The sequence below is a fragment of the Kitasatospora sp. NPDC015121 genome (genome assembly GCF_055562955.1).
Genome location: NZ_JBVHEH010000026.1, coordinates 1 through 56,701 on the forward strand (window position 1 = coordinate 1; position 56,701 = coordinate 56,701).

The following is a 56,701-nucleotide window of genomic DNA, read 5'->3' on the forward strand; positions in this document are numbered from 1 at the left end:
GGTGTTGCCGGCGGCACGTTGATCAACAACAAGGTCACCGGTACTGCGAAGCCGCCGACCGGTCCGGAGATCACTCCTCCGCCGGTGACGACCGAACACCCGGTAGACGGCACTCCCGCAATCGAGGTACTGAAGTCCTCCGATCCGTCCACCACGAACCGTGTGGTTGCCGGTCAGGAGATCACGTACACGCTCACGTTCAAGAATGTGGGTACCGCGGATGGTGAGATCAGCTTCTACGACGATCTGACCGATGTTCTCGACGATGCAGTAATGACGAAGAATCCGGCAACCACTTCCACGCTGGTTGTTTCGGGTGTCGTCGACAACGTCTTCACGGTCACCGGAAAGCTGGCCAAGGGTGAGAGCGCGACGGTGACGTACACCGTCAAGGTCAATCCTGAGATCGGAACGTTGTCGGGTCCCGGATTCACTCCGGGAGTCCTGAACAACTACCTGGTGGTTGGTGGCGAGAACCCGCCGGTGGACTGTGTTCCGGGCGATGCTCTCTGCACCGAACACCCGGTGGACCCGCCGGAGACCACCACCACGGTGCCTCCGGTCACGACGGAGCCCTGTGTTCCTCCGACGACGACCACGCGGATGGTTCCGTCCACAACGGCTGCGACCACGACGGCTAGCGCGATCACTGCCGGAGACGCCGATGTGACCGGTACGGAGGAATCCACCACTACGGAGGAGACCACCACAGAGGAGACCACGACAGAAGAAGTTGTCGCGGAAGAGATAGTGGATCCGTGTGGCGTGACGACAACTACGCCGCCGACGACCACGACGCCGGTCACGACAGTTCCGCCGACCACGACGGTTCCGAACACGACGGTGCCGGTTACACCGACGATCATCATTCCCCCGATCGTCGTTGTGCCTCCGATCGTCGTACCGCCGACGGTTCCGGGTCAGCCGGTTCCGAGCACGGTTCCGGGACAGCCGAAGCCGCCGACAGCAAACCCGGGTCAGCCGGGTCAGCCGAAGCCGCAGACGTCTGCTCCTCAGGGCGGAACGATCAACTCCGGTGGTGGCGCTGGTGAGAGTGGCGTGAATACCACGTTGCTCGCAGCAGGTGGATTGGTTCTGCTGCTGGCGCTGGGAACGGGTGTTGTTCTCCTGACGCGTAAGCGTCGCGAGGATGGTGACAACTGATTCTCGTGAGAATCTGAGGTAACGACGTGGGGCAGATCGCAGAGTATGCGATCTGCCCCACAGTCGTTTTCGTGCGGTGTTACGAGCCGAGCCGAGATCCGTCCTTCTTCCAGGCCGCAACTACAGACGGGCGGGGCTGGGAGGAGCCACCGTCGGGCCAGTGGGATGCGGGGCTTTCGATGCTGGCGTCGTCGGTCTCGCCGGGGTGCTGGACGCAGACGATGACGCGCTTTTCGTCCACGATGGGGCCGCAGGTTTCGGCGCCGACGGGAACGGTGAGGAACTGCTTTGTCTCACCGCGGTTTTCGCCTTCGAGGACAACGCTGAACAGTCCGTCGTTGGACTTGAGTGCGTTGCCGTCGGTGGAGATCCACAGGTTTCCGTGCGGGTCGAAGGCAAGGTTGTCCGGGCACGAGATGGGACTGACCTTGCTCTTGTCGAAACCACCGAAGTAAGTATCGGCTGTGGCCGGATCTCCGCAGACGAGAAGAAGATTCCAGCCGAAGGTGGTGCCGGCGTGCTCGTCGGTGATTTCGAGGACCTGGCCGTTCTTGTTGTTGTTCCTCGGGTTCGCTTCGTCGGCCGCGGCGCCACCGTCGACTCCGCGCTTGGTGTTGTTGGTCAGTGCGACGTAAACCTTGCCGCTCTTCGGGTTTGCTTCGAAGTCTTCGGGACGATCCATCTTCGTTGCCCCGACCTTGTCACCGGCCTGACGGGTGAAGACAGCGACCTCTTCGGCGCTCATGCCGTCGACCAGCGATTCGCCCTTGCCGTCTTCGCCGGTGCGCAGGATGGCGACCCATTCGCCGGTTCCGTCGAACGTGCCGTCCGACGGGAGCTTGCCGCTGCCGTCGATCTCGCCGGCGGAGTTTCCGCTGAGCTTTGCAACGTACAGCGTTCCGGCGTCGAGCAGAGTCATGTTGTGGCGCATGGCTGCCTGACTCTTGCCGTCCTGCATCTTTCGACTCGAGACGAACTTGTACATGTAGTCGAAGCGCTCGTCGTCGCCGCTGTAGGCCACGACGGTTCCGTCCGACGTGGTGTAAATGGTGGCGGCTTCGTGCTTGAACCGTCCGAGCGCTGTGTGCTTGATCGGAGTCGACGACGGATCCCACGGATCGATCTCGACGACGTATCCGAATCGGTTGACCTCGTTGGGTTCTGCGACCAGATCGAACCGCTTGTCGAAGCGTTCCCACTTGCGCTCGGAAGCGGCGCCGGCCAGACCGTAGCGCTTCAGCCGTGCTGCGACCGTGGGATCGGTGACACCCTCGGCGTTCGCGAAGTACTGGTTGAAGTTCTCTTCGCCGGAAAGCACTGTGCCCCAGGGTGTGACACCGCCGGCGCAATTGTTGAGGGTGCCGAGCACTTTGGTTCCCGTGGGATCGGCACTCGTCTTGAGGAAGTCGCTACCTGCAGCGGGGCCGGTCACGACAAACTCCGTGGTTCCGGTGATGCGGCGGTTGTTCGATCCGATCTCCGGTACCAGCTTGCCGTTGTCGGATTCGCCCTTGACCTGGACGACCGACAGTCCGTGGCTGGCCAGGCCGATCTTGAACTGCTCCTCGGTCGGGTGCTCCGCATCGTAGCCGCGGAACATCGCCGGCTCGGTGGAGTATTCGTGATTGACCACGAGCAGGTAGGTGTTGGGCTCCCCGTCGACCGGGAGCAATCCGGCGAAGTCGTTGTTGAATCCGAACTGCAGTTCCTGTGCAGCAGCAGTTTGCTTGTCGAAGTCGAAGGCCGGGGCTCCGGCGAGAACGGCGTCACCCCAACGGATAACGACGGCCTGATCGTATCCGTCAGGGACGGTGACCTTGTCTTCCTTGTTGGGCGCGACGGCACCAAAGTTCGTCCCTGCTGGTGTCGACCCGCCGCTGCTGCCGCTCGCGGATCCGGTTCCCGGTTCCGCACTTGCAGATTCGTCCGAACAGGCGACGAGGGCGCTGCCCGCTCCCACCGCGAGCACTGCCATGCCACTGCCCCGGAGCATGCCTCGACGAGTCAGTGCAGTGCGTGCGATGTCGCGAAAGTACTCGCCGCCCGAGGTGTTGGGGACCTCGTGAGAGCACGCATTTCCGCACTTGTACTGGCAGGTGATCGACGCGCGTGCAGACACGCCGTCGTGTTTGACAAACAAGGCCAAAGGCTTGATAGCCACCGTGAACTCCCGAGATTCGATGTACGGACTTCGGGAACCGTAGAAGCTCTAAGCAAGGGTAAAGGAACGTAAAAATGAACGGCAAAACAACGAGGCGACCCTTACCTGCAATGTACGACGCGTCCCCGCGGGGACGTCGCATGACATTTGTCATCGCCGATCCATGACGGTGTCACCGCAGGTGATGATGCTGCGCACTGTTTTCGGCCCCGACTTCCCGCGAGGCTTGAAGCATGAGAGAACCACATGAGGGAAGCCTCCTGACGGACCTGATGGACATCGGACCCGCACCCACGATGGGCCGCGAACTTGTTGTGATCGTGGTGAACATCGCGATCATCGGAGGGGTGTTCGCGATCATCGGCTCCAATCCGGTGTCCTGGATTCTTGTTGCCGCTCTCGCTGTCTACGCGGGCATTCGATTCGCGATCGGACTGCGCAGCTGGAACCGAGAGGAGGCGCAGCGATGAAGGGCGATCCTGTGATTGACGTAGTCGGAATGTCGCGGCGCTACGGCTCCGGCAAGGATGCGTTCGATGCCGTCCGCAATCTTGATCTGAGTGTTCAGGAAGGCGAGTTGTTCGGCCTCCTCGGAACGAACGGTGCCGGAAAGACGTCCACTCTCGAAGTGATTCAGGGCCTTTCACGAGCCAGCGCCGGTACGGTGCGCGTATTGGGGATGGATCCGGTGCGTAACCGCAAGCAGATCCGCCCATCGCTGGGCATCATGCTCCAGAAGGGTGGACTTCCCCAAGACTTGACTGCTCGTGAGAGTTTGGCGATGTGGGCCGGAACGTGTTCGAATCCGCTTCCCGTCGACGAGGTGCTCGAGCGTGTGGACATGCGTGACCGTGGGGAGACCCGCGTGAAGTTCCTCTCGGGCGGTGAAGCGCGGCGACTGGATCTGGCGTGCGCGATCATCGGCCGGCCACTCGTCCTGTTTCTCGACGAACCGACTACTGGTTTGGACCCCGAAAGTCGTCGTAACACTTGGCAATTGATCGCTGATTTGAAAGCGTCGGGCGTCACCATCATGTTGACGACGCACTACCTGGACGAAGCCGAGTCCTTGTGTGACCAATTGGCGATCATGCACCGTGGATCGGTGGTGCGCAGCGGAACCGTGGCGGACGTCGTCGCGGATCATCCCGCTCAGATCAAACTGCACCGTCCAGGTCTTCCGCTCCCCGCCCTGGCCGGCGCCGAGGTTCGCGTCGAAAACGATCTTGTGGTCATCACGACTCGTACAGTCCAGGAGACCCTGACGGAACTGCTGCTGTGGGCGCAGCACAACAACATCCTGCTGACCGGCTTGGATGCCCGCGCGGCTTCCCTGGAGACCGTATTCCTCTCCATTGCAGACCAATTCGATCATCACGCAACTCTCGAAGGAGCGCCGGCATGAACCGCATAGCAACCCTGTCTCGTTCGGAGTTCACGCTCCTGGGACGAAATCGACTGTTGCTCTTCAACGCAATCGTCCTCCCGTTGATCTTTCCCGTGGGAATGCTGTATCTGTCGCGAGATGGCGGGCTGTCGGACAAGTCGGTGTCGGCAGGCCTCGAGGTGTTTGCACTCTTCCTTCTCGTGTTCGTGGTCTTCTACAACCTCCTGTCGGTGTACGCGACGCGTCGTGACGAGTTGGTTCTCAAGAGACTACGCACCGGGGAATGCAGCGACGCCGAGATCCTTGCGGGCCCGGCGGTGCCGTCGTGGGTTCTCACCGGCCTGTTGACGGTGGTCATCGGAATCGCCGTGATGGTTCTCGGCGGCAGTGCTCCGGTCAATCCGGTGCTGGTGCTGGTCGCGGTGATCGGCGGCGCTGCGCTCTTCACCGCGCTGGCGTTGATCACTTCGGCTGTCACTCGGAACGCGGAGGCAGCGCAGATCACCTGCATGCCGATTCTGATTCTGGCGACGGCAGGTATGTCTTCGATCAGGAACGTCGTGCCGGACAACGTTGCTCGCATTCTCGATTTCACTCCGCTGGCCGCGGTAGTCGACCTTCTCAATCTCGGATGGCTGGGGAGAACCACTGGCGAACTGGCCGATCTGGGCGATGCGCCCGGTGCTGCGGCCGGATTTGTCGACACCTTCGGTTCGGCTGGGCAACCGCTGTTGGTCATGCTGGCGTGGATCGTCGGTTCGGTTCTGATTGCGAACGTCCACTTCCGCTGGGAACCGCGTTCGTAGAACTCTGAGAAGGTAGTGGGCATGATCGCGCAGAACTTCGGACGCTGGAATCCGAGACGGACATGGCGAACCGCGTCGAACGTCGACAAGGTTCGCCTCTACACGCGTCAGTCGTTCATCATGGTCGCAGTGGTTTTCGGTGGCTTCGGTGCGGTCACCGAGATCATTGCCGATCGGTATCTGTCGGGTGTCTTCCTCGGAATCAGTGCAGGTGCGTGCGTCGTCGCCGTGTCTCGGATGCCTGATCTGGGCGGAGTCGTGGCCAAGCCCGTTCAGATTCCTCTTGCCGTGATGACGTTGTCGGCGTTCTGCTCGGCGGGAATTGCCTTGGGAAGCAACGGCGAGAACGGCCCGTACTTCTGGCTGGCGGCAATTCTCGTCGTGCCGCTTGCGGGGTTGACGTCGTTGCGCTGGCTGATCGTGGGCTCGGTGGCCGCCGGGGTTGTATTGGGACTGCTTGCGGGTCCGGAAAGCGGCGTGTCCGTCGGAATCGTTGCCGGCTTCATGGGGCTGACCGTCTACATGTCGGTGTGGCTGCTGCGGATGGTCACCGAATTGGACGAGGCGCGCGGAGCCGCCGCCGCTCTGTCCGTCGCCGAGGAGCGGTTGCGATTTTCTCGCGATCTCCATGACGTCGTCGGGCGGGCACTGTCTGCAATTGCGGTGAAAAGTGAACTTGCAGCCACGCTTTCACGACGCGGCGACGATCGTGCCGCCGCGCAGATGGACGAAGTGCGCGAACTTGCGCAAGATTCACTCGACGAAGCGCGCGAGTTGGTTCGGGGATACCGGTCCATCGCCTTGGCGTCCGAGCTGGCCGGTGCGCAGTCGCTGCTCGAGGCCGCCGGAATCTCCACTGCGATACGTGGATCGGCAGATCAACTACCGGTGGAACTGGCCGAAGCCGCTGCCTGGGTCGTCCGTGAAGGCGTGACCAACATTCTCCGGCACTCCAGTGCCGAGAATTGCAGCATCGAAGTGTTGGCGGATGGCGTCGTGATCGCCAACGACGGCGCACGTATCGCAGAGCCGAACAACGGAACCGGCCTGAACGGATTGCGCGAGCGCGTCGGCGCCGTCGGAGGAACTGTCGAAACCGTGCAGGACGAAGATCGCTTCACCCTCACCGCCCACTTTCCGTCCCGAACGAAGGAGTCTCGGTGACCGAGCCGATCAAGGTACTGCTGGCCGACGACGAGAACCTGATCCGCTCGGCGCTGGCAATGATGTTGTCGCTCGAGGACGACATCGTTGTCGTCGCAGAAGCCGAATCCGGCGAGGATGCCGTGATCGCTGCTGCAAAGCATCAACCTGACGTAGCCGTGCTCGACCTTCAAATGGCAGGTATCGACGGTATAGAGACGGCGCAACAGATTGCGCAGACGGTCTCGGGGTGCGCCTCGATCATCGTGACGAGCCACGGGCGTCCCGGATACCTGAAGAAGGCACTGTCAGCCGGCGTCCGCGGATTTCTGCCGAAGACGACGCCTGCGGCGACGCTCGCCGAGGTGGTTCGCAGCGTCCACGCGGGCGGGAGGTACGTCGACCCGTCGTTGGCTGCCGAGGCAATCGGCGCCGGCGACTCACCGCTTACTCCGCGCGAAGCGGACGTACTCGAGTACGCGGCCGACGGAGCATCCATCGAGCAGATCGCTTCCCGGGCACACCTCTCTGCGGGTACCACCCGAAACTATTTGTCGTCAGCTGTCACCAAACTCGGTGCTGCGAATCGGCACGAAGCTGCGGTGATCGCCCGCCGGCAGGGGTGGATTTAGGGCCCGAAGCCCCGCGATGTCGAGAATAGCCGGCCGATGTCGAGAATCTCCGACTTGCTTCGTCCCTGTAGTGAAGTGCGACCAGAATGGGTGGCACCGACACAGAGGAGATTCACGATGGCCAAGTACTTGCTGCTCAAGCACTACCGCGGCGCTCCGGCTGCAGTCAACGACGTGCCGATGGACCAGTGGACACCGGACGAGATCACGGCTCACGTGAAGTACATGCAGGACTTCGCGGATCGGCTCGAGAAGGCGGGCGAGTTCGTCGACGGTCAGGCTCTCGCTCCTGAGGGCACCTTTGTCCGGTACGACGGTGAGGGTCGCCCCCGGTCACCGATGGCCCGTTCGCGGAAACCAAGGACCTCGTTGCCGGCTGGATGGTGATCGACGTCGACAGCTACGACCGTGCCGTCGAATTGGCCGGGGAGCTTTCGGCCGCGCCCGGCGCAGGCGGGAAGCCGATTCACGAATGGCTCGAACTGCGCCCGTTCCTGACCGAGCCGCCGACCATCACGGACTGACAACTCTCATGGACGACGCCCTGCTTCGGAGTCTGACTCCGAGCGTGCTCGGCATCCTCGTCCGCCGCGGAGCAGATTTCGCGTCGGCCGAGGACGCCGTGCAGGACGCTCTGCTCGAGGCGGTCAGGGTCTGGCCGGACAACCCGCCGCGGGACCCGAAGGGCTGGCTGGTCACAGTGGCCTGGCGGCGGTTCCTCGACGGGATCCGGTCGGATGTGGCTCGCCGTAAGCGGGAGTACCTGGCTGACGAGCAGCCAGGCGAGCGGCCGGTCAGCGGGTCGGTGCCGGGCGTGGACGACACACTCCAGCTTTACTTTCTGTGCGCGCACCCGTCGTTGACGCCGTCGTCCGCCGTGGCACTCACGCTGCGCGCTGTCGGCGGGCTCACCACGCGCCAGATTGCGCAGGCCTACCTGGTGCCTGAGGCGACGATGGCTCAGCGCATCAGCCGAGCCAAGCGCACGGTCTCCGGCGTCCGGTTCGAGCAACCCGGCGATGTCGCCACCGTCCTGCGTGTCCTCTATCTGGTCTTCAACGAGGGGTACTCCGGTGACGTCGACCTCGCTGCCGAGGCCATCCGGCTCACCCGGCAGTTGGCGGCCACGATCGATCACCCCGAAGTCGCAGGGTTGCTCGCACTGATGCTGCTCCATCACGCTCGCCGAGTCGCGCGAACTGCCGCGGACGGCAGTCTGGTTCCGCTAGCCGAGCAGGATCGCAGCCGGTGGGACACCGATTCGATTGCCGAAGGAGTCGTGATCCTCCAGGCAGCTCTCGCCCGCGACCGGCTCGGTGAGTTCCAGGCCCAGGCCGCCATCGCTGCACTCCATGCCGACGCTCTCGCAGCAGACCAGACCGATTGGGTGCAGATCGTGGAGTGGTACGACGAACTCGCGGCCTTGACCGACAGCCCGATCGTCCGGCTCAACCGAGCGGTGGCCGTCGGCGAAGCGGACGGACCACGCGCCGGCTTGGCAGCTCTTGCAGCGCTGGACGATTCACTTCCACGCCATGCCGCAGTCGAGGCCTATCTCCGCGAACGCGACGGAGACCTGGAGACGGCGGCGAGGTTGTATGCCGATGCAGCGCACAAGGCGTCCAACCTCGCCGAACGTGATCATCTGATGCTTCAGGCGTCCAGGATCAACGCCCGTCGATCTCCTGCAAGCGCCCCCGAGTCAGAGGACCTGTGACAGGAACGCTTGCAGTCGATCTGTTTCTGGATCGTCGAAAAGCTGTTCCGGAGTACCGGTTTCGACTACGGCGCCACGATCCATGAACAGCACCTTGTCGGAAACGGAACGCGCGAAACCCATTTCGTGCGTTACGACGACCATGGTCATGCCGGACTTCGCGAGATCGGCCATCAATGCCAGAACACCCTTGACCAGTTCGGGGTCCAGAGCCGACGTCGCCTCGTCGAAGAACATGACCTCAGGCTTCATCGCCAAGGCGCGGGCAATGGCGACGCGCTGCTGCTGACCTCCCGAAAGGTTGCCAGGCCGCGAGTCCGCCTTCTCCCTGAGCCCCACCAGGTCGAGCTGCTCGAGCGCGAGAGCCCGAGCTTGCTCCTTGGACAAACCCTTGAGCTTGTTCGGCCCGAGCGCGATGTTCTCGGCGACGGTCTTGTGCGGGAACAGGTTGAAGTGCTGGAACACCATGCCGATTCGCTGGCGTAGCTCGTCGGGGTTGTCCTTCAGGACGGACTTCCCGTCGAGCAGCACGTCACCCTGCTCGGGCTCGTGCAGACGGTTCAGCACGCGCAGGAGCGTCGACTTGCCCGAACCGGAGGGTCCGATGACGGTGACGGTGTTTCCGGCGTCGACGTGCAGGTTGACGCCGCGAAGCACCTTGTTGGTACCGAAGGACAGATGCAGGTCCTTGCCGGTGAGCGATACGGACTTCAGTTCAGAGCTGGTTGTCATGTCCTCAGCCCCTTTCCACGACGATGGCCTGCTCGAGCGGATCCAACGTGCCTGAAGTGTCGGCGCGTCCGGTCCGGAGTCGGTTGTCGATGTAGTTGACGAGGTGCGTCAGCGGGATGGTCAGAGCAAGGTAGAACAGGCCTGCCGCAACGAGCGGGGACAGGCTGCCGGTCTGGGCGTTGAGATCACGTCCGACGGCAAAGAGTTCCCGCTGGGTGACGAGGAGACCGAGGAAGTAGATCAGCGACGAGTCCTTGATCAGCGAGATGAACTGGTTCATCAATGCCGGAAGAACGCGTCGTACACCCTGCGGGATGACGACCAGCGACATGGACTTGCGGTAGCTGAAGCCGAGGGCACGGGAAGCCTCGAGCTGCCCGGGCTCGACGCTCTGGATACCGGATCTGAAGATCTCACCGATGTACGCCGACGCGAGCAGTGACAGCGCCGCGACACCGAGCCAGTACGGATTGCTGCCGGTGATTCCCTTGACGATCGGGCCGACGCCGAGCCCGATGATCAAGATGATGACGACTGCGGGCAGTCCGCGGAAGATATCGGTGTAGACGCGGGCCGGCCAGCGCAGCCAACGGGTGCGTGAGATACCGGCGACAGCGAGCAGCATGCCGAGGATCGTGCCGATGATGCCCGACGCGAGCGCAAGGATAAGTGTGTTAGGAAGACCGGTCTTGAGGAGATCGGGGAATGCCTTCTTGTACAGATCCCAGTCGAAGAACGTGTCCTTGAGCTGTTCGAGCGTCGACTTCGGCTGGTACGACGCGGTATCTCCACCGTCGCCGTTTGCTGCGTTTTCTGCCGCGATGGCTGCGAAGTCGGGCAGTTCCGGAGTGGCCGCTGCCTTGGATCCGGGCTTCCAGCCTTCAGGGAGTTGGCGCGGTACCCAATCGGAGTACAGCTGAGACCAGGTTCCGTCGTCGATGACTGCGTCGAGGCCGGAGTTGAGGGCGTCGATCAGCGGCTGGTTTTCCTTGTTCACCGCCCAGCCGACGAAGTTGTTGACCGAGAAGGTGTTCTGGATGATCGAGGTCGGATCGCCGGGAGCGATGGCGCCTTCGGCCTGCTGAGACGGAGCTACCCAGGCGTCGATCTGTCCGGACTTGAGGTTCGCGTACGCCGTGGCGTAGTCGGGAAACTTCACGGGATCGAGCTTGAGCGTGTTCACGACGTAGTCGTCCTGCACGGTTCCCTGCACGACGCCGATGCGCTTGGAGGCATCCAGGTCACCGAAGCCGGTGATGGCGCTGCCGTTGGGTACGACGAGGGAGAAGTATCCGAAGTCGTAGCCGTTGGTGAAGCCGACGGTGTTGCGACGGTCGTCGGTGGTGGTGATGGACGACGAGCCGACGTCGAAGCGTCGGCCGGCAACCTGGGCGAGGAGACCGGCGAACTCGGTGCCGACGAACTCGACCTTCAGGCCCAGCTTGTCCGCGACTGCCTTCAGCAGTTCGTTGTCGTATCCGGTGTACTGATTCTCGGAGTTGACGCAGATGCTCGGGGGCGCGTCACCGAGCGTGCCGACCGTGATGACCCCGGGTTTGATCAAGTTCAGCTTCGAGGTGTCGATCTGATCGACCGGGGTGACGGTGGCCGTGGTGTAGCGGTCTTCGGCGCCCGCACCCGCTGCCGCGTCCAGATTGGTGGGTGCCGCGGTTGCGGCTCCCACTCCAGGAGGTGCACACAGGTCTGTGGGGGCTGCCGACGAATCCGAGCCACTCGAGCACGATGACAGAGTCAGCGCCAGGAGGGCAGTGAGGAGCAGTGCCACCACCAGGCGGATCTTCGCTGCGACGGAAGAAAACATGCGTGCAGCGTAAACCTAAGGGTAGCCATTTCTCCGTGTAGAACTGTTGACAGTTTCCGGACAAGCGGCCGTTGCGCTGCGGGCATGCCTTCAAATCAGCGTGATTTTAAATATCGCCAGGTCGGGGAATCTCGTGCCGAAGGGATCGGCGTCAGCGGACGGGTGCGAGTTCGACGCCCGGCGGAGGTACCAGGCGACGCAGCGTCCCGTCGAAGCCGGTGACGTAGAGCGCCGAGCCGTCGCCGTCCTGTCCTATACGCACTGAACTCGGCCCGGTCCACCCATTCGAAAGACCCGAAGCGACGACGCAGGACGCGCCGGTTTCAGGGTTTACGCGATAGATAGAGCCTTCGACGTGAGCTGCGGCATAGAGCATTCCATCCTGCGACATTGTCAGATCGTCGAGGCCGGGGATCAGGCTCGGGACCGTCGTTGCAACGGTCCACGTGTCAGGGGAATCCAAGGGCACTCGAATGATCTGACCGGTGAACAGGTCATCGGTGTACACGGCTCGATGATCCGGACTGAGCGCGAGTCCCTCCGAACGCGGCACTGTCGACCAATTGGGTACGACGGCTCCGGAGTCGTTCAGATAGCGCGACACGCCCTTCGACTGGCCGCCTTCTGTTCCGACCCACGTGGTCAGTAGATCGCCGTCGGGTAGGCGGAGCAGGCCGTTGCCCGCGAAATCGACGGGTGCGGACAGCTGATCCGTCGTGGTGTCCAGGTGCCACAGCTTGCCGTCCTGTCTGGTGAGGAAGGACAGCCTCGAACCGTCGAGTTGCAAACCGCCAGGGGCACCCATGCCGTCGAGGACTGTTCGTACCTGTCCTGCGGCGTCGACGTGATAGACCTTCGACTTGCCGGAGAGGTAGAACCCGCCGTTGTCATCGGGCTCGAGGTTCTCGAGCTGCTCCAACCCCCGCGCTACGGTCTCGACCTGCCAATCGCCGCACATCGGCGCGGCTGTCCAGGTTGCCGCCGCCGGCGTCGCCGCAGCAACGGTCCCGGCTGCGATTGCCGCGACGATCAACAGCGCCCGAGTTCGGTTGCGTGATACCCCCATTGCGCACAACTTACGGCAAACCGGAACAATATCAAACGGTCTGGTCGGTATACCCGGCACCCAGGGGGTCGCTCCAGGTGGTCCACACGTCTGGCCCGAGTTCGATCTCGGCTGTGGTGAGTAGACACGCGTCGAGTTCTCGGTGCAGTAGAGACGGGTCGATGGCTTGGCCGATGAAGACGAGTTCCTGTCGGCAGTCTCCGACAGGTTCTTCCCACTTGTCGAGGATTCCGTCGCGGCGGTAATCGTCGGCCGGCCACTCGTCACGGGGTAGAAACTTCCACCAACGGCCGACGTATCCGTGGCGAATGAGATGACCGGCCTGGGAAATACTCCCGATCTCGGTGAACCGGCCGGCATTCCAGTAGTAGCCCTTGGCCCGGAGTAACTTTCCGTTGGTCCACTCGCTGCTGAGGAAGTCATGCAGACGTTGGGGGTGGAAGGGTGCGCGCTCGCGGTACACCACCGAACTGATTCCGTACTCTTCGGTTTCGGGAGTGTGTTCACCTTGTAGTTCTTGTAACCAACCGGGGGCCTGTGCGGCTTTCTCGAGCGAGAACAAACCTGTGTCGAGAATCGTGTCGAGTGGGATGCGACCGAGCATCATCGGAACAATCGCAGCGGTTGCGTTCAAAGATCGCAGGACCGCGGTCAATTCGACCAGGTGCTGGTGCGAGATCAGATCGGCCTTGCTCACCAGGATGACGTCGGCAAACTCGATCTGGTCGACAAGTAGATCCGCGATGTCTCGTTCATCTTCCGGAGCATCGGCTTCGACGCGACCTCCAGCCGTGTAGTCGCGCAGAAAACTGTTGCCGTCGACCACGGTGACCATGGTGTCGAGTCGGGCGACGTCGGCCAGAGCGTGGCCGTCGGTATCGATGAAGGTGAACGTCTCCGCGACGGGCAGCGGTTCGGAGATGCCCGAAGATTCGATGAGAAGGTAGTCGAATCGGCCAGCAGCGGCCAGGGCGCTGATCTCGGAAAGAAGATCCTCTCGCAGAGTGCAGCAGATGCAGCCGTTGGTCATCTCGACCAGTTTCTCCTCGGAGCGACTGAGCGAGATCTCACGCTCGACTTCTGCACTGTCGATGTTGATTTCGCTCATGTCGTTGACGATCACCGCAACCCGACGGCCCTCCCGATTGCGCAGGATCTCGTTGAGTAGCGTCGTCTTCCCGGCGCCCAGGAAACCTGACAGCACCGTGACCGGAAGTCGTGTGTCGACCATGATTTCCAGTGTCCTTCCGAATGAGTGAATCGTGGTGATCAGGCGGCGGTCGCACGAACCGCTGTGATCGCGTGACCGCCGCCTGGAATGCTGGAAGATCAGGCCGCAGGCTCGAGGTAACCCTCGAAGAGGTCGACAACGACGCTTCCACCGTCGGTGTCGCTACCGAACAATTCCTCGGCGGCGAACTGCACGTGGTAGGTGGGCTCTTCGCCGGCGTCGTTGCGACCGTGACCGATTGCGTCGGGGAACGGCCACTTCTCGGTGGTCCGGTGAGCGATGGTCCCCACGCGTCCTCGGCAGTACGCAGGCATTCGAATATGCCCCGGAACGTACTCGTCGCGCACACGTACTCGCTGCCCGACCTCGAAGGTGGTCGTCTCGACGGGTGCCGGCCGCCCTTCGGATTCGCTGGGCCGTGACAGTGGGAACGGTCCCCCCGCAAGGCTTTCGAGTTCGTCCTGCGTCAGGATTCCCTTTTCGACCATCAGTGTCGCGACGCCGATGACGTACCTCTCGTAGTACGGGGTCATCATGTAGTGGCGCGGCTCCATCCTCTCGACGACGTATCGCACTTCGTCGACGCTGAAGGCCCCGAGTTCGGCGACTCCGGCGAACATCAGGCTGTAGGGCAGGTGTTCCCATTCGGAGTGAAAGGTGGGGCCGATGTCGGCGTTGACGGTATGCGGGACTTTGCCGAAGCCTTGAACTCCGGCAAGATCGTGTACTCCATCCATGGTGTGCTTCCTTCTTGTCGGGGTGATCAGACGGTGGGAACCTGCGGGATTGCAACCCCGATCAGGCAGTCCTTGGTGACGATTTCCTGCAGTTGTTCCTGGCTCCAGCCTTCGGTGCCGGCGGGACGCTGCGGGAGGACCATGTAGCGAGTTTCGGCGGTGGTGTCGTAGACGCGAATCTCGATATCCGACGCGATCTCGGTTCCCATCTCGGAGAGAACCTTCCGTGGTTCGCGGACCACGCGCGCACGGTATTCGAAGCTCTTGTACCAGGTAGGTGGCAGACCGAGGATGGGCCACGCGGTGCATGAACACAGCGAGCACACGATCACGTTCTTGAGTGTCGGTGTGTCTTCGACTGCCACGATGTATTCGCCCTGGGGGCCCAGGTATCCGTACTGGGCAACTGCGGCGGTACCGTCGGTGAGAAGCAACTGCCGGAACTCGGGGTCGGTCCATGCGCGCGCTACCAATTCCGCTCCGCGCCTTGGACTGAAGTCCTCCTCGAAGGTTTTCTTCCATCCCTCGACGTAACCGTCGGGTATTAATCCCTTACCGTCGAGTGCGCGGAACAGTGCCCACGCCCGGTCGGAGACCGGCGCCTGGGCCGGTGCGGCGTTTTCCGTTGTGTGGTCGATCGTTACTGACATCTGGTTCACCTTTTCTTATGTGGGCAGATCATGTGTGAATCGGTGGAATTTGTTGTCTGACAGTGCGTCAGGACTAGGCGGGGCTGAGTTGTGGTGCAGAGTCGGAGGCGCGTTCGGCCGGCGTCGGAAACGCGCCGCGAAGCTTTTCGAGTGCGCGTCCGACACGAAGGACTGTCGCATCGTCGAAGTGTCTGCCGGTGATCATCATTCCGACCGGAAGCCCATTCACCAGGCCGGCCGGAACGGACAGGGACGGATGTCCGGTCACGTCGAATGGTGCCGTGTTGGCGATCATCCCGAGAGCCTTCGTGATGAAGGTTGCACGATCCACGTCCTTCGCCGGCAATTCGGATGCGACGTAGGGCAGCGTTGGCATCACCAGGACGTCGAATTGTCTCAAGGCAGTGTCGTAGGCGGCGCGGGCAAGCGGTACGAGGTTCCGGGCTTTGCCGTAGCTCGCGCCGCCGAGGGTGGTGATGCCGTGGTGGCCGGTCAGGGCCACCAGTTTGACGGTTTCGGACAGAGCGTCGGCGTGCTGAATGCGTCGAGAAGCAAAGTGTGCCATCAGTTCCGGATCGTACAAACCTTCGGCGTTCATGCCGTATCCGTTGCCGTCCAACATCTGGTAGGCACCACCGTCCGTGGCGATCACGTTCCAGATGTGGAAAGCATGCAGATGCCACGGGATGTTTACTTCCTCTACCGTGCAACCGATTTCGGTCAGACTGTGTGCCGCTGCGCGGACTGCGTCGTCGACCTCGGGCTGTGAGACCGCGTGCCCGAATCCCTCTCGAACGATTCCGATTCGCAGGCCGTCCACATCGGAGTCGAGGGTGGACAGATAGTCACCTGCTTCGACGCTGTCGGCTTGGCGTGGGTCGTTACCGTCGCGGCCGGCGATGACCGAGAGCATCAGTGCTGCATCGTGGACCGTGCGTGTGATCGGGCCGAGATGGTCGATTGTTCGCTCGATGGGAAATGCACCGGTATACGGGACGAGCCCGAACGTCGGCTTGTGCCCGACGACGCCGCAGAATGCCGCCGGGATCCGGATCGATCCGCCTTGATCCCCGCCGATGGCAAAATCGACGTCACCGTTTGCGACGAGTGCTGCACTGCCGCCGGATGATCCACCTGCTTCGCGCTGCCGGTCCCATGGATTGCGGACCGGTCCGCTTGCCGGTGTGAAGCTCGAACCGGAGAAACACAGGTCCTCACACACAGCTTTGCCCGCGACGGTTGCACCGGCCGCCAGTAGTCGAGTGACCACAGTCGCGTCGCGTGACGGAGTGAATCCCTCTACCGTCCGAGATCCGTTCATCATCGGAACTCCGGCCACGGTCACGTTGTCCTTGATCGCCACGCGTCGGCCGGTCAGGACGCCGACCGACGTCGGCGGGATGCTGGTGGTCACATACCAAGCGCTCAAAGGGTTTTCGCTCGCAGTTGGCACCGCGTGCTCGCGTGACGTGGTCGGCGGGGTTGCCTCGTCGGCGTACAACTGGTCGACGACGTCGTAGGAGCCCAGTGCTCCGTCGATCAGTGCCGTCCACTCGAGCCGGGCTGTTTGGTCGAGAGTGATGCCGTAATGCCTTGCGGCGGCGTCTATTGCTTGGTCGTCAGGTCGGATTGTCGCCATGAGAAGTGTGCTCCTGATGTGATCGGCTTCACTTGTCTTTCAGACTAGGGCCGGATCCATAATTGCGTCAATAGGTATCGACATATTGACTCGTTAAGTTCGGGTTACGCGCGCTCAGAGAGAGCGGGGGTACAGTCGCCCACGGCGTGATTCAGCGATCAGAATCGGCCGATTCAGTGGAAAACCGGTGTTCGTAGAGCTTTTCGGCGTCGTGGCAAGCTGCCGAAGTACTGTTTCCGGATCGCCCGCCGACGTTCGTTCGACTGCGCGTGCGTAAGCGACGATCGCTTCGTACGTTGTCTCGGACAGGGAACTGAGCGGAGGCAGGAGTTCGTTCGAGCTTGCGCTGTATCGCTTTTCGAGGTCGTGGTCACCGGCCGCGGATTGGAAGTAGCCGAATGCCGCCCAGACTCCGTCGGCATCGGAATTGCCGATGAGCTGCTGAGTGGCCTCGTCGAGGACCAATGCAAACGTCCGCGTGGTGGCCCGCAGTCCGTGCTGGGCGCATTGTCGTTCGAAGAAGACCTCGTCATGGCCCACCAGAGTGGAAAGAATCAGTTCGGCCCCGGAGTCGACTATCGACTCGATGATGCGCGAGAAGTCGGTTGTCCCCAACGGTACGTAGACTTCGCCGGCCACCGAACCTGTGGATTCGGCGATCACACGTCGGGCCGCCCAATGCGCTCCGAACGACCACGAATACTGCTGACCGACCAGGAACCAAGTGCGAGAACCGGTCTCGGACATCATTGCGGGTATGCCCGCTCGTGTCTGGTCGAGTGGCCGCTCACCCAATCGAAGGACTCCCGGACGCGATCGACCTCCTTCGTTGAGAACTGTGTGCACCAACAGCACACCGGTGTTCTGCAACGCAGATGCAGCGGCATTGAAGGTCGAGGACGTCACGCACGCGAAAATGGCGCGGCACCCGCTTTTCACCAATCGCAGCGCGGTCGCCGCTCCGGCCGCCGAGTCGGAAGCGTCATCGCCGATCACCAAGTCGACGAGAACGCCGCCGACACCGCCGTCGGCATTGATCTCTTCCACGGCCAGGGCAGCGAGTGTTTCTGTCGCCTGGGCGAATACAGCTGCCGGGCCGGATTTGCTGACCAGCAATCCGATCCGATGTCGGTCGGAACGCGGAGGCTCGGGTGGCGCGAATCCGCGCTTGTTGGCAAGCCAGGAAATTCCGTCCTGATCGAGGCTGGACTCGAGAACGATCCGGGTTCCGGTGCCGTCGGGAAAGAACCGGATCGTCAGGCGGCCGCGCCACGGTTGGTGGTGCACGATCACTACCGATCGGCCCCGCTTCACGCCGGCGACGTAACCCAACAGCGTGATCGGCATTCCGGCTGGATCCGCACGTACGCCGTCGCCGACGGGAAGGGAGATGGCGACAGCGGCCCCGACCGTCAGTTGCTCACATTCGAGTTCGAGCAGTTGCCCCGTTTCGAGGCGCTCGAAGGCTGACCCTGGTGGGTCGGTCGTCACGATCTGTGCCGTTACGGAGAGACCTGGCACGTTCTACTTCCTGCCTGAAATAGATGCTGGGGCTCAAACAGGGCCTCACGCCCGGCGACGCACCGAAGCCGGTTCGGAATCCTCAGTCGCCGTGGTCGGCGACTCGGACGTGTTCGAACCTGCTTCCAGCGCTCGCCCGAGGACGTCGCGCAGGAACTGGAGTGCATCGTTGGCCGGCCCCGACGGATCGATCGAAAACAGGCGATGACGTCCCTGACGCCGTTCGACGATCACTCCGGACAACCGCAGCGCCTTGAGATGTGTGGATACCGTGGTGCGACCGACCGTCGAAATTTGATCGCTGATGAAACCCGCATTGCACTCGCCGTGGGTAGCCAGAGTGTCGAGAATCTGTCGACGTACCTGGTCGGCCAGCACAGCAAACGCCAACTCTTCGTTTCGTTGAGTAGTCACTGTCTGCTGTCCGCGCTTCCTCGATGGCCTCTACTGCGATATGTCGACACTCGTCAACATATCTCGAGTTGCCTCCGAGGGAAAGAACGTCGCCGAAGATTCCCGGCGGCTTCGGTCAGTGCTCGGCGATGGTCACTGCATCGCGCAGCATGCCGGTGCCGGGATGGCAATTGATGTACTCGTACAGCTGATCGGCGGCATCGAATACCGAGACCTCGTGGTAGAGACGCAATTTCGACAGACCCGCGGCCACCCGGAAAAACGTCGTGAAGATCCGCAGATGGGTGGGGTGGGATTCCGACCACCGTTCGAGTTGGTCGAGTGAGGCCCAGTGACCGATGTTGTAGCTCAGGTCGAGGAAGTTTCCGTCGATGTCGATGTTGCGCACGAATCGGTTGCTGTAGCACCCGACGGCCGGGCCGTTGTCGCGGAGGAAATCCATGCCTGATTGGAGGGTGGGCAGGATTTCGTCCAGGTAGAGGCTGCGCTCGTCTGCTTCCGCGTCGGCCCAGTCCTGTCCGGATCTGATCAGTGCGATGTTGTCGTGCCCCCGCACTACTACGCGTCCACCTACGGCTGGGTCACCGGCGATGACCCGCAGTTCGCCCGAGGCCTGCATCCAGTCGGTTTGGGAGATCGGAAACCGCTCGCGCATCGAACCCCAGTAGCCGTGTTCGTTGATCTCGCCACTGATGCCGTCCATGACCGCTCCGACCCCGGGAAGGTCGTCTTGGAACGCGTAGAGCGTTTCGAACTGTTCGGCTCTCGGTGCCACGATCTCGCGGAAGAACCCCAACCCGTCCGACAGGCGCTCTTCGGACTCCCACCAGGAAGCTATTGGAGTCGATGTGCTCCAACGATGTTGGGAGGAAACATCTTTCCAGTATCCGACCACGATCAGGTTCTCGTAGCCCTGGTTGTCGATGTGATGGGTGAGATCGTGGTGTGCCGGCCCGTCCGGCAAGTCGAAGCCGGCGACGATATCCCGCATCGCCTGCAGTGCAGCCGGGCGCTGATCTTCGTCGCGGAACTGCACGCCGAGATAGCCCATCACGACCTGTTGCAATGCGTCGTCTGCGCGCCCGACCCACATGGGAAATGGTGGCGTATAGGTATCCGGAACGCGCCTGGTCAACGTGCGCGGGCATTGAAGGTGTTCACCGATTGCAGATTCCATGAGTGCTCCCTGTGGTGTGGGTAGTCGAATCGGGTGCCTGGCACTTGGCAACGCCGTGCCGAAAATCTACGCCCGCGAGGCCGATCAAACTTGGCCGTCAACGCCCGATATTTGGCCTACCGCGCCAAGAATTGTGGATAGGCGTCGGCGTCAGAACGTTTTGGACACCATGTTGAATGGGCAAGTGGCTGAAGATGTTACAGATCAGCGGGGATTGCTTGGGGTCGCTGCTTGCGACCGGTACCGCCGCGGGCTGATTCCGAACTCCGCCTTGAATGCGCGACTGAAGGCGGCCAGGTCGGTGAATCCCCAGCGGTGAGAAATCTGGGTCAGCGACCGGTCTGCTGCGTGGCATTGCACGATCTCGCGACGGCAACCGTCGAGTCGACGGCTGCGAATCGAGCGTGACACCGTCGTGCCGTGTTCGGCGAAGGCTCGGTGCAACTGGCGAATGGAGACTTTGACCGATCCCGCGATGTCCACCGGAGACAGGGTCGGGTCAGCGATGCGGGCGTCTATGACCGACAGGGCGGATTCGTAGAGGCTGGTTCGCCGAGAGGTGATCGGACGTGCCGTTGCGTGAAGAACGGACTTGACCAGGCCGCCGATCTCGTTGACGACTTCCTCTTCGTCTCCGCTCGCGTCGGACGTCATGCGGACGGAGGCAAGATCGTGAAGAAAGCGACCCAGCAGGCCACTCAGGCCCGCGTGTCCGTCAAAAGCGATGGCGGTCAGGCTCGTGACCTCCGCGTCGCTGAGCGACAGGTACGACCGTGGCCAGGTGAACACCTCGAGTCCCCAGATGCCGTCGTGTGCGTGTCCCTCGATCTGCCAATCGAAGGGGCGCGTGGTGTCGTACAGGACGTAGTCGCCACGTCGCAGGACGCATTCGCGGTCGTCTTGGCGCACTACCGCGCTACCGCGGCGGATCATGCCGATTTGCAGGTAGTCCGCACCGTCGCTCTTGATCAGGCTGCTGCTACGGACTATTCGTTGTTCCATCGATTGAACTGCGGACACCCGAACGTGAGCGAGTTGGGCCGAGTGCACGGCCCCGCTGAATCCGTCCCCGTCTTCGATGTCGGATACGTCGAGCGCGACAAAATGCTCACGCAACAAATCTGCCCAGTCGCCCGTGAGATTCGTGCGTGTGGGCAGGGAGAAGCCGGATCGCGTGAGCATTGCAGGGCGCCTCCTCGCAGAAAATCCGAAGTTCTCGGGTGCTCGATGTTCAGAGAGTAATCCCGCACATCAGACATGTCGATAGGAGTCGACATGTCATCACGCCGGGAAGAAATTGTTTGTCATACAAACAACGTCGAGTTATTGTTTGTCATACAAACAAGTAGGAGTTCGTGATGGTCACCGAGGCAGTTCCCGCAGCGCGCGCCACGCGTGAGTCGGGCAAGCAGACGCGTATGGCGCTGTTCAATGCCGCAACCGACCTGTTTCTCGAACACGGCGACAGCGTGTCCATCGCGCAGATCTGCACCGCCGCCGGCGCTCATCCCAACCAGGTGACCTACTACTACGGATCCAAAGAGAAGCTCTTCGTCGAGGTGGCGTGTGCGGCCGTTCTGCGCGCGGGCAAGCGCGCCGAGGTCGATGCAGCCGACGCCGACACTGTCGGTGACTACACCGAGAAATTGGTCGGATCCCTCCTGGGCTCGGGCGCTCCCAGCGTCGAACTGTTCGTCGAAGCGATGATGATGACGGGTCGTCGTGGTGAACTCCGTGACCTGATCTCCGAAACGCTTCGCACTCTGCATTCCTCGGGTGAAACTGCCCTCCTTCGCACTTTGGTCCGCACCGGCTGGCAGCTACGCGCGGGCATCGACGTCGAATCCAAGGCCTTCTGGTCTGCGATCTTCGGCCTCGTCATCCAGAAGACTGCCACCGGCGAGAGCTTCGGCTACTCCCTCGAGGAGGCGGTCGCCGTCATCTTCGCCACTCTCCAGATACCCGACGCCGTACTCAACAGCTCGATGGAATGAACTCTCTTCGAGCGTGATTCTCCGACAAGGACTTCGATGGACATCGTTCGCGTATTCGACAGCAACGTCACCAAGACCCCGGACAAACCCTTCCTGATATTCGACGGTCACGATCACACGTACTCCCAGGTTCAGGACGGAAGTCGGCGCGCCGCAGGATATTTACAGTCGCTGGGCGTGCAGCCAGGTGACCGTGTGGCGCTGATGTGTTACAACACTCCAGGATTCGTGTACGCGATGCTCGGTGCCTGGCGCTTGGGTGCCGTCGTGGTTCCCGTCAATCACAAGATGCAGACTCCGGAAGTTGCCTACGTGCTGGGGCACGCGAAGGTGTCGGTGTGCGTCTTCGACGGTGAGTTGGCGCCGGTCGTCGATCGATTGGAGACCACAGCCAAGCTGATCAGCACGGACTCTGTCGCAGACGGTTTCGACTTCTTCGACGACGCCATCACTCGCCAGGAGGGTGTTGACGGTATCGACATCGACGAGAACGATCCTGCCGAGATCCTCTACACCTCGGGGACTACCGGCTCGCCCAAGGGTTGCGTCCACAGCCATCGCAACGTCGTCGGCGTAGCCGTCACCGCGGCCCTTGCCGTGTCGACGACTCGAGACGAGCGACTGCTCATGGCCGTCCCGATCTGGCACGCTTCCCCACTGAACAACTGGTTCATGTCCACGCTCTACATGGGCGGAACCGTCGTGCTGCTGCGCGAGTATCACCCCGTCAAGTTCCTGGAAACAGTTCAGGAACAGCGTATTACCCTCTGCTTCGGGCCACCGGTCATCTACACCACCGCACTCAACCTGGTGCCGAACTTCGCCGACTACAACCTCGGCAGCGTTCGTGCGTGGCTGTACGGCGGCGGACCGATCGGTGCGGATGTTGCTCGGCGACTGGTGGAGTCGTACGGCACCACCGAATTCCGGCAGGTCTACGGCATGACCGAGACCGGGCCCGTCGGGACTGTGCTGTACCCCGAAGAGCAATTGAGCAAAGCGGGCTCGATCGGCCGCGTCGCGCTGGCCGGCGTCGACCTGCGACTGGTTGCCGATGACGGCACCGACGCGGAGCCCGATCAGATCGGTGAGATCTGGCTGCGCGCCGACACCGTCATGCAGGGGTACCTCGACGACCCCGCTGCCACGAAGGCTGCATTTGCCGACGGAGGTTGGTATCGCACCGGCGATCTGGCGCGTAAGGATGCGGACGGCTACCTCTTCATCGTCGATCGCGCGAAGGACATGATCATCACGGGCGGCGAGAACGTCTACTCCAAGGAGGTCGAGGACGTGATCTCCGGCCACCCGGACGTCGTCGACGTCGCCGTTGTCGGAAAACCCAACGAAGAATGGGGCGAGACCGTCGTCGCACACGTCGTCTGGCGTGAACCGGATGTCATCAGCGCCGACGACATCAAGGATTACCTCTCGGACAAGTTGGCGCGCTACAAGATTCCGCGTGAAGTGGTGTTCGCGACCATCCTTCCGCGCACGCCGACCGGCAAGATCCAGAAGCACCTCATCCGCGCCGCGAGCTGAAAGGCCTGTCATGACTGATATTTCCGAGAAGACTGTCTCCGAGAACACCGTCACCCACCCGGCGCCGCATCGCACCCATGCAGTGCTCAACCAGTCGGTACCGCGCACGGACGTCAACGAGTTCCTGCTCGATACGGTCCTGGTCGAAGGCGTCGCGCGCCACGACGCCGATTGGGCCACCAGTGAACTCACCGACATCGGTGAACTGGTCGGCAGTGCCGGGTTCCAGCACGACGCGGAGCTGGCCAACACGGTGATCCCCGAACTGAAGACCTTCGATCGCTGGGGAAACCGCATCGACGAGGTCGAATACCATCCGTCATATCACCGGATCATCTCTGCCGCCGTTGCGCACGGTGCTCACACCTCTGCCTGGGCTGACCCGAAGCCGGGTGCCAACGTGGCTCGGGCCGCGGCATTCATGCTTTTCTCCCAGGTCGAACCGGGTCACGCATGCCCGATCTCCATGACGCACGCCGTGATCCCCTCGCTCGAGCTGCAGCCGGATGTAGCCGCCCTCTGGAACCCGCGCGCCCTTTCTCGGAGCTACACCCCCGAGTTGGACGCTCCCGGAAAGGCATCCGCGATCTTCGGAATGTCGATGACGGAGAAGCAGGGCGGCTCCGACGTGCGAGCCAACACGACCATCGCCAAGCCGGCCGGACGTGGCGGCCCGGGTGCGGACTACCTGCTCACCGGACACAAGTGGTTCTGCTCGGCGCCGATGTCCGACGCCTTCCTGGTTCTCGCCCAGGCCGAAGGTACTGCCGGCGAGGGACTTTCCTGCTTCCTTCTGCCCCGCATCCTGCCTGACGGCACACGCAACGTTTTCCGTATCCAACGTCTGAAGAACAAGCTGGGCAACAAGTCCAACGCATCGTCCGAGATCGAACTCGACGGCACCGTCGGCACCATGATCGGCGAACCGGGCCGTGGTGTGCGGACCATCATCGAAATGGTGTCCCAGACGCGACTCGACTGCATTCTCGGCAGCACTGCGGGTATGCGTCAGTCGGTGGCCGAAGCGGTGTGGCATGCGCGGCACCGCAGCGCTTTCGGTGCCGTCCTGGCAGATCAGCCGGCAATGACGTCGGTACTTGCCGATCTGGCTCTCGAATCCGAAGCCGCGACCATCACCGCACTGCGATTGGCTCGCGCCCAGGACGAGGACGCGGACGAGCAGGAGAAGGCTTTCCGCCGACTCGCGACAGCCGTTGCGAAGTACTGGATCTGCAAGCGCGGTCCGCACCACTCCTACGAAGCCCTCGAATGCCTGGGCGGCAACGGTTACACCGAGGACTTCCCGCTTGCCCGTCGCTACCGTGAGCAGCCCGTCATGGCCGTGTGGGAGGGGTCAGGCAACGTCATCGCGCTCGATGTCCTGCGCGCGATGACCCGTGAACCCGATTCCGTTGCGGCCTTCGACCACGAGATCAACCTCGCTCGCGGGAACAACCCGGACCTCGATCAGCACCTCGATCGGGTGCGACGCCAACTCGGTGAGCTCGCCACGATGGCACCCGCCGACGCCCAGCTCCGCGCTCGGACCGTCGTCGAGGCTATGGCATTGGCACTGCAGGCCTCGCTCATGGTGCGCCACTCCCCGGCCGCTTCGTCCGATGCCTTCATTGCCGCTCGCCTCGGCGCCGACCGCGGTCACGAGTACGGAACTCTTCCTGTAGGAACGGATTTCGCGGGGATTCTCGCGAGAGCCTAAGGCTGCTCCTTCAGCACCCTGGTGACGGTGTGTACTGCCGGCGTCGGATTGTTCGGTCGCCATGCCATCGCGATTTTCAGCGTGGGCGTGGCCCCGGCGATCGGCAGGTACACGACCCCGTCCATGGACAGATGCGCCGTCGACTCCACGACGACGGCGATCCCGACCCCCGCTCCGACCATGGCCAACAGGCTGTACGGATCGGGGGCTTCGTGCGCGACGGTGGGCGTGAAACCTGCTGTGGCGCACACGGACAACGTCGCATCGCGCACCACCGAGCCGTGCTCGGCGGGATACATCACGAATCGTTCGGTTGCCAGGTCTTCCGGTGACACGGAGTCGTGGGTACTGAGGTGATGCCTGGCCGGAACTGCGACCATCAAGGTTTCCTCGCGCACCGTGTGAGTCTCGAATCCGCGCGGAATGGGCAGGCCGACTATGCCCATGTCGAGTGTTCCGCGTCGGAGAGCGTCGAGCACCTCACCCGAGTACATCTGCGGCCGTAGTTCCAGTTCGATTCCCGGATGGGAGTCGGCCAAGGACCGTGTGAGAGCCGACAGCACCGTGTAGCCGCCGGTTCCGCCGAAACCCACCGTGACACGGCCTGTTTCCCCGGTCGAGGCAGCCGATGCGATATCTCTGACGAGGGCAATCTGCGCTTCGATGATCCGTGCAGGCGTGACCAAGGCTTCACCGGCGGCGGTCAACTGCACTGACCTGGTAGTCCGGACGAACAGGTCGGTGCCGAGTTCGCGCTCGAGCGCCCGAATGGTTTGGCTGAGCGGGGATTGCCCGATGTGGAGTCGCTCGGCGGCCCGGCCGAAATGAAGTTCGTCGGCGACTGCGAGAAACGCGCGCAGCTGACGCAGTTCCATGTCGCTCCTTCCGGTTTCATTATGTGGTTGTCCCACATAAATGAGTCGAACTAAGTCTTGGACTCTACATGGATTTCGGACGATAGTGATTCACGCCTCACATTGCATCCCTTGGTGATGCCCGACGCGAGAATCAGGGAGAACCGTGGATCAAAACCCAGGTCACGACACCAGTCCACCCGAATACAGCACCAAACAGGCGCGCAAGGCCGGAATCACGGCGTTTGTCGGAACGACCATCGAATGGTTCGACTTCTACATCTACGGAACCGCATCAGCCTTGGTCCTTGGCCCACTGTTCTTCCCAGATGCGTCGCCGGCCGTGGGAACACTCGCAGCCTTCGCGACCTTTGCCGTGGGATTCGTGGCTCGGCCGGTCGGCGGAGTGGTGTTCGGGCACTTCGGAGACAAATTCGGCCGCAAGAACGCCGTGATCATCACTCTCGCTCTGATGGGGTTGGGAACGGTCGGTGTCGGCCTCCTCCCTACGTACGCACAGATCGGGATCTGGGCGCCGATACTGCTTGTGGCACTTCGTGTTCTCCAGGGCATTGCCATGGGCGGCGAATGGGGTGGCGCCGTATTGATCGCCACCGAGTTCGCTCCCCCGAAGAAGAAGGTGCTCTACGGGGCGTTTGCGCAGCAGGGTTCGCCGGTCGGAAATCTGCTCGCGACACTCGCGTTCCTCGGCCTGACCTTGATGTCGGATTCGGTGTTCGAGTCGTGGGGTTGGCGTCTGCCGTTCCTCGGATCCGCAGCGTTGGTGATCGTCGCTCTCTACATCAGGCTGCACATCTCCGAGACACCCGAAATGAAGAAGGCTGTTGCGGCACAGGAACGTACACGGATGCCGCTGGTTGAAGTGTTGCGTTCGCATCCCGTCGAACTTGCTCTCGGCGTCGGCGCTGTGGTTGCCGGTGTTGCCATCACGTACGTCAAGACCACCTTTGCGCTCTCATGGGCGACAACGGATCTCGGCTTCGAGCGCAGCGACTTTCTTCTTGTCATCACCGTGGCACTGGTAGCCCAGGCGCTCGTACAGCCTTTCGGCGCTGTGCTGGCCACGCGGATCGATCCGTCGAAAGCGGTCCGTTGGATGCTGCTGCCGGAGATCGTGCTCCTGCCACTGATGTTCGTGCTGGTTCAGACGGGCTCCGTGCCCCTGGCGATTTTGGGTATGGTGCTCGCAACGGCCCCTCATGCAATGTATTACGCCGCCTTGGCCGGCATTCTGGCGCAGGTATTCCCCACCAACGTTCGGTACACGGGCATCTCTCTGTCGTACCAACTCTCGACCGCCGTTTTTGCCGGAACGGCCCCGATGGTCAGCCAGTATCTGCTGACACGCACCAACTCGATCTGGCCGGTCGTAGCTCTCGGGCTCGTGTATGTCGTTCTCTCCCTCGTCTGTATGACTGCTTTGTTGCGCAGGAGTGCGCTGCGCGCGCAAGGGTCGGAGTCGACGAGCTCTTCGAACGTGACCGATGTTTCCACCCTGAAAGGCGTTGACCACTGATGAACTTCGCACACACCGACCCCGCTCTGAAAGCGGTAGTGGACAGATGGACCACCGGGGCGGACCGGAAGACGATGAACGGCTTGCTCGACCGACTGGGTCGAGATGCCGCCGGCCGTTTGTCCGAGCTCGCCGACATCGCCGACAGGAATCCACCGGTGTTGCAGCAGTTCGACAAGGCTGGTGATCGCGTCGACCGGATTTCCTATCACCCGGCCTACCTGGAACTGTGCCGGGCGGCGTACAACGAGTACGGCCTGTCCGCCATGTCGCACCGAAAAGGGTTGCACGGATGGGGCTCCGTACCTCCGCCACTCGCGAAGTACCTCGCGTCGTACGTCTTCGTTCAGGCAGAGTTCGGGCTGGCCTGCCCGGTGTCGATGACAGATGCTGCTGCGCGGACGCTGCGTATGTTCGGTGATCCGGCCGTGTTCTCGCCCTGGATCGACGCGTTGACGTCGACCGATCCCGAGCATGCGAAGACGGGTGCGATGTTCATGACCGAGATTCAGGCAGGCACCGATATCGCCTGCACTGAAACGCGTGCCGAGCGCGACGGTGACGGATGGGTCCTGACGGGCAAGAAGTGGTTCGCCTCCAACCCCGATGCCGACGTGATCATCACCCTTGCAAGATTTCCGGGCGGACAGGATGGTTCGACGCGTGGAGTCGGAATGTTCATGGTGCCCAAGACTTTGGATTCCGGCGAGCGCAACAACCTCACGATCGATCGGCTCAAGGACAAGCTGGGTACACGTTCCATGCCGAGTGGCGAGGTGACGCTGGACCGCGCACACGCACTCCAGGTCGGCGAACTCGAACGAGGTTTCCGGCAGATGGCGGAAATGGTCAACACGTCGCGGTTGTCCAACGCGATGCGTTCGAGCGCTCTCATGCGCCGAGCGGTCCGCGAAGCCGTCGAACATTCGAAGAGCCGAGTCGTGTTCGGTAAGAGGCTCTTCGATCAGCCGCTGATGCGGGCGACTCTTCTTCCCCTCGCGCTCGATGTCGAGGCTTCGCTCGCGCTGGTGGCGTACAGCGCGCAGTGTCTTCAGGCTGCAGACGGTGGTGACGATCAAGCGCGAGCACGGATCAGGGTGCTGACGCCGATCGCCAAACACTTCGTGTGCAAACGTGCGCGTGTGGTCACCGGTGAGGCAATGGAGGTGCGCGGCGGAAACGGGTACATCGAGGAATGGGTCGATCCGCGACTCGTGCGGGACGCTCACCTCGGCTCCATCTGGGAGGGCTCGAGCAATGTCATTGCGCTGGACGTACTTCGGTGCCTACGCAAGTTCGATTCGCACCGCACGGTCGCGGGAGCGATGACGGACATCCTGTCCGCCGTCGGACCGGACTGCGAAGCCGGGGCCGGAGTTCTGTTGCGGCGCTGGGAGGAACTGGTCGATGAAGGAGATCGTCTGATCGCCGGAACCGACGATGCCGCGCAGGCTGCGAGTGCAAGGTACTCCGACGAGTTGGCTCGTACCGTCATGGCGACCCTGCTCTTCGACCTTGCGGATCACGGCATCCGAGAAGGTCGCGGGTACCGGTCACTGCTGGTGGCGAACTCCTACCTGGCCGGTCTAGCCGGGAAGGTGCCGTCGGCCGCGCTCGGCAAACTCGACGTGATAACCGACGGCGGCGACGTCGAGCTGGATGATGCACGTGACGTCGTAGCCGAGTTCCTTTCTGTAGCAGGAGGTCACCGGTGAATACTCCAACAGGCCCCGCACCCCTGGCCGGTGTCCGCGTCCTCGATCTGTCGAAGATCCTTGCCGGGCCGTACGCAACCATGTCACTTGCCGATCTCGGAGCCGACGTCACCAAGATCGAACACCCCGAGGGCGGTGACCCCACGCGTTCATGGGGACCTCCCTTCGTCGGGGTAGATGCCGCCTACTACCTCGCGATCAACCGCGGTAAGAAGTCGGTGACGATCGACCTCAAGTCCACCGAAGGGCAGGAGATCATCCACCGCATGCTCGAAGAGACCGATGTGGTGGTGGAGAACTTCAAGCCGGGCAGCGGATTACAGAAGATCTTCGACTACCAGGCACTGTCCGAGCGGTATCCCCACCTGATCACCCTGCACATCTCGGCGTTCGGTGAAGAAGGCCCACTGCGCGACGAGCCGGGTTACGACATGATCGCGCAAGCCGCTGGAGGGCTCATGTCGCTCACCGGTGAACCCGGCGGCGCCCCGATGAAGTCCGGGTTTGCGTTGGGAGATCTGGGCGCGGCGCTGTTCGGACTGGTCGGGGTGCTGGCCGCATTGGTCGAGCGAGGTCGCACCGGACGCGGACAGTACGTGACCACGTCGCTGTACGAGTGCCAACTCGCCATGCACGTGAACTGGGCGACCAGCTACTTCGCCACCGGTGAGCGTCCGACGGCGCTGGGCTCCGGTCACCCGAATCTTGCCCCCTACCAAGCATTTCCTGCCAGCAACGGGTACTTCGTCATCGCCGTCGGCAACGACGCGATGTGGGCGTCGCTGTGCGAGGCCATCGGTCGAGACGAACTGGCCACCGATCCTCGTTTCGTCCACAACCGTGAGCGGGTGGAGAACCGCGAGAGTCTGGAACGGGAACTCACCATCGCCTTCGCGTCGGACACCGTCGAACACTGGTGCACTCTTCTCGCCGAACGAGCGGTCCCGGTTTCACCGATCCGCCACCTCGACGAGATCTACTCCGATCCCCACACCGCCGCACTCGGCATGGTCGGAACCGTCGACCATCCGACGCTCGGTCCGCTCAAGCAAGTGGCCTTTCCGGTCAACTTCTCCGGCCGGAGGCCACGTCTGACGTCGGCGCCGCCCGTTCTCGGCGCCGACAACGACGAGGTGTTGGGGACCACTCAGGCGAGTCCGCTCAATGCCGGTGCCGTGTTGTCATCCCGCCAGCCGATGGCCTCGACGAGCGTTGTCAGGTCGTAGTCAGGTCCGCTGACGCCGACGGTGAAGAGCGAGACACCGTCGGCGACCAGGTCAGCAGCATTCTCGAGCCCAGGCCACGGAACCGAGTGCTCCACTTCGGTCGGGTTCCGGCCCACGTCGGCGCAATGGTCGGAGAGGATGTCCGACTTGCGCAGGTGTGTCTCGCGGTCACCGAAGCTGTGCCAGACGTCGGCGTACTCGGCGACGAGGCGCAGGGTCTTCTTCTCGCCGCCACCCCCGATGAGAACCGGGATATTGCGCGTCGGAGGCGGGTTGCCCTTGGCCAGGCGGCCCGTGATGCGGGGGAGGTATTCGCCCAGCAGTTTCAGCCGTGAACCGGGAGTGCCGAAGTCGTATCCGAACTGGTCGTAGTCCTTCTCGAACCAGCCGGCACCGATGCCGAGGATCAGACGTCCGCCGCTGATGTGGTCGACGGTTCGCGCCATGTCGGCCAGCAGATCCGGATTGCGGTAACCGCCGCCGGTGACCAGCGCGCCGATCTCGACGCGTTCGGTCTGCTCGGCCCAGGCGCCGAGCATGGTCCAGCATTCGAAGTGGGCGCCGTCGGGATCGCCGGTCAACGGGTAGAAGTGGTCCCAGTTGAAGACGATGTCCACCCCGGCGTCCTCGGACCGCAAGACGGCGTCGCGAATCAACCCGTAATCGGGTGCGTGCTGAGGTTGGAGTTGAACACCGATGCGTACCGGACGAGTCATGCCACGCTCCTGACGAGAGGAATGGTTGTCTTCTCCCATCATGGCCGGGTGTGCGCGGTACCGCTACCGCGGTCGGTGACGGGTATGCCCGCTTCTCATTTTCACCCCTTTTCGAGCGAACGGCACGTTCGGCGCCTTAGATCGACTGAACGTGCCGTTCGCTCAAAAAGGGGGCAGGCAGAAAGGGGGGCAGGCACAAAGGGGGGGCAGGCACAAAGGGGGGCAGGCAAAGGCGGCGGGCAAAACAGGGGCGATCTGCCCACAGCAGACAGGCGGGGCCCCGGCATCGCTGCGCCGGTAGGAATGGATTCATGACTACCGAAGCGCCCACAGATACCGGCTACCGTGACCTGTTGACAGACAGGCTCTTCCGACAGCGAACCATTCTGCTCACCGGCGAGGTCAACGACGCCATGGCCGAACGTGTGTGTTCGGAACTGGTACTACTCGCCACCACCGACCCCAAGCGCGACATCGTGCTCTACATCAATTCACCCGGCGGATCGGTGTTTGCCGGTCTGGCCATCTACGACACGATGAAGCTCATCCCCAACGACGTCGTGACGGTCGCGATGGGCTTCGCCGCCAGCATGGGCCAGGTGCTTCTCTGCTCCGGTACCCACGGCAAGCGAATCAGCCTGGCGCACAGCCGCATCATGATGCACCAACCTTCGGCAGGTATCGGTGGCACTGCGGTGGACATTGCGATCCAGGCCGAGAGCCTCGAGCTGATGAAGCGTCAATCGCAGGAAATCCTCGCCACCGAAACGGGCCGGACCGTCGAGGAGATCGAGACCGACAGTGATCGGGATCGTTGGTTCACCGCCGAACAGGCGCGCGAGTACGGGATCGTCGACCGCGTCGTGACGTCCTTCGCCGAGATCGCACCGCAAGCCACCTTCCCCAAGATCGGATTGTGACGTCATGTCCCAGTACACGATTCCCAGTGTCATCGAGCGAACACCAACGGGTGAGCGGTCTTTCGACATCTTCAGCAGGCTGCTCAACGAACGCATCGTTTTTCTCGGCACGGAGATCGATGACGGCGTCGCCAACGTCGTGATGGCTCAGATGCTGCATCTGCAAGCCGACAACCCGGATCGCGAAATCGGTTTGTACATCAACTCTCCCGGCGGTTCCACCACGGCGATGCTCGCGATCTACGACACCATGCAGTTCTTGAAACCGACGATTTCGACGTACTGCATGGGTCAAGCGGCTTCGGCTGCTGCAGTGCTTCTCGCCGCCGGCACTCCGGGCCATCGGCATGTTCTCGCCCATTCGCGGGTGCTGCTGCACCAACCGTCGACGCAAGGTAGCGGCACCATCTCGGACCTCGCGCTTCAAGCAGCCGAGATCCTGAGAATCCGGGAGCAGACCGAGGCGATTCTTAGCAAGCACACCGGTCAGAGCGTCGAGCGGCTCCGTAAGGACACCGATCGCGACAGGATCTTCACTGCCGACGACGCTATCTCCTACGGGCTGGCTGACACCCTCATCGAAGGGAACTGACTACGCTGCCATCAGGACGGGACCGGAGATCGGTGCGGGAGAATGTCCGAAGGTGAGGGAGTTGAGCGCAACGATCCTGTTGCCTGCTCGGAACAGCAGGTGTTCGAGCGGCATCCCGAGCGCTTCGCAGATGGCGCGCAGAATTTCCGACGACGGTTCCTTCTTGCCTCGTTCGATCTCGGAGAGGTACTGCTTCGACATCCCGACCTTTGCGGCTACGTCGTCGAGAGTTCGATCCTGATCGCGTCGGACCTCCCTCAACACTCGTCCGTAGGCTTCACGAATCAGTGGGGGTTTGCGGACGGCGACAGCCGGATCGGGGAGTTCCGACTCACCCTTGACCAGGACTAATCTCCGCGATGCCTCCATAGGCCGAGTATTCCAGCCGACCGGTTCGCGCACCACCCGGTTCACCGAGGGCTGATAACCCTCAACTTGTCTGGACACCGCCGGCAAGGAACATCGCTCGAAGAACGAAGGCCGCCTCGGGCCCGATGATCTCGCCGACCAGGCTCGTGTAGCGGTCGACGAACTCGGGTCCGTGGGAAGCCTCGTCGGAGGCTGGGTCGCCCAGGTGGTGCGCGAGTTCGTGCAGGACGACGAATTCTCGCAGTGCCCACCGGCCGTCACGGTCGTCTGGAACGGCGATGACGTCGTTCGAATAGTGGGCGGCGGCATTACCGGCGCGGGACCGTACGGACACCGAAACGGCTGCGCGAGGCCAGGTCTCCCGAACCCAGTTCAGTCCGAGTAGCTGATCGCAGTACGCCTGGACCGACTCCACGGAACCGAATTTGCGCTCGACCGGCAGGGTGATGGTGGAACCCATGACCTCGACGCTCCGAAGCCCGCGCTCGTCGGCGCGATCGAACATGGTGCGTACCAACGTCTCTGCCTCGTAGACGGCGCTCCGCTGCTTATCCCTCACGAGTCGAGCTGCCCGCGCACCCCGCCGATCTCCGGAAGGTTTCCCAGGCGTGCGGAGCGCGCCGCCCGATCACCCGCTCGTCGAGCATGCGAGGAATGCCCGGCGCTCGCGCGGCCACCGCCCCGCCACGTCCCACGCGCTTTGGAGTTGGACGAGTAGTAGTCCTTCAGCTCGATTTCCTTGTTACGCAGCACGAGTGCAGTTTCCGAAGACGACGTGGCAGATTCTGCGATCGCCGCCTTCTCCGTCTCCTGCTTCGTCTCGGCCAACCGAGCGCCGATGCGGGACGCGTACGCCATCTGGAAGTTCAGGCGCGCCGTCACTCCGGCCACCGGCTTGCGGACCTGCGTGCTGACGCGTCGTCGTCCACGAGTTTCGACGACTGTCCGCACGGACGTTTCGCCGCGGTACGCCCCGGAGCGTACGTAGGCGTCGGAGTCACGCACCATCTGGAAGAGCAGGCTCGAGTACAGGGCTTCGCACACGTCGATGTCACCGGCGAAGCCGTAGGCGTAGATGACGGCCGACGTCTGCGCGATGTCGCACTGCACGTCGTTGGCAGCGGCGATCGCGATGAACAACTGAGCGTACGTTCGCAGCCCGCGCTTGCCAGGTTCGCCGATGGTGATGAGCCGTTGAGTGGGCGTCGCACGTTTTTCAGAGGACGCGGTGTGCGCACGTGCGACCGCCAGGTCGATCGCGGAACCGGTGGCCAACCGCTGCGCGGCGGCCATGAAGGCTTCACCTTCGTGTGGATTGTCGGTGGACTCCGCTTGGCGAAGCAACGCACCGATGCGGGTCAGCATCTTCTCCGAACTCACCGTGAAAGACTACGCTCGCGCGCCGACACGGACGTTTATGCTGCTAGCGCACACGCTCACCCTCAACTTGGATCGTCCGGCACGTTCCTGCCGGTAGAAGGGATCAACCCCGTCATGGCTTCAGTGACTTTCGAGAGCACCACCTGCCTGTTCCCCGGATCGAGCACGCCGGCAGTGGACAACCTCGACCTCGAGATCGAGGACGGCGAGTTCCTCGTCCTCGTCGGACCCTCCGGCTGCGGAAAGTCGACCACCCTGCGCATGCTCGCCGGGCTCGAAGACGTCCACAGCGGACGCATCCTCATCGGCGACCGAGACGTCACCGGTCAGGAACCGAAAGAGCGCGACATCGCGATGGTCTTCCAGAACTACGCTCTGTACCCGCACATGTCGGTGGCCGAGAACATGGGTTTTGCGCTCAAGCTCGCCGGAACCAACAAGACGGAGATCCGCGCCCGCGTCGAAGAGGTCGCGAAGATGCTCGACCTCGAGCCGTACCTCGATCGCAAGCCCAAAGCGCTGTCCGGTGGTCAGCGTCAGCGAGTGGCGATGGGCCGCGCCATCGTCCGCCAGCCGCAGGTCTTCCTCATGGACGAGCCGCTGTCGAACCTCGACGCGAAACTCCGTGTGCAGACGCGTACGCAGATCGCTCAGCTGCAGCGACGCCTCGCGACGACGATGGTCTACGTGACCCACGACCAGGTCGAGGCGATGACGATGGGTGACCGCGTCGCAGTCCTCGAGAAGGGAATCTTGCAGCAGTGCGCCTCGCCGCGCGAGCTGTACAACAAGCCGAAGAACGTCTTCGTCGCCGGCTTCATGGGTTCACCCGCGATGAACCTCTTCACCCTCCCCGTCGTCGACGGCGGCGTCGCATTCGGCGACGGGATCGTTCCGGTTCCGCGCGAGACGATGAACGGCGTCGTCGAAACCGAGGTCGTTCTGGGTATTCGCCCCGAGCACCTCGAGATCGCCGCCGAAGGCCTGCCGATGGAGGTCGACGTCGTCGAAGAACTCGGTTCCGACGCCTACGTCTACGGACGCACCACGGTCGGTGGGCGGTTGCAGCAGATCGTTTCGCGTGGTGACTGGCGCAATCCGCCGCAGAAGGGCGAGCGCGTCAACCTGCGAGTCGACCCCGAGAAGGTGCACATTTTTGCCACCACCGACGGGCGCCGCCTGGGTTAGGTGGACCTGTCAAACGACACATGACCGATTCAGGTTCGGCGTAATACCCACAAGTACGGGTGTCTCGTGCCACAGTAGGGGCCGATGCCGGGAGCCGGCACCCATGGCGCATGCCGTGAGCCGGCTCTCGGTGACCGTCTATTTGTCATACACATACGGGGAGCGAATCCATGGTTCTGAACTCGAAGGCGATGCGCCGCGCTGCAATTGCAGCCACGGCAGCGTCCATGCTGGTACTGGCAGGCTGCTCGTCCGATTCGGACAAGGACAGCGGAACCAGCACGACGGCCGCATCCGGGGGATCGTCCTCGAGCGAAGGCCGCGGACCCATCACGATCGTCGAGGGGCAGGATGCCCTGAACGAGGCGCTCGAAAACATCATCACCGACTGGAACGCCGAGCATCCGGACGAGAAGGTCACGCTCAAGCCGCTGGCCAAGGAAGCCAACGCGCAGGTCGACGACATCACCCAGCGCATGCAGGCCAAGAGCGACGAGTACGACCTCATCGGTGTCGACGTCGTGAACACCGCGCAGTTCGCTGCAAACGGCTGGCTGCTGCCGCTCGAGGGTGACCTCGCGATCGACGAGTCCGGCCTCCTGCCGTCGACCGTCGCTTCGGGCACCTACAACGGCAAGCTCTACGCAGCGCCGAAGAACACCAACGCCGCGTTCCTGTACTACCGCAAGGACCTCGTCGAGAAGGCTCCCACCACGTGGGCCGAGCTCAAGGAAAACTGCCCGAAGGCTGTCGAAGCCGGCATCTCCTGCTACATCGGTCAGTTCAAGAACTACGAGGGCCTGACGGTCAACACCACCGAGATCACCAACGCTTTCGACGGCCCGTGGGTCGGCCCGGACGGACTCACCCCGGCCATCGACGACAAGACGAAGGCAGGCGTCCAGTCGATCGTCGACAACTTCGCCGACAACACCATCCCGCAGGAAGCACTGACCTACTCCGAGGGCGAGTCGCAGACCGCGTTCGGTGACGGCAAGGCACTCTTCATGCGCACGTGGTCCGGCTTCTCGGTCGACGGTGAGAAGACCTCGGTTGCGGGCAAGTACGGCTACACCGTTCTTCCGGGTGTCGACGGACCGGGTGCTTCGACGGTCGGCGGCTACAACGTCGGCATCAGCGCGTACTCGGACGCACCGGCCACGGCTCGTGACTTCCTCGAGTTCATGCAGACCAAGAAGTCGCAGACGTATTTCACCGAGGTCGGCGGCGCCCCCGTCCTCTCGGCTGTCTACGACGACCCGGCAGTGCTCGCTCAGTTCCCGTACTTCGCGACCCTGAAGGAAGCCCTCGCTACCGCTCAGCCGCGCCCCGTCACGCCGTACTACACGCAGGTGTCGAAGTCGATCTCCGACAACACCTACGCTGCTATTCGCGGCGAGAAGACCGTCGAGCAGGCCTTGGCGGACACCAAGGCCGGCATCGAAACCGCCGGTAACTGATCTACCAGGAGCAATAAGCAATGGCAGAACCGCAGGATCCTTCCGCGGCTGTGCCTACCAACCCCACGGTCGGGGCCGGTTCAACCGGTCCCGACCGTTCGGGCGTTGGTGGGAGACACCGTGCACCGGAACCGCTAGAAGAGCCGTCGGCATCCGAGGCAGCAGGGACATCCCTGACCAAGGTTCTGCCTGACCTTGCAGCTACTCCACCCCCACCGACCTCGCCCCCGCCTGCGTCGGCCGACAAGCCGAAGAAGCGTCGACGAGTTCCGGTGTGGGCGTTCGTCGCACCGTCGCTGATCGTTCTCGCCGTCATCATTCTGTATCCGCTCGGACGAGCGATCTGGATGTCGATGCACAGCGACGGCAAGAAACTCGATCCCGAGACCGGCATGTTCGTCACCGGACAGTTCACGTGGTTCGACAACTACAAGAACTGGATCACCGAGTCCTGCAACACCGCCAACGGTTCGATTCCCTGCCCGCCCGGCACACTCGGATCGCAGTTCTGGCAGTCGATCGGAAACACGTTCGGCTTCACCGTCGTCACCGTCCTGCTCGAGACGGTGATCGGTCTGTCGATGGCGCTGATCATGGCCAAGACGTTCCGCGGACGCGGTTTGCTCCGCGCTTCCGTGCTGATTCCCTGGGCCATCCCCACGGCGGTCACCGCGAAGCTGTGGTTCTTCATCTTCGCCAACGACGGCATTGCCAACAAGATCCTCGGCACCAACATCCTGTGGACGGCCGATCCCTGGCCGGCGCGATTCGCGATCGTCGTCGCCGACGTCTGGAAGACGGCGCCGTTCATGGCGTTGCTGATTCTCGCGGGTCTGCAGATGATTCCCGCCGACGTCTACGAGGCCGCCAAGGTCGACGGTGCGACGGCGTGGCAGCGGTTCCGCATGATCACGCTTCCACTGGTCAAGCCCGCACTCATGGTGGCGGTGCTCTTCCGCACGATGGACGCGCTGCGCATGTACGACCTGCCCGCGATCATGATGGGATCCAATCCGGCCACCTCCACCATCTCGGTTCTGGTGGTCGATCAGATGCGCGTCGGCGCCAATTCGGCGTCGGCACTGTCCACCATCACGTTCCTCATCATCTTCGCTGTGGCCTTCATCCTGGTCCGATTCCTCGGAGCCAATGCGGTCAGCACGCAGGAAAAGCAGCGGAAGGGGGAGCCGGTATGAACAAGGCACTACGCGGCAAGATCGGCACCTACATCGGCGTCGTACTGATCATCGTGTGGGGACTCGCTCCTTGCTACTGGATGATCGTGACGGCGCTGCGCGACCCGGCGGACACGTTCTCGACGTCGCTGTGGCCCACCAATCTCACGCTGTCCAACTTCACGGCGGCGCTCGATCCCGATGCCAAGGTGAACTTCACCCGGGCACTGATGAACAGCCTCATCATCGCGGGTGCGACCACGCTGATCGCCTTGGTCATCGGTGTGTTCACGGCGTACGCGCTCTCAAGGTTCGACTTCCGTGGCAAATACTTCGTCACCGGAATCATCCTCGGCGCGTCCATGTTTCCGGTCGTCGCCCTCGTGACTCCTCTGTTCCAGTTGTTCACCGACATCGGCTGGATCGGCAGCTACAAAGCGCTGATCATCCCGAACATCTCGTTCGTGCTGCCGCTGACGGTCTACACGCTGACGTCGTTCTTCTCCGAACTTCCGTGGGAGCTCGAAGAAGCGGCGCGTATCGACGGCGCCACCCGTGGCCAGGCCTTCCGTCTGATCATGCTGCCGCTCGCCGCGCCGGCGCTGTTCACCACCGCGATCCTGGCCTTCATCGCGACGGTCAACGAGTACCTGCTCTCGCTGCAACTCTCGAGTGACAAGACCGCGCCCGTCACGGTGGCGATGGCCAAGTTCTCCGGAACCGACCCATTCGTCACGCCGTACACCTCGATCATGGCCGGCGGAACCCTGGTGATGGTCCCGTTGGTCATCATGGTTCTCATCTTCCAGCGACGCATCATCGCCGGTCTGACCGCAGGCGGCGTCAAGTCGTGATGCGGGCCGCACGGTTTCGATGAGGCGGGCTTCGCGCGCCCAGCGCATGGAGCTGATTGCCGGCTTCATCTCGGTCTTCGCCCTCATGGCGTTGATCGGCGCTGTGGTTGCGATAGTCAAGGGTGACCCCGGCGTTATGCCGTCTTTGGTGCTGCTCGGTTGCGTCGTCGCTCTCGGGCTGGCGTTCCGCGGATATCGGAACGCGGTCCGAGCAGAACGTCGCGAGTAGCCAGCCCGGTAGGGTGACATTTCGGTATCGCAGTTGCCGGGAGTTATCTGATCGAGATATCACCCTGGTGGAATGGTGCCGGTAAGTCCGGATCCACGACCGGGAGTGTTGAGTGAGTCCATCGAACAGATCGAGTGCGACGGGTGGCGATCAGTCGTCGGCTCGATCGGGCAAGTCGGCTAATTCGCCTCGGTCGAGCAAGTCGGCCAAGCCGGCGAAGAAGCAGCGCTCCAAGTGGCGGTACGTCCGGCGGACCATCTACGTTCTCGTGCTCCTGATGATCATCGTGCCTGCGTCGGTTTTTGCTGTCGCGTACAGCCGGACCGACGTCCCGCGCCCCTCGGACATGCAGACCAATCAGGTGTCCACCATCTACATGGCCGACGGTACGACCGTGCTCGGGAAAGTGGTGCCGCCAGAGGGAAACCGGACCGAGGTCGCGTTGTCGGCCATCCCGATTCACGTCCGCGATTCGGTGCTCTCGGCGGAGGATCGTAACTTCTACACCAACCCCGGATTCTCGATCTCCGGATTTGCTCGCGCTGCCCGCGACAACGTGATGGGCAAGGAAAGCGCCGGCGGTGGCTCGACGATCACTCAGCAATACGTGAAGAACGTCTTGGTCGGCGACAAGCGCAGTATCGACCGGAAGCTGCGTGAGCTTGTCATCTCCGCGAAGATGGCGCGCGAGTGGTCCAAGGACGACATTCTTGCCGCGTATCTCAACACCATCTACTTCGGTCGCGGTGCGTACGGCATCGCCGCCGCGTCGAACGCGTACTTCGACAAGCCGGTCAGTGAGCTGAGCGTCGAGGAAGGCGCAGTTCTCGCGTCCGTCATCCAGAGCCCGTCGTTCCTGGACCCCGAGACCAATCTGTCCGCGCTGCAAGCGCGCTGGGATTACGTTCTCAACGGCATGGTGGATCTGGGCAGCCTGACCAAGACGGATCGCGACGCCATGCAGTTCCCGGCTGTCGCCCCCGCCAATCGGCCGACCGATCTGAACCAGGCGCCCGGACCCGAAGGCCACATCAAGGCCCAGGTACTCAAGGAACTGGCCGAGGCCGGGATCAGCGATCAGACGTTGAACACCGCTGGTCTGCAGATCACGACGACCATCGACCCGGTCGCGCAGGAAGCTGCGCTGAACGCCGTCAAGCGGAATCTCGAGGGCGAGCCGGAAGACCTGCGGACCGCAGTAGTGTCCATCGACCCCAAGACCGGTGGGGTCGACGCCTATTACGGCGGTGACGACGGAGCCGGCTTCGACTATGCCCAGGCACCGCTGCAGACCGGTTCAGCGTTCAAGGTCTTCGGTCTGGTCGCAGCATTGATGGAAGATATTCCGCTGTCCGCGCGGTTCGACAGTTCACCGCTCACGATCAACGGTGTGACGATCGGAAACGTCGGCGGCGAATCCTGTGGTCGATGCACCATCGCCGAGGCACTCAAGCGCTCGCTGAACACCAGCTTCTACCGGTTGATGCTCTCGATGGAGAACGGTCCCCAGAAGATCGCCGACGCCGCCCACCTGGCCGGAATCCCCGAACACATTCCAGGGCTCGACTACCCGACGCTCACCCAGGAGGGTGGCCCGCCGGAGAACGGAATCGTGCTCGGCCAGTATCAGTCTCGCGTTATCGACATGGCCTCCGCGTACGCGACGCTCGCTAACTCCGGCGTGTACCAGCAGCCGCACTTCATCCAGAAGGTCGTGACGGCCGAAGGTGAAGTCCTGCTCGATCGTCCGGTCTCGCCTGGTGAGCGTCGTCTTGATGCGGCCGTCGCGGACAACGTCACGCAGGCGATGCTGCCGATCGCGTCGTACTCGAACGGTCACGCGCTTGCCGGTGGACGCCCGTCCGCTGCCAAGACCGGCACCGCGCAGCTGGGTGACACCGGGCAGAACAAGGATGCATGGATGGTCGGTTACACGCCGTCGCTGTCCACCGCGGTCTGGATCGGTACTTCCGACGCGCAGGCCATCACCAACTCCTACGGCGGCTTGATCTACGGCTCCGGAGTGCCTGCCGACATCTGGAAGAGCACGATGGACGGCGCGCTGAAGGGATCCGACTGGGAGAGCTTCCCGTGGCCGGATCCCATCGGCGGGCAGGCCGGCGTTCCCGCGAACTCCGGCGTGACCTCGGGCGACGGGACGGGTACGCCCACAACGGGCGCGGCCGCTCCCCCAGCGCCCATCGAGGTGCCTGGCTTGCCGCCGATCGAAGTGCCGCCGCTCCCCCAGTTGCCGCGTCAGATCGAGATCCTGCCTGGCATCGTCATCCCACTACCGGGCTGACAGGCAGCGCCCGATTAGGCCTGATCGTCGAAGAGACCGAGCTGGGTCGGCGCTGCATCCTTGGCGGGCAGTACGACGACGCGCAGCCCGCGCCTGAGGTTGCGGATCGCGTGCGTCCACGCGCGCTTCTCGCCCGCACACAGGTCGGTGTCGTCGTCCTTGCGACGGATGGACTCGGTCAACGCCTCGTGCCAGGCCGTCTCCTGCTCCTGGCTGATCCGCAGGTAGTCGAGAATGGTGTCGCGGTCGTGCTCACAGATCACGGCAACCTCTTCGGCGCTGAGCTCACCCGTTCCGTCGGCGTCGAGTTCGAGGAGCGCCATGAGTGCCGGAGGAAATTCGTGGCACTCGTGTGACTCGTATTCGGCACCGGGATCTTCGTGCTCGGAGGCCATCCCGTCGTTGAAGGCGGTGTCTCCGGTAGCGCGAATGGGTTGCCCGCCCAGTTCTTCGGCGAGTTCGTCCGATGCTTCGGCCAATTCGGCGAACGAGCGCAGAGCCCGCAGCAGATGCTCGGCGACGAAGGGTGCACCGTCCACGCGGACCACGCCCAGCACACTCTGCTCGACGAGAATGAGTTTGATGGTCGGCCACTGCCGATTGAGCTGGGCAAGAACAACAGCAGCGTTCTCGAGGTTCTCCACCGAATGCACGACCCGCGAGAACACCTCCACGTACTCGTCGTCCTCGAGGACCCGAACGTAAGTGACCTGCTCACCGCGGACCAGTGGGATGTCGCCGTCGTCGTCACGCTTGGGCGGATGACCGAGAAGGCGTTCGACGGCTCCGTCGACCAGGATCCGCAGCATGTCTCCCGAACCCGAGGGAGCGTGCGACGGCGTCGTGGCGAACGCCGGCGTCGACTCGCGTCCACTGGTGCTGGCACGCAGGAACGACGGGTGCGCAATGCTCCACATCTCGCGAAAGACGCGGAGCACCTTTGTCACCAGTTCCTCGGGACGAGCGCGGTCGACGTCGATGTAGAAGGACATGGACCCGTTGCCCTCGGGCTCGTGCTCGCACAGATCGGGAGCGTTGAACCCCATGTCGAGCAGTGCCGAATGGTCTTCCGGTTCGAGCATCCGCAATGGATGCAGAAACCTGTTCGACGGAACTTCACAGCGCACGGAGGTCTGGTTCCATGCGAAGAACTGGATGCACGCGGGTGCGTCCGCCAGTTCGTCCATGCTGTCGTAATGCGACTCCACCACGAGGGTGTCGTCGTCCTCCATCACGGAGATGTAACGAGCGAGATGAGTCTCGAAAGTAGTCCAGGCACTCAGGATTTCCAGATCGAAAGTATTGTCCGACATCGCCGCTCCTCTGGTCCGGGGGCGCATGGGGCCCTACCGACGACTCGCCGAAACCCCTGCTTTTCAAACCCCGCCTACGACGGTAGTCCCGGGGTCCGACAGTGACAGTGTTCGCAGGATCCGAAGCGACCGTGTTTCCAGTCAGGGGATGATCTTCCGAGCCCGCAGATTGGCGAAGATGTCGAGGAACATCGCTTCGGTGTCGACGTGGCGGTGAAATCCGAACCGCCGAGCTTTCGATCCGTCAGCGAAAAAGTCGTAGTCCCATCCGAATACGAAGTCACCGAACCCCCAGGACGAGACATCGGCATACGGGGTTCGAGCAAGTTGGTGTTCCTCGACGAGTTCATCCCACACCGACTCCTTGTCCGCCATTGCGACATCGAGGGACATCGGGAGAGGAGGTGCGACGTCCATGTCGAAGAAGGCTGCGATCTTCGGCCACATTTCCTGCCAGCGAAACAGGTCGCCGTTGTTGATGTTGAACGCCTGATTCGCGCACTCGGGATTGGTCGCGGCCCAGACCGTTGCTTCGGCCAGGAGTCCGGCGTCGGTCATTTCGATCAAGCTGGTGTACGCGCCGGGTTTGCCGGGGAATCGGAGTGGGACACCCAGTTTCTTCGAGATGGTTGCGTAGACGGCGATGACCATCGCGAGGTTCATCGGGTTGCCCAATCCGAATCCGGAGACAACTGAGGGTCTGATCGCCGACCACGTCCACGATTTGCCGAGCTGCCTGCGTTCGAGGAACTGCTGTTGGTCGACGTTGAACTCGGGTGGCATGTGCGGTGGATCGCTCTCGCGGGCGGGAGTTTTGAACGGTCCGAGATGTGCCCCGTAAACCTTGTAGCCCTGCATCAGGCTGACGTGCTCGAGTTCGCCGGCAACGGGCTCGATGGCGTTGAGAGTGTTGACCAACATCGCCAAGTTGGGCGGAACCAGCTCGGCCCATGTCGGGCGGTCTTGATAGGCGGCGTAGAAGACGTGGGTGACGCCGTGCAGTCCGCTCAGTGCCTCCGCAGTCTGGGAAGGATCGAGCAGATCGACTGCGATGTGTTCGACCCGGTCGGTGTCCGTGCCGCCTCGGCGCGAGAGTCCGATGATCTTCCATTCGCCGGTTGATTCGAGGTGATCGATCAAGTTCCCACCGATCACACCACGGGCTCCGACCACGAGTGCGACTTTGTCGTGCTGCATCATTCCAACCTCCCATTGGTATATCGCGATGTTGCGATATAGGGAGTGAACCATACATATCGGCATTTCGCGATCTAGCGGTATGCTGACGAATATGAAAGACACGGCAACCGAGTGGGAAACGGCGTTCAAGGCGCTGGCCAACCCGATGCGTGTACAAATCCTGCAGTGGTTGAAAGACCCAGGAAGCTTTCCCCCTCAGCTCGAGCCTGCCGAGGAGGTCGGAGTGTGCCTCAAGCACATTCAAGCGAGGGCGAAGGTGTCGCAATCGACTGCGTCTCAGTACATGGCCGCACTCCAGGCCGCGGATCTGGTCACCACCACACGAATCGGCCAGTGGCGGCATTACAAACGAAACGAGCAACAGATCGAGAAGCTTGCTGCATTCATCAGGCAGGGTTTGTAGGTACCAGCGCCTGACCGATTCCTCCGGGGCTGCAGACGTTGTGGCAAAACCTCACATCGCCGGAGCCGTCGGTATGTGCAATGTGGTCGTTTCTCGCGTTGCTTGCTGTCTTTACGCTCGGCAGAGGAGTCGGGCGAGGAGAGGCATGCGATGAGTCGTGAGAGCTGGGTGGGCCGTGATGCCCGATCCATCGCCGAAGCCGTGCGGTCGGGTCAGGCGTCGGCGCGGACGGTCGTCGAAGGCCATCTCGCACGGGTCGACGAATGCAATGGCGAACTCAACGCGCTGGTCACCGTGTGCGCCGAAGAGGCTCTGGCGACCGCCGACAGCCTGGACGAACGTCGCCTTCTCGGCGAGACACTCGGTCCCCTTGCCGGGGTTCCGTTCACGGTCAAGGACCTGATCGCTACTGCCGGCGTGCGTACCACCGCCGGTTCTCGCACTCTGGCGGACAACGTCCCGGCCGTCGATGCACCGGCCGTTGCGGCGTTCAAGGCTGCCGGCGCAATTCTGATCGGCAAGACCAACACCCCGGAATTCGGCGCGTGCGGGCTGACTCGAAACGAACTGTTCGGCACCACGGCCAGCCCGGTGCGACCGGACGGCGTCGTCCGGTCCCCCGGCGGATCGAGTGGCGGTGAGTCCGCGTCGGTTGCTGCCGGAATGAGCGTGCTCGGACTCGGCACGGATTTTGGCGGCTCGGTGCGTTGGCCCGCCCACTGCACCGGCCTCACTTCGGTTCGTCCGACGCTCGGCCGTGTGGAATCCGAAGGGCAATACCCCGGCGTGCTTTCGGATGGACGGGTACTCGCCAATCCCGCGACGATGCACGGCACGATCCAGACCATCGGCCCACTGGCCCGCAACCTCGGTGATGCGACGCTTGCGCTGCGCGTCCTGTCGAAGCCGCATCTCGCGTGGACCGAGCCGGACTCGGTCGACGTCGAACACCTCGACATCCGCTGGGCACCCGGCGAGGGAACCATGCCCGTCGACGCCGAAATCCTGTCGGCGGTTCGCTCGGTGGCGAACAGTCTGGACGCGAGCGAGTACGACGGTTTGGCCCTGCCACGTGCGAACGGACTTTTCGGTGCGTTGCGATCGGTCGAGACCCACGCGGACATCCACTCTCTCGCTGCAGGCTCAGCGCACTCTTTCGGCGCGGACATCACCGCCATGCTTGCGGCAGGCCGTGATCGGAGTTCAGCCGAGGTGGAAGCGCTGTGGGCGGATCGCGCGGTGTTGATCGCCGGCTTCCTCGACGAGATGGGCGACGTTCTGATTCTGCCGGTTGCGTCGGTGCTCGCTCCGCCGCTCGGTGTGGAGAGCTTCGAGGTGGGCGGTCGCGAACTCACGTGGATGGACGCGCTCGCGAGTTGCCGGGCGATCAGTGTGCTCGGCCTTCCGTCGGTCGTGGTTCCGGTAGGACTCTCCCGCAACGGTTTACCGATCGGAGTGCAGGTGGTGGCGCGGCCGTTCCACGAGCATGTTGCGCTGTCCGTGGCGGCGCGAATCGCGTCGAACGCGCAGGCTTTAGTCTGACTTCCATCTTTCGGTTTCGGCTGCGAAACGTGTTGCGTACGAGTCGGCCAGGTCGTGAAGCGTGGTGACGCAATCGCCGTAGTACGTCGGTGCATGCATGGTCGCCAGAATCCGCGGCTCGAGATCGGCCAGGGCACGGATCGTGGGTTCGAGATCCGGGGTGAGGCAGGTGGCGTGGCCCAAGTCCTCGGCTTCCAAAGCGGGACCGACGATTTCGTGCTCGGTGGTCGCGGGGTGGTGCCCGAACGCGGTGAAGAGATCTCCGCAGAACAAAGTGGACGTCGTCTCCTCGAACATCAGGCCCGCGTCCCACCCGTGTGGGACGTGCGGGGTGTCGATGTGCCGAACCCGGCGGCTGCCGGTTTCGAGTACGTCGCCGTCCTGCAAGGGAAGTGGCGCCCGATCGGCCAGATCGTTGACCTGGACGAAGCACCCCATCGCGCCGTGGGCCACTTGTGCTTCGGGGGCTGCCGCAAGCCAGGAGTTCATTGATCCGCACTCGTCGGCCTCGACGTGACCGAACGTGATCCATTTCAGTCGGCCGATGTCGATCAACGTGGAGAGTGCGTCGGAAGCCGAGGTGAACAACGCGCGCTGCCCGGTGTGGAAGAGCAGGGGTTCCTCGCCGTCGACGAGAAACTGGTTCATCGTGAGGTTGGCTTCGTCCACGAAGGTCGACAGTCGGTAGATGTCCGGCGCGATTTCGGTGATCGTGGTGGTCATCGCTGTGCTCCGATCAGGGCTGCTGTACACGTCAAGCTGTCTTCTCCAGCCTTCTCGCCGCCCCGCGCCTGCACAAGGCTCTGGACATGCTCACGGCTCTGGAATAGTGGAGGCGTGTTCGTACTGCTGCTGACAGGCCCGCCGGGCGCGGGGAAGAGTTCCGTGCTGACCGCGCTTCACGATCGACTCGGCGAGGTCGGGGTGAGCAACGCGATGATCGAGGTGGACGAACTCGAGCGGTGCTACCCGCCGCTGGGGACCGAACGGGCAATCGCACACGTCGGGATGCTGTGCGCGTCGTACCGGGAAGCGGGGTATGAACTCCTCTTCCTCACGGCGACTGTCGAAGACGACGACTACGGGCGTGCCCTGCTGGCCGCGACCGGCGCCGAGGGGCACCTGTTGGCGCGCCTCGAGGCCGATCCGGATACGTTGCGCACCAGAATCATCGAACGTGAACCGGCCGGCTGGGCCGGGTTGGACGATCTTGTGGAAGCGTCACAACTGCTGGCCGGTTCGATACCGACGCTCAGTGGAGTCGACGTGGTTCTGAGCACCGAAGGTCGCGATGCCGAAAGTGTCGCCGATGATCTGGAAGCGGCTCTGCGAGAACGTAGTCCATCGCTTCTAGCCGTCGGTATTCAGGGCGGTGACCACTGACGCGAACATAGTCGACTTGATCGCGCCCAGCGTGCCCGGATTCTTCGGCCCGATCGGTGCAACCATTTCGATGGCCTTGGCGGTCAAAGCATCGACGGATGCGGTGAAGTCCACCAAACCGGCTGCAAATGCGTCACTTCCGCCGTATCGCCGCCCCGTGGTCATGGCGACGATTGCCGACGCCGGGCTGAGTTTGGCTTGGATGAGAGCTGCCATTCCTTCGGTGAACGGGATGTTGATGTCCACCTCCGGGAAGCAGTAGTAACCGCGATCATCGCGCATGACGCGGTAATCGTGCGCGATGCCGAGCATTGCGCCGGCCCCGAAGGCGTGGCCGTTGATCGCAGCGACGGTAGGCATCGGGAACGTCAACATCCGAGCGAACAGCGACTGCACCTGCTGCACATACCACTTCGCCTTGTTGCCGTTCGCGCCAAGCCAGTCGAGGTCGAGTCCGTTGGAGTAGAACTTGCCCGTCGCCGTGGTGACCAGAGCGTGTGCGCCTTCGCTCAGAGCCTGATCGAGCAGCTTGTCGACGGAGTCGAGCCAATCCGGCGAGAAACGATTCTCGTCCTCGCCGAGATCGAGAACGGCGATCTTGTCTTCGAAGCGCAGAGTTGTGGTCATGACGGGCCTTTCCTGTTGCGGGACTGTGGGAGTGGTGGATCCAAACTCAGAACGGCGCGAACCGCCGCATCCAACCGCGCGCGTGCTGCGGCGTCGGGGACTCGCCAACCGTCGGCGCGTGTGGCGGGATGAATGAGTAGCCCGGTAGGCAGGCCGACAACACAGGCCTCGATTGCCTCGACGGCTCTGCCGTCTGTGCGACCCCAGAGCGCGGTCGACAATCGGATGAACAAGTCGACCAGAGACCGGTCGAGTTGTGTGAGTTTCTCGGCGATGTCGGCGGGGACGTCGGTGCCGAGCAGTTCGTCGCGCTGGATCGTCAGCAGCAGCAACGCGGATTGTGGGTAGTCGAGCGCGAAGACGGCCGGAACTTCGGCAGCTGCGACGACGGCGGAAACCGCGGAGGTCGGCGAGGGGTCCGCGAGAGCGTCGTCCACTCTCGATTGCTGAAGCGCGAGAAATCGTTGCGCGGCACGCAGCCACGCGCTTCCGACCAATCCACTGCGAGAGCCGAATGCGTGATAGATCGCCCCGTTGGACACACCGGTGGCGTCGGAGACCGCCCGCACCGTGACCGCGCTCGGCCCGGCAGTGGCGGCAAGCTTTTCGGCAGCGTCGAGCAGTGTGTCGAGGTCGTGGACGCGGGGCCGAGGCATGAACGCACAGTAACAGAGCGTCTGCTCTGTTACTAGTGTGCGGTCAGATCACCGAATTCGCGCGAAGGTCCTCGATCTCCTCCGGGCGAAGGCCGAAGTCGGCGAGTACCCCGTCGGCGTCACCGCCGAGAGTCATGGGTGGCGCATTTCTGACGGGAAGAGTCTTGCCGTCCACCCAGAACGGTCCGCGGACAACGGGAATCGACGTCCCGTCGGCGCTGTGCGTCTGCTCGACCATCTGCAGAGCCTCGACCTGCGGGTCGGAGAACACCTGATCGATCGAATGGATCGGGCCGCAGGGAATTCCGGCACCGCGGATCTCGGCGATCCACTGCGCCGCCCCTTTTGCGGTCAGTAGCTCCTCGAGTTCTTTGGTCAGTTGGTCACGGTGTGCCAAACGCTCTTTACCCGTGGCATATTCGGCACGGAAGGCGAGGTCGGGGTCGCCGATAACCGAGCACAGCGCGATCCAGTGCTTGTCCGACCCGGTGGCGATGTTGATCGGGAAGTCCGCGGTGTCGAAAGCGCCGTACGGCGTGATGGTCGGGTGCGTATTGCCGTTCGGCGTCGAAACCCGCCCGGTGCTCAGGTAGTCCTGCGCCTGGAAAGTCATGATCGAGATCGCGGATTCCAGCAACGAGGTCTGCACGCGGTGCCCACGACCGTCGCGACCGCGAGAGGCAAGTGCCGCCGTGATTCCCAGCGCCGCGTAGATGCCCGAGACCGTGTCGATGATGGGGATTCCGACCCGCATCGGGGTCTGTTCACCGGCACCGGTGACCGACATCAACCCGGACATGCCCTGGGCCACCTGATCGAGTCCGGGCGCGAACTGGTCGGGGCCCACCGGGCCGAAACCACTGATGCTCATCACGACGAGCCCTGGATTCTCCTGCTCGAGCGAATCGGGATCGAGCCCCATGTCGGCCAGTACTCCCGGACGGAAATTCTCGACCAGCACATCCGCGTCGAGGGCCAGGCTGCGAAGCAGTTTCCGTCCGCGGTCACTGCGCATGTCGATGGCGATCGACCTCTTGCCGCGGTTCACGGACGCGAAGTAGAGGCTTCGATCGCCGTCGAACGGCGGCCACTGACGCGAACTGTCGCCGGAGCCACGGGTTTCGACCTTGACCACGTCGGCGCCGAAGTCCGACAGCAGCGACGTGCACAAAGGCCCCGCGAGAGCGCGGGTGAGGTCGAGAACTTTGATACCGCTGAGCAATTGGTCCATCGTAGAAACCTCGGTTCTGTGGTGTGCAACGTCGCCCACTCGATCCGTCGCACCATCTGCGTGAATTACCGCTGCAGTGATCGTCGGAGAGGGGAAGAATGAAGGTCAGGCCTGCTTTCGGCTGGGCTCGGTGACAACACTGGTCGAGAGCGCAAGGTGATGCGACGGCGACATTGCACAACTGCAGGGGCCGGATTTAGGCGCATTGTGTGACAGGCAGGATTGCGGTGGGCCGATACCGTGAACTCTCTACGTACGGCGATGCAAGCGGGAGGCGAGGCGATGCGCGACATTTCCACTCAGCTGGCGCAGTGGCACGCCCGTGGCGAGGATTTTGCACTGGCGACGGTTGTCCGTACCTGGCGATCCTCACCACGCATGCCCGGTGCTTCCATGGCCGTCTCACGCTCCGGCGAGGTGGTCGGCAGCGTCTCGGGCGGGTGCATCGAGAGTGCGCTGTACGAGATCGCCCAGGAGGTTCTCGCCGACGGCACCAGCCGCGTCGAGGTCTTCAGCGTCTCCGACGACGACGCCATCGGAGTAGGTCTGACCTGCGGCGGAACCATCGAAGTGTTTGTCCAGGCCGTCGGAGCCGATTTCACCGAGTTCGGTCAGGTTTGTGACCGGATCGAGGCCGATACGCCCGTCGTCGTGGTCACCGAAGTGCGTCCGGGCGCGCCGGCACGGCACCTCGTCGTCGAGCACGGCCGACGCAGCGGGGATCTGGATGCCACGGAGGACGAGGTCGCCATCCTGCTGCGCACGATGGAGACCGGTGAGTCCGTAGCTTTTGTCGCACCCGCGGGAACTCTCATCGATTCGCAGCACGACCTGCTGGTCGAGATCTTCGCGCCACTACCGCGGATGTACGTCTTCGGAGCCATCGACTTCGCCGCCTCGATGTGTACGTTGGGCGCCTTTGCTGGTTACCGCGTGACCGTCGTGGACGCACGGCCGGTCTTCGCGACTCGAGCGCGTTTCCCCGATGCCCATGATCTGGTCGTCATGTGGCCACACAAGTTCCTCGAAACCGCACCGATCGACAACAAAACCGTCCTGGCCGTGCTCACCCACGACGAGAAGTTCGACATCCCGTTGCTCGAGATCGCGCTGCGTTCGTCGGCTGCATACGTGGGTGCGATGGGAAGTCGTGCGACGCATGAGCGTCGGGTGGCGCTGTTGAAGGAGCGAGGCGTCACCGACGCCGAGCTGGGGCGCCTGCACTCACCGATCGGGTTGGATCTCGGCGCCAGGACGCCAGAAGAAACTGCAGTGTCGATCCTCGCCGAGATGACCAAGACCCTGCGCAATGCCTCCGGTTTGGAACTGCGGGATCTGCAGGGGCCGATCCACCCGCCACCTCAGGAGAATCCGACCGCCCTGCATCGAACGGCCTGAGTCGACTGCGCTGAATTCGGACATCTTGTGTTCGGTGGGGATAGGATCGTTTCTTTCGTGAACCATCTTCCGTGATCCGAATGAAATCGAGGTGCCTGCCAAGTGGCGAACCCGGCCGTACCGGCATCCGAGGTGAATGCTGTTCTCTCCGAACTTCTTCGAACCTCGCTCCTTCCTGGTGTTCGAAAGGTTGCCGGCGGCTCCGACGACCCGACGGTGGCCCGGGTGGGATTCATGGCGGTTCCGGACATCGGACCGTGGCTGCGACACGGACAGTTGCTGATCACCACGCCGGAAACCCTCGCCAGGGTCACCGAAACCTTCAAAGCATTTGTCGGACGGTTGTCGACGCGTGGAGTTGCGGCACTTGCCGTCCAATTCGGCGCAGACGGTGACACTCTCGCGCCGGAACTGGTCGACGCGGCCGAAAGCGCCGGCTTCCCGCTCCTGGTTTTTCACGGTGCATGCGATCACCCTGCGGCCAGAGGCCGGGAGCAGACGGAGTCGGCCCAGATCGACGCCATGTTCGGGGCCGAGCGGTTGCGACGGTTGCTGGTCGACGTCGTGATGGGCGGCGGCGGTCTCCCGCAATTGACCGAAGTCATTGCACGGGAGATGAAGGGCGCCGCCCTGATCACCACTTCGGACGGACGCGAGATCTGCCGGGCTGGGGACGCCGCGGAGCGCAAGAATCTGTCGGCCTGTCCGGCTGTCGATTCCACCGGTCGTCTGCGGACCGACACCGTCGAGGGCGGGTTGGGTCTGCACGAGTTCGACGGTCAATTCATCGCGGTGTCCGCGATTTCCGCCAATCACATCGACCACGGGCGTCTCGCGTTGTTCACCGGTGAGCGCGTGATGACGAGTTACGACCAGTACCTGGTCGAGCGGGCCGCGTCGGTGTGCGCGTTGGTGATCACCCGTGAACAAGCCGTGGCATCGGTGGAAGAGCGCCATCGTGCGAACTTCGTTCACGACCTGCTCCTCGGCCGTGCCGGGGATCACGATCACGTTGTCTCCCACGCCAAGACGTTCGGGTGGGACTTCGATCGCCCGCTGGTGATCGTCTCGATCGAACCGGACCCGGTCGACGAACCGGCCTCGGCGGCGCCCGCTCGGCTGCCCGTCGTCGACCGTCAGGCGATGGCGTTCTCCGGCGCGATCGCCCACCGTGATCCCGGTGCGGCGGTGACCGCGCTGACGGGTGAGACGGTGATCGTGATGGGCGTCGGCACCGACACGATGGCCTTGGTGCGGGATCTCGTCACAGTCGTTCGCGGTGAAGGTGGCGGCGGGAGAAGGCCGTTCAGTGTCGGGGTGTCCCGGCCGGCAGCGGCGATCGACGCCGTCCCCGCGCTCTACAGCCAGGCGCGCACCGCATTGACTGTCGGCCGCCGGATCTCAGGTCCGTGGACGGTGACTCAGTTCGACGATCTCGGCGTGTACAGACTGCTCAGTCTGGTCGAGGACGAAAACGAGTTGGAGACGTTCGCCCGTGAGACATTGCGGGAACTGACGGAGGAAACTGCCGAAGCGCAGGACATGCGCAAGACCTTGGAAGTCCTGCTCGCGACCAACATCAACATCGCCGAGACCGCGCGCAAGCTCCACTTCCATTACAACACACTGCGTTACAGGGTCGTTAAGCTGGAGAAAATGCTGGGACCCTTCACGGCGCAACCCGAACTCCGGTTGGATCTGTCTCTAGCACTGAAGATAACCGCGATGCGCGGCATCAATCACTAATATTGCCAATCCGGGTCGGCGGGTTCTGGCAGATTGTCATCACGTCGATACCTCCGCGCTGTAATAGCGTTTCACTCCAGTCACGGTGTTTTGTGAGCTGGAGCACACTCAGCGTTCGGACACCTTCCTCTGCACGAAAGGTCCCATCATGCCGATTTGGACGTTGCACGGAGATGGAAAGAACATCAAACCGGGTGAAGTGGTTGCTCCCGGCGAGCGGCTCAGCTGGGGAAGAACCATCGGGCTGGGCAGCCAGCACGTGGTGTCGATGTTCGGCGCGACGTTCGTGTTCCCGATCATCATGGGCCTCAATCCTCAACTTGCCGTGATGATGTCGGGCTTTTGTACGCTCTTCTTCCTGTTGGTGGTCAAGGGACGCATTCCCAGCTACCTCGGTACGTCGGCGGCTTTCGTCGGTGGTATCGCCGCTATTCGTGCCCAAGGCGGAACCTCTGCGGAGGTGACCGGTGCGATCCTGGTGTCCGGACTGGTCCTCGCAGCCATCGGTATCGCGATCCACTTCCTCGGTGGCCGGGTCGTATTCAAGGTTCTTCCCCCGGTGGTGACCGGGGCAGTGGTGATGCTGATCGGATTCAACCTGGCACCCGTCGTCGCGGGGCTGTACTGGCCGCAGGACCAGTGGGTGGCTCTGATCGTCATGGTGGCCCTGATCGTCATGAGTATCGCGTTACGCGGCTTCATGGCGCGCATCGCAATCTTCCTCGCGCTGATCTTCGGCTACGTCCTCTCCTGGATCCTCGACCGGGTCTCGGGCACGATCACCTCGTACGACGCAGGCACCGGTCAGATCACCGAGCACTTCCGCGTCAACTGGGATTCGGTGCAGTCGGCGTCGTGGTTCGGCCTGCCCCCGTTCTCGGACGAGGCCAACGGAATCGTCGGCATCCACGCCCCGTCGTTCAGCCTGACGTTCATCATCCTGGTTCTTCCCGGTGTCATCGCGTTGATCGCGGAGAACGCCGGCCACGTCAAGGCCGTGGCCGAGATGACCGGGGACGACCTCGACCCGTACATGGGACGCGCGCTTGCCGGTGACGGTTTCGCCACCGCTATCGCCAGCAGCGTCGGCGGTTCGCCCACCACGACGTACGCCGAGAACATCGGTGTCATGGCAGCGACCCGTGTGTACTCCACCGCCGCCTACGCGGTCGCGGGCATCGTCGCGATGATGCTCGGCTTCTCCCCCAAGTTCGGTGCCGTCATCTCGGCGACGCCCGGCGGCGTTCTCGGCGGAATCACCGTGGTGCTCTACGGCATGATCGGGCTTCTCGGCGCCAAGATCTGGAAGGAGAACGGCGTCGACTTCGGCAATCCGCTCAACCTGATGCCGATCGCGGCCGGCCTGATCATCGGTATCGGCGACACGGCCCTGAAGTTCAGTGACACGTTCTCGCTCAGCGGCATCGCGCTCGGCACCATTGTCGTGATCGGGATGTACCACCTGTGCCAGTACATAGGTTCGAAGAACCCGGAGCTGAATGCGAAGAACCCGGAACCGAACAAGCCGGATTCGAAGGCTCCCGGCGGAGAACGGGAAGAACCCGCCCCGCAGCTCACGTGACGCTTGGCTGAGTGTGCTCGATTGTCGAAGGCCGGACATCCTCCTTGGAGGATGTCCGGCCTTTCGCGGTGTGTGTTCTGTGTACTGATCGATCAGACGGCGGTGCTGGCTTCGACCAGGCCGATACGGTCGATGCGTTCGGTGCGGGTGATGAGCCGTTCGGTCGCATCGGTAGCAGTGAGCACGCTCAGCTCGTAGTGCAGTACCGCTCCGACACGAGTGCAGAATGCGGCGGATTCGTCCGCAGCATCGGGACATTCGGGGATGACCCGATCGACGATGCCGCCTGCGAGCAGATCGAAGGACCGTATCCCTTGACTGGCCGCCATCTCCGGAGCGTGCGTGATGTCGTGGAACATGATCGCGCTCGCACCCTCGGGAGGTAAGGGCGACAGCCAACCATGGCGGGCCGCCAGCACTCGATCGGCCGGAATCAGTGCCAGGGCTCCGCCGCCGGTGCCCTGCCCGAGCAGGAGGGAAATGGTGGGGACCTCGAGTGAAATCATGTCGGCTATGCACCGAGCGATCTCGCCGGCCAATCCACCTTCTTCGGCTTCCTTCGACAGTGCCGCGCCTGCCGTGTCGATGATCGTCACCAATGGCAGATCGAGTTCTGCGGCAAGCCGCATTCCTCGCCGAGCTTCCCGCAGAGCGCCGGGGCCGAGTGGGGAGTGCGCAGTCTGTCCGCGTCGGTCCTGTCCGAGAAGGACGCAGGGCATGTCGCCGAAGCGAACGAGCGCGAGCATGATGCCGGGATCGTTCTCGCCTTGGCCGGTTCCGTTGAGCGGGAGCATGTCCGAGGCAGAATTAAGCAACACTTCCCGGATCCCCGGTCGATCTTCGCGCCGGGATGCGACGACGGATTCCCAGGCTGACGTATCGGGTGGGCAGTCGTACGAGCACGGGTCACTCGGCAACGAGCACCCACGGCGTCTCGAGGTGATGATGCGCAACGCGCGGTCGACGATTTCGGCGAGCTGGTCTGGCGGCCTCACCGCATCGATGAGTCCGTGCTCGTGAAGGTTCTCCGCTGTCTGGACACCGACGGGGAAAGGTGAGTTGTACAAAGCCTCGAACACCCGGGGGCCGAGGAATCCGACCAGGGCTCCCGGCTCCGCGATCGTCACGTGACCGAGCGACCCCCAGGACGCGAATACGCCTCCGGTGGTGGGGTTTCGGAGGTAGACGATGTAGGGCAGATGCGCTTCTTTGTGCTTGATGAGCGCCGCGGTGATCTTGACCATCTGCAGAAATGCCGTTGTCCCCTCCTGCATACGCGTTCCTCCGGAGGTGGGAAGCGCAAGAAGGGGCAGCTGCTCGTGCGTCGCTCGACGGATGGCGACGACGAGGCGTTCGCCCGCTGCCACGCCGATCGATCCACCGAGAAAACCGAACTCGCAGACGATGATTGCCACGCGGCGGCCTCTGATGGAGGCGCTTCCGGTCAGGACGGACTCGTCGAGTCCGGTCTTCTCCTGGGCACGAAGAAGCGCTTCGGTGTAGTCGGAGTCGGTCGCCACCGGTATCGGAGGGGTATCCCACGACTCCCAGGTGCCGGCATCGATCACCAGGTCGAGCATGTCGCGAGCCGACAGGCGGTTCATCGGGTGAATCCTTGTAGCCACGACATGACTTCGTCAGTGTCTTCACCGAGAACCGGAGGTGCAGTGTGGCGGGTCTCCGTCACCTCGGTTCCGTCCGGATCGAAAAATCGTAGCGGCGGGCCGGGCAGGGTGATGTTTCCGAGCGTGCTGTGGTCGACGTCGACGAGCAACCCCTGTGATCGGGTCTGTTCCCATTCGTACACTTCGGAGATCGTCCGGACCCGTCCTGCCGGAATTCCGATGCGGT

The 56,701-nt window shown here is 62.9% G+C and carries 52 protein-coding genes and 1 pseudogene (1 of these 53 cut by a window edge); 28 read left to right on the forward strand and 25 right to left on the reverse strand.

Annotated features, from left to right (window positions below; genetic code table 11):
* The coding region (locus ACZ3J7_RS31250) for a DUF7927 domain-containing protein (protein ID WP_465626767.1) at positions 1-1,164 on the forward strand (1,164 nt) is incomplete at its 5' end.
* 79 nt (positions 1,165-1,243) lie between these two features.
* Here ACZ3J7_RS31250 and ACZ3J7_RS31255 read toward each other — a convergent pair.
* On the reverse strand, positions 1,244-3,325 hold the full coding sequence (locus ACZ3J7_RS31255) for a PhoX family protein (RefSeq protein WP_298775669.1): 2,082 nt from the start codon (positions 3,323-3,325) through the stop codon (positions 1,244-1,246).
* A 272-nt stretch (positions 3,326-3,597) separates the two neighbouring features.
* Here ACZ3J7_RS31255 and ACZ3J7_RS31260 point away from each other — a divergent pair, with 272 nt between their 5' ends.
* The 7 genes and pseudogenes from ACZ3J7_RS31260 to ACZ3J7_RS31290 all read left to right on the forward strand — a co-directional run bounded on the left by ACZ3J7_RS31260 (position 3,598) and on the right by ACZ3J7_RS31290 (position 9,010).
* Entirely contained in the window at positions 3,598-3,795 is a 198-nt protein-coding gene (locus ACZ3J7_RS31260) for a hypothetical protein (protein ID WP_095973588.1), read from the forward strand.
* Positions 3,792-4,730 (forward strand): ABC transporter ATP-binding protein, encoded by a 939-nt coding sequence (locus tag ACZ3J7_RS31265; RefSeq protein ID WP_166813415.1) that lies wholly within the window; start codon positions 3,792-3,794, stop codon positions 4,728-4,730. The genes ACZ3J7_RS31260 and ACZ3J7_RS31265 overlap by 4 nt, the downstream gene beginning before the upstream one ends.
* Complete coding sequence (locus tag ACZ3J7_RS31270) at positions 4,727-5,518, forward strand: ABC transporter permease (protein WP_095973582.1); 792 nt, start codon at positions 4,727-4,729, stop codon at positions 5,516-5,518. The genes ACZ3J7_RS31265 and ACZ3J7_RS31270 overlap by 4 nt, the downstream gene beginning before the upstream one ends.
* Positions 5,519-5,539: 21 nt before the next feature.
* Complete coding sequence (locus ACZ3J7_RS31275) at positions 5,540-6,682, forward strand: sensor histidine kinase (protein ID WP_166813411.1); 1,143 nt, start codon at positions 5,540-5,542, stop codon at positions 6,680-6,682.
* The gene (locus ACZ3J7_RS31280) at positions 6,679-7,293 is read left to right on the forward strand and encodes a response regulator transcription factor (protein WP_095973581.1); all 615 of its coding nucleotides are present in this window, start codon (positions 6,679-6,681) and stop codon (positions 7,291-7,293) included. The genes ACZ3J7_RS31275 and ACZ3J7_RS31280 overlap by 4 nt, the downstream gene beginning before the upstream one ends.
* Before the next feature lie 117 nt (positions 7,294-7,410).
* Positions 7,411-7,817 (forward strand): annotated as a pseudogene (locus ACZ3J7_RS31285) (YciI family protein).
* Positions 7,818-7,825: 8 nt separating this feature from the next.
* Positions 7,826-9,010, forward strand: coding sequence for an RNA polymerase sigma factor (locus ACZ3J7_RS31290; RefSeq protein ID WP_298775672.1), 1,185 nt, complete (start codon positions 7,826-7,828; stop codon positions 9,008-9,010).
* On the opposite strand, the gene ACZ3J7_RS31295 is transcribed toward ACZ3J7_RS31290, so the two are convergent.
* From ACZ3J7_RS31295 to ACZ3J7_RS31345, 11 genes are all read right to left on the reverse strand, one after another.
* Positions 8,996-9,742, reverse strand: coding sequence for an amino acid ABC transporter ATP-binding protein (locus ACZ3J7_RS31295; protein WP_003946070.1), 747 nt, complete (start codon positions 9,740-9,742; stop codon positions 8,996-8,998). The genes ACZ3J7_RS31290 and ACZ3J7_RS31295 overlap by 15 nt on opposite strands.
* A gap of 4 nt (positions 9,743-9,746) precedes the next feature.
* Positions 9,747-11,564: an ABC transporter substrate-binding protein/permease gene (locus ACZ3J7_RS31300; RefSeq protein WP_298775664.1), complete on the reverse strand. Its 1,818-nt coding sequence runs from the start codon at positions 11,562-11,564 to the stop codon at positions 9,747-9,749.
* Between the two features lie 151 nt (positions 11,565-11,715).
* Positions 11,716-12,630 carry an SMP-30/gluconolactonase/LRE family protein gene (locus tag ACZ3J7_RS31305; RefSeq protein WP_298775662.1) on the reverse strand — a complete coding sequence of 305 codons (915 nt, stop codon included), beginning with the start codon at positions 12,628-12,630 and terminating at the stop codon, positions 11,716-11,718.
* Between the two features lie 31 nt (positions 12,631-12,661).
* A complete protein-coding gene (locus ACZ3J7_RS31310) occupies positions 12,662-13,861 on the reverse strand; it encodes a GTP-binding protein (RefSeq protein WP_298775660.1) in 1,200 nt (399 codons plus the stop codon).
* A 98-nt stretch (positions 13,862-13,959) separates the two neighbouring features.
* Positions 13,960-14,598 carry a nitrile hydratase subunit beta gene (gene nthB, locus ACZ3J7_RS31315; RefSeq protein WP_298775658.1) on the reverse strand — a complete coding sequence of 213 codons (639 nt, stop codon included), beginning with the start codon at positions 14,596-14,598 and terminating at the stop codon, positions 13,960-13,962.
* Positions 14,599-14,624: 26 nt separating this feature from the next.
* Positions 14,625-15,248, reverse strand: coding sequence for a nitrile hydratase subunit alpha (nthA, locus tag ACZ3J7_RS31320; protein ID WP_298775656.1), 624 nt, complete (start codon positions 15,246-15,248; stop codon positions 14,625-14,627).
* A gap of 73 nt (positions 15,249-15,321) precedes the next feature.
* Positions 15,322-16,887: an amidase gene (locus ACZ3J7_RS31325; RefSeq protein ID WP_298775653.1), complete on the reverse strand. Its 1,566-nt coding sequence runs from the start codon at positions 16,885-16,887 to the stop codon at positions 15,322-15,324.
* A gap of 114 nt (positions 16,888-17,001) precedes the next feature.
* On the reverse strand, positions 17,002-18,408 hold the full coding sequence (locus tag ACZ3J7_RS31330) for a substrate-binding protein (protein WP_298775651.1): 1,407 nt from the start codon (positions 18,406-18,408) through the stop codon (positions 17,002-17,004).
* A 45-nt stretch (positions 18,409-18,453) separates the two neighbouring features.
* Positions 18,454-18,822, reverse strand: coding sequence for an ArsR/SmtB family transcription factor (locus ACZ3J7_RS31335; RefSeq protein ID WP_095973572.1), 369 nt, complete (start codon positions 18,820-18,822; stop codon positions 18,454-18,456).
* A 115-nt stretch (positions 18,823-18,937) separates the two neighbouring features.
* Positions 18,938-19,999 carry an aliphatic aldoxime dehydratase gene (gene oxdA / locus ACZ3J7_RS31340; protein ID WP_166813389.1) on the reverse strand — a complete coding sequence of 354 codons (1,062 nt, stop codon included), beginning with the start codon at positions 19,997-19,999 and terminating at the stop codon, positions 18,938-18,940.
* A 204-nt stretch (positions 20,000-20,203) separates the two neighbouring features.
* A complete protein-coding gene (locus tag ACZ3J7_RS31345; protein WP_298775648.1) occupies positions 20,204-21,181 on the reverse strand; it encodes a helix-turn-helix domain-containing protein in 978 nt (325 codons plus the stop codon).
* A gap of 176 nt (positions 21,182-21,357) precedes the next feature.
* On the opposite strand from ACZ3J7_RS31345, the gene ACZ3J7_RS31350 reads away from it, so the two are divergent.
* The 3 genes from ACZ3J7_RS31350 to ACZ3J7_RS31360 are packed head-to-tail and all read left to right on the forward strand — an operon-like array spanning position 21,358 to position 25,252.
* Positions 21,358-21,993 (forward strand): TetR/AcrR family transcriptional regulator C-terminal domain-containing protein, encoded by a 636-nt coding sequence (locus ACZ3J7_RS31350; RefSeq protein WP_298775646.1) that lies wholly within the window; start codon positions 21,358-21,360, stop codon positions 21,991-21,993.
* Positions 21,994-22,029: 36 nt separating this feature from the next.
* Complete coding sequence (locus ACZ3J7_RS31355) at positions 22,030-23,535, forward strand: class I adenylate-forming enzyme family protein (protein WP_298775643.1); 1,506 nt, start codon at positions 22,030-22,032, stop codon at positions 23,533-23,535.
* 10 nt (positions 23,536-23,545) lie between these two features.
* On the forward strand, positions 23,546-25,252 hold the full coding sequence (locus ACZ3J7_RS31360) for an acyl-CoA dehydrogenase family protein (RefSeq protein WP_298775641.1): 1,707 nt from the start codon (positions 23,546-23,548) through the stop codon (positions 25,250-25,252).
* Here the strand turns inward: ACZ3J7_RS31360 and ACZ3J7_RS31365 are convergent.
* Entirely contained in the window at positions 25,249-26,127 is an 879-nt protein-coding gene (locus ACZ3J7_RS31365) for a LysR family transcriptional regulator (protein ID WP_200313079.1), read from the reverse strand. The two genes, ACZ3J7_RS31360 and ACZ3J7_RS31365, sit on opposite strands and share 4 nt — an antisense overlap.
* A 145-nt stretch (positions 26,128-26,272) precedes the next feature.
* Here ACZ3J7_RS31365 and ACZ3J7_RS31370 point away from each other — a divergent pair, with 145 nt between their 5' ends.
* From ACZ3J7_RS31370 to ACZ3J7_RS31380, 3 genes are read left to right on the forward strand one after another with little or no spacing between them, the layout of a single operon-like run.
* Positions 26,273-27,643 (forward strand): MFS transporter, encoded by a 1,371-nt coding sequence (locus ACZ3J7_RS31370; RefSeq protein ID WP_095973566.1) that lies wholly within the window; start codon positions 26,273-26,275, stop codon positions 27,641-27,643.
* Positions 27,643-29,358: an acyl-CoA dehydrogenase family protein gene (locus ACZ3J7_RS31375; RefSeq protein WP_298775637.1), complete on the forward strand. Its 1,716-nt coding sequence runs from the start codon at positions 27,643-27,645 to the stop codon at positions 29,356-29,358. The genes ACZ3J7_RS31370 and ACZ3J7_RS31375 overlap by 1 nt, the downstream gene beginning before the upstream one ends.
* Positions 29,355-30,584, forward strand: a complete 1,230-nt coding sequence (locus ACZ3J7_RS31380; protein ID WP_298775635.1) for a CaiB/BaiF CoA transferase family protein — start codon at positions 29,355-29,357, stop codon at positions 30,582-30,584. Before ACZ3J7_RS31375 ends, ACZ3J7_RS31380 begins: the two co-directional genes overlap by 4 nt.
* Here ACZ3J7_RS31380 and ACZ3J7_RS31385 read toward each other — a convergent pair.
* Positions 30,506-31,300, reverse strand: a complete 795-nt coding sequence (locus ACZ3J7_RS31385) for an LLM class F420-dependent oxidoreductase (protein WP_095973563.1) — start codon at positions 31,298-31,300, stop codon at positions 30,506-30,508. The two genes, ACZ3J7_RS31380 and ACZ3J7_RS31385, sit on opposite strands and share 79 nt — an antisense overlap.
* A 311-nt stretch (positions 31,301-31,611) precedes the next feature.
* Here ACZ3J7_RS31385 and ACZ3J7_RS31390 point away from each other — a divergent pair, with 311 nt between their 5' ends.
* Both ACZ3J7_RS31390 and ACZ3J7_RS31395 read left to right on the forward strand, forming a co-directional pair.
* Positions 31,612-32,220, forward strand: a complete 609-nt coding sequence (locus ACZ3J7_RS31390; protein WP_054187251.1) for a ClpP family protease — start codon at positions 31,612-31,614, stop codon at positions 32,218-32,220.
* A 4-nt stretch (positions 32,221-32,224) separates the two neighbouring features.
* The gene (locus ACZ3J7_RS31395) at positions 32,225-32,812 is read left to right on the forward strand and encodes an ATP-dependent Clp protease proteolytic subunit (protein WP_003945993.1); all 588 of its coding nucleotides are present in this window, start codon (positions 32,225-32,227) and stop codon (positions 32,810-32,812) included.
* Here the strand turns inward: ACZ3J7_RS31395 and ACZ3J7_RS31400 are convergent, their stop codons facing one another.
* Genes ACZ3J7_RS31400 through ACZ3J7_RS31410 form a run of 3 tightly spaced genes read right to left on the reverse strand, consistent with a single transcriptional unit; the run spans position 32,813 to position 34,561 of the window.
* A complete protein-coding gene (locus tag ACZ3J7_RS31400) occupies positions 32,813-33,226 on the reverse strand; it encodes a helix-turn-helix domain-containing protein (RefSeq protein WP_465626781.1) in 414 nt (137 codons plus the stop codon).
* Between the two features lie 16 nt (positions 33,227-33,242).
* Positions 33,243-33,740 (reverse strand): TIGR04338 family metallohydrolase, encoded by a 498-nt coding sequence (locus ACZ3J7_RS31405; protein WP_124568466.1) that lies wholly within the window; start codon positions 33,738-33,740, stop codon positions 33,243-33,245.
* On the reverse strand, positions 33,737-34,561 hold the full coding sequence (locus tag ACZ3J7_RS31410; protein WP_095971623.1) for a DUF2786 domain-containing protein: 825 nt from the start codon (positions 34,559-34,561) through the stop codon (positions 33,737-33,739). Before ACZ3J7_RS31410 ends, ACZ3J7_RS31405 begins: the two co-directional genes overlap by 4 nt.
* Before the next feature lie 114 nt (positions 34,562-34,675).
* Between ACZ3J7_RS31410 and ACZ3J7_RS31415 the strand changes: the two genes are divergently transcribed.
* From ACZ3J7_RS31415 to ACZ3J7_RS31440, 6 genes are all read left to right on the forward strand, one after another.
* The gene (locus ACZ3J7_RS31415; RefSeq protein ID WP_298775629.1) at positions 34,676-35,749 is read left to right on the forward strand and encodes an ABC transporter ATP-binding protein; all 1,074 of its coding nucleotides are present in this window, start codon (positions 34,676-34,678) and stop codon (positions 35,747-35,749) included.
* 170 nt (positions 35,750-35,919) lie between these two features.
* Positions 35,920-37,209, forward strand: a complete 1,290-nt coding sequence (locus ACZ3J7_RS31420) for an ABC transporter substrate-binding protein (RefSeq protein WP_003946022.1) — start codon at positions 35,920-35,922, stop codon at positions 37,207-37,209.
* Between the two features lie 20 nt (positions 37,210-37,229).
* Positions 37,230-38,405 (forward strand): carbohydrate ABC transporter permease, encoded by a 1,176-nt coding sequence (locus tag ACZ3J7_RS31425; RefSeq protein WP_185564744.1) that lies wholly within the window; start codon positions 37,230-37,232, stop codon positions 38,403-38,405.
* Positions 38,402-39,238 carry a carbohydrate ABC transporter permease gene (locus ACZ3J7_RS31430; protein WP_003946046.1) on the forward strand — a complete coding sequence of 279 codons (837 nt, stop codon included), beginning with the start codon at positions 38,402-38,404 and terminating at the stop codon, positions 39,236-39,238. Before ACZ3J7_RS31425 ends, ACZ3J7_RS31430 begins: the two co-directional genes overlap by 4 nt.
* 46 nt (positions 39,239-39,284) lie before the next feature.
* Positions 39,285-39,467: a hypothetical protein gene (locus ACZ3J7_RS31435; RefSeq protein ID WP_003946032.1), complete on the forward strand. Its 183-nt coding sequence runs from the start codon at positions 39,285-39,287 to the stop codon at positions 39,465-39,467.
* A gap of 277 nt (positions 39,468-39,744) precedes the next feature.
* Entirely contained in the window at positions 39,745-41,769 is a 2,025-nt protein-coding gene (locus ACZ3J7_RS31440; protein ID WP_465626785.1) for a transglycosylase domain-containing protein, read from the forward strand.
* A 14-nt stretch (positions 41,770-41,783) separates the two neighbouring features.
* On the opposite strand, the gene ACZ3J7_RS31445 is transcribed toward ACZ3J7_RS31440, so the two are convergent.
* Both ACZ3J7_RS31445 and ACZ3J7_RS31450 read right to left on the reverse strand, forming a co-directional pair.
* Positions 41,784-43,082: a T3SS (YopN, CesT) and YbjN peptide-binding chaperone 1 gene (locus ACZ3J7_RS31445; RefSeq protein WP_200313073.1), complete on the reverse strand. Its 1,299-nt coding sequence runs from the start codon at positions 43,080-43,082 to the stop codon at positions 41,784-41,786.
* Between the two features lie 141 nt (positions 43,083-43,223).
* A complete protein-coding gene (locus ACZ3J7_RS31450) occupies positions 43,224-44,282 on the reverse strand; it encodes an SDR family oxidoreductase (protein ID WP_296555169.1) in 1,059 nt (352 codons plus the stop codon).
* Between the two features lie 91 nt (positions 44,283-44,373).
* Here ACZ3J7_RS31450 and ACZ3J7_RS31455 point away from each other — a divergent pair, with 91 nt between their 5' ends.
* Together ACZ3J7_RS31455 and ACZ3J7_RS31460 are read left to right on the forward strand one after the other, a co-directional pair.
* Entirely contained in the window at positions 44,374-44,685 is a 312-nt protein-coding gene (locus tag ACZ3J7_RS31455; protein WP_214889273.1) for an ArsR/SmtB family transcription factor, read from the forward strand.
* A gap of 150 nt (positions 44,686-44,835) precedes the next feature.
* Complete coding sequence (locus tag ACZ3J7_RS31460) at positions 44,836-46,227, forward strand: amidase (RefSeq protein ID WP_298775617.1); 1,392 nt, start codon at positions 44,836-44,838, stop codon at positions 46,225-46,227.
* Here the strand turns inward: ACZ3J7_RS31460 and ACZ3J7_RS31465 are convergent.
* Entirely contained in the window at positions 46,219-46,950 is a 732-nt protein-coding gene (locus tag ACZ3J7_RS31465) for an oxygen-binding di-iron domain-containing protein (RefSeq protein WP_095971628.1), read from the reverse strand. The two genes, ACZ3J7_RS31460 and ACZ3J7_RS31465, sit on opposite strands and share 9 nt — an antisense overlap.
* A gap of 114 nt (positions 46,951-47,064) precedes the next feature.
* On the opposite strand from ACZ3J7_RS31465, the gene ACZ3J7_RS31470 reads away from it, so the two are divergent.
* The gene (locus ACZ3J7_RS31470) at positions 47,065-47,610 is read left to right on the forward strand and encodes an AAA family ATPase (RefSeq protein ID WP_298775615.1); all 546 of its coding nucleotides are present in this window, start codon (positions 47,065-47,067) and stop codon (positions 47,608-47,610) included.
* Here ACZ3J7_RS31470 and ACZ3J7_RS31475 read toward each other — a convergent pair.
* Genes ACZ3J7_RS31475 through ACZ3J7_RS31485 form a run of 3 tightly spaced genes read right to left on the reverse strand, consistent with a single transcriptional unit; the run spans position 47,578 to position 50,124 of the window.
* Positions 47,578-48,237, reverse strand: coding sequence for an enoyl-CoA hydratase-related protein (locus ACZ3J7_RS31475; RefSeq protein WP_298775611.1), 660 nt, complete (start codon positions 48,235-48,237; stop codon positions 47,578-47,580). The two genes, ACZ3J7_RS31470 and ACZ3J7_RS31475, sit on opposite strands and share 33 nt — an antisense overlap.
* On the reverse strand, positions 48,234-48,893 hold the full coding sequence (locus ACZ3J7_RS31480; RefSeq protein WP_296555176.1) for a helix-turn-helix domain-containing protein: 660 nt from the start codon (positions 48,891-48,893) through the stop codon (positions 48,234-48,236). The genes ACZ3J7_RS31475 and ACZ3J7_RS31480 overlap by 4 nt, the downstream gene beginning before the upstream one ends.
* 43 nt (positions 48,894-48,936) lie before the next feature.
* On the reverse strand, positions 48,937-50,124 hold the full coding sequence (locus ACZ3J7_RS31485) for a CaiB/BaiF CoA transferase family protein (protein ID WP_095971632.1): 1,188 nt from the start codon (positions 50,122-50,124) through the stop codon (positions 48,937-48,939).
* A 282-nt stretch (positions 50,125-50,406) separates the two neighbouring features.
* On the opposite strand from ACZ3J7_RS31485, the gene ACZ3J7_RS31490 reads away from it, so the two are divergent.
* The 3 genes from ACZ3J7_RS31490 (at position 50,407) to ACZ3J7_RS31500 (ending at position 54,850) form a co-directional block, all read left to right on the forward strand.
* Positions 50,407-51,522: an XdhC family protein gene (locus ACZ3J7_RS31490; RefSeq protein WP_298775608.1), complete on the forward strand. Its 1,116-nt coding sequence runs from the start codon at positions 50,407-50,409 to the stop codon at positions 51,520-51,522.
* A 102-nt stretch (positions 51,523-51,624) separates the two neighbouring features.
* The gene (locus ACZ3J7_RS31495) at positions 51,625-53,268 is read left to right on the forward strand and encodes a PucR family transcriptional regulator (RefSeq protein WP_124568448.1); all 1,644 of its coding nucleotides are present in this window, start codon (positions 51,625-51,627) and stop codon (positions 53,266-53,268) included.
* Positions 53,269-53,416: 148 nt separating this feature from the next.
* On the forward strand, positions 53,417-54,850 hold the full coding sequence (locus tag ACZ3J7_RS31500) for a uracil-xanthine permease family protein (RefSeq protein ID WP_095971634.1): 1,434 nt from the start codon (positions 53,417-53,419) through the stop codon (positions 54,848-54,850).
* A gap of 92 nt (positions 54,851-54,942) precedes the next feature.
* Here the strand turns inward: ACZ3J7_RS31500 and ACZ3J7_RS31505 are convergent, their stop codons facing one another.
* A complete protein-coding gene (locus tag ACZ3J7_RS31505; protein ID WP_298775605.1) occupies positions 54,943-56,454 on the reverse strand; it encodes a carboxyl transferase domain-containing protein in 1,512 nt (503 codons plus the stop codon).
* Positions 56,451-56,701, reverse strand: partial view of a CaiB/BaiF CoA transferase family protein gene (locus tag ACZ3J7_RS31510; RefSeq protein WP_423677985.1) — the 3' portion only. 919 nt of this gene lie beyond the right edge of the window; the window shows 251 of its 1,170 coding nt (coding positions 920-1,170); the start codon falls outside the window, past its right edge; the stop codon is at positions 56,451-56,453. Before ACZ3J7_RS31510 ends, ACZ3J7_RS31505 begins: the two co-directional genes overlap by 4 nt.

What these genes read in the sequence shown, in the direction of transcription:
- nthA (WP_298775656.1), bottom strand. Translation starts at nt 15,248, where the DNA reads ATGTCAGTAACGATCGACCACACAACGGAAAACGCCGCACCGGCCCAG.
- ACZ3J7_RS31415 (WP_298775629.1), top strand. Translation starts at nt 34,676, where the DNA reads ATGGCTTCAGTGACTTTCGAGAGCACCACCTGCCTGTTCCCCGGATCG.
- ACZ3J7_RS31485 (WP_095971632.1), bottom strand. Translation starts at nt 50,124, where the DNA reads ATGGACCAATTGCTCAGCGGTATCAAAGTTCTCGACCTCACCCGCGCT.
- ACZ3J7_RS31345 (WP_298775648.1), bottom strand. Translation starts at nt 21,181, where the DNA reads ATGCTCACGCGATCCGGCTTCTCCCTGCCCACACGCACGAATCTCACG.
- ACZ3J7_RS31430 (WP_003946046.1), top strand. Translation starts at nt 38,402, where the DNA reads ATGAACAAGGCACTACGCGGCAAGATCGGCACCTACATCGGCGTCGTA.
- ACZ3J7_RS31360 (WP_298775641.1), top strand. Translation starts at nt 23,546, where the DNA reads ATGACTGATATTTCCGAGAAGACTGTCTCCGAGAACACCGTCACCCAC.
- ACZ3J7_RS31310 (WP_298775660.1), bottom strand. Translation starts at nt 13,861, where the DNA reads ATGGTCGACACACGACTTCCGGTCACGGTGCTGTCAGGTTTCCTGGGC.
- ACZ3J7_RS31395 (WP_003945993.1), top strand. Translation starts at nt 32,225, where the DNA reads ATGTCCCAGTACACGATTCCCAGTGTCATCGAGCGAACACCAACGGGT.
- ACZ3J7_RS31505 (WP_298775605.1), bottom strand. Translation starts at nt 56,454, where the DNA reads ATGAACCGCCTGTCGGCTCGCGACATGCTCGACCTGGTGATCGATGCC.
- ACZ3J7_RS31260 (WP_095973588.1), top strand. Translation starts at nt 3,598, where the DNA reads ATGGACATCGGACCCGCACCCACGATGGGCCGCGAACTTGTTGTGATC.
- ACZ3J7_RS31390 (WP_054187251.1), top strand. Translation starts at nt 31,612, where the DNA reads ATGACTACCGAAGCGCCCACAGATACCGGCTACCGTGACCTGTTGACA.
- ACZ3J7_RS31270 (WP_095973582.1), top strand. Translation starts at nt 4,727, where the DNA reads ATGAACCGCATAGCAACCCTGTCTCGTTCGGAGTTCACGCTCCTGGGA.
- oxdA (WP_166813389.1), bottom strand. Translation starts at nt 19,999, where the DNA reads ATGGAATCTGCAATCGGTGAACACCTTCAATGCCCGCGCACGTTGACC.
- ACZ3J7_RS31445 (WP_200313073.1), bottom strand. Translation starts at nt 43,082, where the DNA reads ATGTCGGACAATACTTTCGATCTGGAAATCCTGAGTGCCTGGACTACT.
- ACZ3J7_RS31325 (WP_298775653.1), bottom strand. Translation starts at nt 16,887, where the DNA reads ATGGCGACAATCCGACCTGACGACCAAGCAATAGACGCCGCCGCAAGG.
- ACZ3J7_RS31435 (WP_003946032.1), top strand. Translation starts at nt 39,285, where the DNA reads ATGGAGCTGATTGCCGGCTTCATCTCGGTCTTCGCCCTCATGGCGTTG.
- ACZ3J7_RS31490 (WP_298775608.1), top strand. Translation starts at nt 50,407, where the DNA reads ATGCGCGACATTTCCACTCAGCTGGCGCAGTGGCACGCCCGTGGCGAG.
- ACZ3J7_RS31420 (WP_003946022.1), top strand. Translation starts at nt 35,920, where the DNA reads ATGGTTCTGAACTCGAAGGCGATGCGCCGCGCTGCAATTGCAGCCACG.
- ACZ3J7_RS31290 (WP_298775672.1), top strand. Translation starts at nt 7,826, where the DNA reads ATGGACGACGCCCTGCTTCGGAGTCTGACTCCGAGCGTGCTCGGCATC.
- ACZ3J7_RS31305 (WP_298775662.1), bottom strand. Translation starts at nt 12,630, where the DNA reads ATGGGGGTATCACGCAACCGAACTCGGGCGCTGTTGATCGTCGCGGCA.
- ACZ3J7_RS31465 (WP_095971628.1), bottom strand. Translation starts at nt 46,950, where the DNA reads ATGACCACCACGATCACCGAAATCGCGCCGGACATCTACCGACTGTCG.
- ACZ3J7_RS31365 (WP_200313079.1), bottom strand. Translation starts at nt 26,127, where the DNA reads ATGGAACTGCGTCAGCTGCGCGCGTTTCTCGCAGTCGCCGACGAACTT.
- ACZ3J7_RS31460 (WP_298775617.1), top strand. Translation starts at nt 44,836, where the DNA reads ATGAGTCGTGAGAGCTGGGTGGGCCGTGATGCCCGATCCATCGCCGAA.
- ACZ3J7_RS31375 (WP_298775637.1), top strand. Translation starts at nt 27,643, where the DNA reads ATGAACTTCGCACACACCGACCCCGCTCTGAAAGCGGTAGTGGACAGA.
- ACZ3J7_RS31425 (WP_185564744.1), top strand. Translation starts at nt 37,230, where the DNA reads ATGGCAGAACCGCAGGATCCTTCCGCGGCTGTGCCTACCAACCCCACG.
- ACZ3J7_RS31275 (WP_166813411.1), top strand. Translation starts at nt 5,540, where the DNA reads ATGATCGCGCAGAACTTCGGACGCTGGAATCCGAGACGGACATGGCGA.
- ACZ3J7_RS31265 (WP_166813415.1), top strand. Translation starts at nt 3,792, where the DNA reads ATGAAGGGCGATCCTGTGATTGACGTAGTCGGAATGTCGCGGCGCTAC.
- ACZ3J7_RS31385 (WP_095973563.1), bottom strand. Translation starts at nt 31,300, where the DNA reads ATGACTCGTCCGGTACGCATCGGTGTTCAACTCCAACCTCAGCACGCA.
- ACZ3J7_RS31455 (WP_214889273.1), top strand. Translation starts at nt 44,374, where the DNA reads ATGAAAGACACGGCAACCGAGTGGGAAACGGCGTTCAAGGCGCTGGCC.
- ACZ3J7_RS31450 (WP_296555169.1), bottom strand. Translation starts at nt 44,282, where the DNA reads ATGATGCAGCACGACAAAGTCGCACTCGTGGTCGGAGCCCGTGGTGTG.
- nthB (WP_298775658.1), bottom strand. Translation starts at nt 14,598, where the DNA reads ATGGATGGAGTACACGATCTTGCCGGAGTTCAAGGCTTCGGCAAAGTC.
- ACZ3J7_RS31300 (WP_298775664.1), bottom strand. Translation starts at nt 11,564, where the DNA reads ATGTTTTCTTCCGTCGCAGCGAAGATCCGCCTGGTGGTGGCACTGCTC.
- ACZ3J7_RS31500 (WP_095971634.1), top strand. Translation starts at nt 53,417, where the DNA reads ATGCCGATTTGGACGTTGCACGGAGATGGAAAGAACATCAAACCGGGT.
- ACZ3J7_RS31440 (WP_465626785.1), top strand. Translation starts at nt 39,745, where the DNA reads ATGATCATCGTGCCTGCGTCGGTTTTTGCTGTCGCGTACAGCCGGACC.
- ACZ3J7_RS31355 (WP_298775643.1), top strand. Translation starts at nt 22,030, where the DNA reads ATGGACATCGTTCGCGTATTCGACAGCAACGTCACCAAGACCCCGGAC.
- ACZ3J7_RS31350 (WP_298775646.1), top strand. Translation starts at nt 21,358, where the DNA reads ATGGTCACCGAGGCAGTTCCCGCAGCGCGCGCCACGCGTGAGTCGGGC.
- ACZ3J7_RS31475 (WP_298775611.1), bottom strand. Translation starts at nt 48,237, where the DNA reads ATGACCACAACTCTGCGCTTCGAAGACAAGATCGCCGTTCTCGATCTC.
- ACZ3J7_RS31480 (WP_296555176.1), bottom strand. Translation starts at nt 48,893, where the DNA reads ATGCCTCGGCCCCGCGTCCACGACCTCGACACACTGCTCGACGCTGCC.
- ACZ3J7_RS31295 (WP_003946070.1), bottom strand. Translation starts at nt 9,742, where the DNA reads ATGACAACCAGCTCTGAACTGAAGTCCGTATCGCTCACCGGCAAGGAC.